The following is a 57671-nucleotide window of genomic DNA, read 5'->3' on the forward strand; positions in this document are numbered from 1 at the left end:
GAGACAGGACGTCGAGCAAGGGTGATCAGGACAGGGATGTCCTGTTCGTCCGTGCCCCCGAGCACGACTCCCGGGCCGGGCACCTGCCGCGCCGGAGGCGCGGTAGGCCACCCGTGCGGCACCATGGCCTTGGCTACTTTGGCCGTAACCAAAGTAGTCCGCGCCGGTCGAGCGGCAACATTCGGTAGCGCTTTCGCTCCGAGGCGCGGAACCCGGGAGCACGACCGGGTCAACGAGGAAGAATCAAGCGCCGAGACTCCGAGGCGCGGAACCTGCGAGCACCAACGGGGCAACAAACACGCCGCAAGCACCAAGCGTACGAAGCACACCCCCCCGCTACGTCAAATACCCCATACCGACCCCCGCCCCCGCTTCCTAGTCTGAATCCCGACGGACATGCCCCGTTCCGGAGCATGTCTGGGGGGATCCGGAGGGGATGCGCTCTCCGGAGCCGGTCATCCGTCGCGTATGGCGGCTGGCCGGTTCCGGGCCATTCCGGCGCATCACCGCCGACGAACACTACGTCGCAATCAGGGAGTAACCGCATGTTTCGCAAGTCACCGCTTCGCCTGCTGAGCGCCGCCGCGCTCGGCCTGGGCCTCGTCTCCGGCAGCGCGCTGGCCGAGGACGACACCATCAAGGTCGGCGTGCTGCATTCGCTGTCCGGCACCATGGCCATCAGCGAGACCACGCTGAAGGACACCGTGCTCATGCTCATCGAGGAGCAGAACGCCAAGGGCGGGCTGCTCGGCAAGAAGCTGGAGCCGGTGGTGGTCGATCCGGCCTCGAACTGGCCGCTGTTCGCCGAGAAGGCGCGCGAGCTGATCTCCAAGGAGAAGGTCGACGTCATCTTCGGCTGCTGGACCTCGGTGTCGCGCAAGTCCGTGCTGCCGGTGGTCGAAGAGCTCAACGGGCTGCTGTTCTACCCGGTGCAGTACGAGGGGGAGGAGTCCTCGCGCAACGTCATCTACACCGGCGCGGCGCCGAACCAGCAGGCGATTCCGGCCGTGAACTACCTGATGAACGACATCGGCGTCGAGCGCTGGGTGCTGGCCGGCACCGACTATGTCTACCCACGCACCACCAACAAGATCCTCGAGCAGTACCTCAAGGATCAGGGCGTGGCCGACGCGGACATCATGATCAACTACACGCCCTTCGGCCATTCCGACTGGCAGAGCATCGTCTCGGAGATCAAGGCCTTCGGCTCGGCGGGCAAGAAGACGGCGGTGGTCTCGACCATCAACGGCGACGCCAACGTGCCGTTCTACAAGGAGCTCGCCAACCAGCAGATCTCGGCCGAGGATATCCCGGTGGTCGCGTTCTCGGTCGGCGAGGAGGAGCTCTCCGGCATCGACACCGGCCCGCTGGTCGGTCATCTGTCGGCGTGGAACTACTTCCAGAGCATCGATACCGATGCCAACGAGGCCTTCATCGACAGCTGGCACGCCTTCATCGGCAACGATGAGCGCGTCACCAACGATCCGATGGAGGCGCACTACATCGGCTTCAATCTCTGGGCCAAGGCGGTGGAGAAGGCCGGCACCACGGACATCGACACCGTCATCGACACGCTGCCGGGTCTGTCGGTCCCGAACCTGACCGGCGGCACCGCCGAGCTGCTGCCCAACCACCACATCACCAAGCCGGTCTACATCGGCGAGATCGAGGACGACGGTCAGTACGCGGTGGTCTGGGAGACCGACGAGGAAGTGCCGGGCGATGCGTGGTCCGACTTCCTGCCCGAGAGCGCCAAGATCAAGGCCGACTGGGTGGAGCTGGAATGCGGCAACTACGACACCGCGAGCGGTGAATGCTCGGGCCAGAACTACGAGTAGACGCCTGACGCGGCAGACACGGGCCGGCGCCGTCGAGCGGCGCCGGCCTCTTTACGCTCTCTCCACGGAAATCATCATGTTCCGGGTCGCATTCCCTCACATCCCGTCGCCCCGCGCACGCAGCGGCTGGCTGGTCCTGGCGGCCTGCCTGCTCGCGGTCGCGGCGACGACACCGGTGCACGGACAGGCACCGGAACCGGTACCGGAAACGCCCGCCACGGCGGTGGCTCCGGAAGACCCGGACGCGGTGTTCGCCGGACGCGTCGCGGCGCTGGCGGAGGCCAGCTTCGGCGAGAAGCGCGACATCGTCGATGCCCTCACCGCCGGGCGCCATCCGCACGCCCGCGAGCTGCTCGCGGCCTTCGGCGACAAGCGCCTGTTCGCGCGCGAATCCGACGGCAAGGTCTTCATCGCCGTCGCAGAACGCGACGACACGCTGGTGCTGAAGGATCCGCTCACCCTCGAGACGGCCGGCGAGGCCGACGAGGACGACTTCGACGACGTGCGCACCAACAACGGCCTGCGCAAGCACATCCGCGGCGCGCTGGCGCGCTTCGATCTCGACGCCGACGACGCCGCCACCCGCGCGGCGGCGGTGACCACCCTCACCGACCAACTCGACGCGCCCACCGTCGCCGCGCTGCGCGCGCGGCTCGACGACGAGCCCGACGACGGCATCCGCGATCAGATCGGGGTCGCGCTGGCGATCGCCGATCTCGACGCCGAATCGGCCGACACGCGCCTGGCCGCGGTCGAGCGGCTCAAGGGCGTGCAGACCAACCTGGTCTACAACCGCATCCGCGATCTCGCGCGCACCGACAGCGACGGCAAGCCGCTGGAACCGGATGCCCGCGTGCACGAGGCGGCGGCGCAGCATGTCGCGCGCATCGACAGCCTGCGCAAATTCTACGGCGCGCTGGAGACGCTGTTCTTCGGCCTGAGCCTGGGCTCGGTGCTGGTGCTGGCGGCGATCGGGCTGGCCATCACCTTCGGCGTCATGGGCGTCATCAACATGGCGCACGGCGAGCTCATCATGCTCGGCGCCTACACCACCTACGTCATGCAGCTGCTGCTGCCCGATCAGATCGGGCTGGCGGTGCTGCTGGCGATCCCGGCCGCCTTCGTCGTCTCCGGCCTGGTCGGCATCGCCATCGAGCGCGGGGTCTGCCGCTTCCTCTACGGGCGGCCGCTGGAGACGCTGCTGGCGACCTTCGGTCTCAGCCTGGTGCTGCAGCAGACGGTGCGCTCGATCTTCTCGCCGCTCAACCGCTCGGTGGCAACGCCGGACTGGATGAGCGGGCTGATCCGCTTCAACGACTTCTTCGCCATCACCGCCAACCGGCTCTACATCGTGGTGTTCACGCTGATCGTGTTCGCGCTGCTGATGGCGGTCATGCAGCGCACCTCGCTGGGTCTGAACGTGCGCGCGGTGTCGCAGAACCGGCAGATGGCGCGCGCCATGGGCATCCGCAGCGAGCGCGTCGACGCGCTGACCTTCGGACTGGGCTCGGGCATCGCCGGCATCGCCGGGGTGGCGCTGTCGCAGCTCACCAACGTCGGCCCCAACCTCGGCCAGAGCTACATCATCGACTCCTTCATGGTGGTGGTATTCGGCGGCGTCGGGAACCTGTGGGGGACGCTGGTCGGCGGCATGACGCTGGGCGTGCTCAACAAGCTGCTCGAGCCTTGGAGCGGCGCCGTGCTCGCCAAGATCCTGGTGCTCGTGTTCCTGATCCTGTTCATCCAGCGGCGCCCGCGGGGTCTCTTCCCGCAGAAGGGCCGCGCGGCGGAGGGCTGACCATGACGAATCGTCAAGGCCCGATCCTCGCCCGTCTGCTGGGCGACCGCGGCAGCTGGATCTTCCTGGTCGTGCTCGCGGCGCTGGTCGTGGTGGTACCGGTGTGCAACCTCGCCGTGGCGGAGAGCAGCGCGCTGCACGTGTCCGACTACATGGTGGCGCTGCTCGGCAAGTACCTGACCTACGCGCTGCTGGCGGTGGCCATCGACCTGATCTGGGGCTACTGCGGCATCCTCAGCCTCGGCCACACCGCCTTCTTCGCGCTGGGTGGCTATGCCATGGGCATGTACCTGATGCGCCAGATCGGCGACCGCGGCGTCTACGGCAATCCGCTGCTGCCGGACTTCATGGTGTTCCTCAACTGGGACGCGCTGCCCTGGTACTGGCACGGCTTCGACCAGTTCTGGTTCGCGGCGCTGATGGTGCTGGTCGCACCCGGCGCGCTGGCGCTGATCTTCGGCTGGCTGGCATTTCGTTCAAGAGTCACCGGCGTCTACTTCGCGATCATCACGCAGGCGCTGACCTATGCGCTGATGCTCGCCTTCTTCCGCAACGAGATGGGCTTCGGGGGCAACAACGGTCTGACCGACTTCAAGGACCTGCTGGGCTTCGATCTGCAGGCCGACGGCACCCGAGTCGGACTGTTCGTGGCCTCCGGCATCGCGCTGGCGCTGGGCTTCCTGATCGGGCGCTTCATCGTCACCTCGCGCGCGGGGCGCGTGCTGGAGGCGATCCGCGATGCCGAGAGCCGCACGCGCTTCACCGGCTACCGCGTCGAGCTGTACAAGGTCTGGATCTTCACGGTCTCGGCGATGCTTGCCGGCGTGGCGGGCGCGCTCTACGTACCGCAGGTGGGCATCATCAATCCCAGCGAGTTCTCGCCCATCGCCTCGATCGAGGCAGTGGTATGGGTCGCCGTCGGCGGCCGCGGCACGCTGTTCGGTGCCGCGCTCGGCGCTGGACTGGTCAACTTCGCCAAGACCTGGTTCACGGCCAGCTTCCCGGAGGTCTGGCTCTACGCGCTGGGCGCGCTCTTCGTCGTGGTCACGCTGTTCCTGCCGAGGGGTGTGGTCGGCCTGCTCGGCATGCTGAAGCGGAGGAAATCGTCATGAAGCTGCCCGCACCGCTGGAGGCCTTCGCGGACCGCTCGCGGGTCTTCGACTTCGTCAACCGCGCATCCGGCAGTTCGCGCACCGACCTGCGTCACGGCACCGTGCTCTACGTCGAGGACGTCACGGTCAGCTTCGACGGCTTCCGGGCGCTCAACGCGCTGACGCTGTACGTCAACGCCGGCGAGCTGCGCTGCATCATCGGGCCCAACGGCGCCGGCAAGACCACGATGATGGACGTCATCACCGGCAAGACGCGACCCGACACCGGCAGCGCCTGGTTCGGCCAGGACCACAACCTGCTGACCATGGACGAGCCCGGGATCGCGCAGGCGGGCATCGGGCGCAAGTTCCAGAAGCCGACCGTGTTCGAGCACCACAGCGTGCACGAGAACCTCGAGCTCGCCATGGCGGGCGACCGCGGCGTCTGGAAGGTGCTGTTCGCGAAGCTGACCGCGGACCAGGCCGCGCACATCGACGAGACCCTGGACCTGGTCGGCCTCGGCGCCGAGCGCGATGTCATCGCCGGATCGCTGTCGCACGGCCAGAAGCAGTGGCTCGAGATCGGCATGCTGCTGATGCAGGAACCCGAGCTGCTGCTGGTCGACGAGCCGGTCGCCGGCATGACGCCGCAGGAGGTCGAGCGCACCGCCGAGCTGCTGCAGCGGCTCGCCGGCAAGCGCTCGGTGGTGGTGGTCGAGCACGACATGGAGTTCGTGCGCTCCATCGCCCGCACCGTCACCGTGCTGCACGAGGGCAGCGTCCTGGCCGAGGGCTCGATGGACGAGGTGCAGAACGACCCACGCGTGATCGAGGTATATCTCGGTGAGTGAGACCAGTCTCCAGCTTCGCGGGCTGAACCAGTTCTACGGTGGCAGCCACATCCTATGGGACGTCGACATGACCGTCCCGAAGGGCGCCATCACCTGCCTGATGGGACGCAACGGCATGGGCAAGACGACGCTGCTGAAGTGCGTCATGGGCCTGCTGCCGGCCAGCGGCGCGATCCACTTCGGCGACGCCGACATCACCCGCATGGCAGCCGACCGGCGCGCCGCGATGGGCATCGGCTACGTGCCGCAGGGGCGCGAGATCTTCCCGCAGCTCACCGTTGCCGAGAACCTTCAGCTCGGCGTCAACGTGCGCAGGGACCGCTCGGCCGACGCCCTGGAGCGCATCTTCGCGCTGTTCCCGGTGCTCAAGAGCATGCTCAAGCGGCGCGGCGGCGATCTCTCGGGCGGCCAGCAGCAGCAGCTCGCCATCGGGCGCGCGCTCGTCTTCGAGCCCAGTCTGCTGATCCTCGACGAGCCCTGCGAGGGCATCCAGCCCAACATCGTGGCCGAGATCGGCGACACGCTGATCAAGCTCAACCGCGAGGAGGGCCTGAGCGTGCTGCTGGTCGAGCAGAAGCTGCCCTTCGCGCGCCGCGTCGCCGACGCCTTCCGCATCCTGGAAAAGGGGCGGCTGGTGGCCGAGGGCGGCATCGACGGACTGACCGATGACATCGTGCGGAAGCACCTGAGCGTATAGCGGCAACACCCGCGGGGCGCGGAAAGGCGGCGCGCAGCACGGCGCCGCGACCCGGCGGACCGGGGACGCAGCGCCCTACCCGTGCGTCATCAAAAGTTCACGACGCTGTCACGGTGCATCAACGGCCGGTTCATAGAGTGCGCGGATATTGCCCTTGCGGTCCCGCACCATGCCCTCAGCCCGTCTCTCCGCAGACCTCCCCGCCGCCAACCGCTTCTCGGTCGCGCTCGCCGGCAGCGCCGACGAGATCGCGGAAAGCCAGCGCCTGCGCTACCGCGTCTTCGCCGGCGAGCTCGGCGCGCAGATCGACGACGGCGGAACCGGCCTCGACCGCGACCGCTACGACGAGCACTGCCGCCACCTGCTGGTCCGCGACACCGTCAGCGGCGACGTGGTGGCGAGCACCCGGCTGCTCGACGATGTGCAGGCCGCGGCGGCGGGCGGATTCTACTCAGCCGGCGAGTTCGATCTGGAGATGATCCACGGCCTGCACGGGCGCGTGCTGGAGATCGGCCGCACCTGTGTCGATGCCGACTACCGCAACGGCGTGGTCATCGCCGCGCTATGGCAGGGCATCGCCGCCCTGATCACCGGCGAGGGCTTCGACTACCTCTTCGGCTGCGCAAGCATTCCGCTCGACGACGGCGGTGCGCGCGCGCACGCCATGCTCGAGACCATCCGCGGCCGCCACATGGCCGAGCAGCGCCATCACGTGCGCCCCTATCAGCCGCTGCCGCGCGCGGACCAGGCCGCCGTCGAGGTGGCGTCGACGCCGGTGCGCATGCCGCCGCTGCTCAAGGCCTACCTGAGCCTGGGCGCGCGCGCCTGCGGCGAGCCCTACTGGGACCGCGACTTCCAGTGCGCCGATGTATTCATGCTGCTCAACGTCAGCGAGCTCAATCCGCGCTACGCGCGCCACTTCCTGAAGCGTGCCGACAGCGCATCGGCCAGGCGCCTGGCCGCCTGATCCGGTGACAGACCGGCTGCCCTTCCATCGTGCCGCCTGGCGCGGTGGATGCGTCACGGCGCTGCTGCTGCTGGCGCTGGCGCTGGCGTTGCTGGTGGCTCTCAGTCTCGGGCGTCTGCGACCCGAGCCGCTGGCAGCCTGGTGGCTGCGCCGCCTGCTGACGGTCCTGCACATCGACGTCGTGTGGCACGGCACCCGGCAACCGGGGGCGCGCATGCTCGTGGCCAATCACGTCTCCTGGCTCGACATCGCGGTCATCGGAAGCCGCATGCCCGCGCGCTTCATCGCCAAGCGCGAGGTCCGCGACTGGCCGCTGATCGGCTGGCTGGCCCAGGCCGCGGGCACCTTCTTCATCCGGCGCGGCGCGGGCGGCGCCAAGTCGCTGGTCGAGCGCCTGCAGCCGCACATGCGCGGCGGCGGCCTGGTGGTGCTGTTTCCCGAGGGCACCACCACCGACGGACGCGATGTGGCGCGCTTCCACGCGCGTCTGTTCGATGCCGCCGTTGCCACCGAGAGCGCGGTGCAGCCACTGGCGCTGCGCTACGGCGGCGCTCACGGCGCCGGCATCGCCCCGTTCATCGGCGACGACACCTTCGTGCGCCATCTCGGTCGCGTACTGCGCTGCCCGGGCATGCGCGTCGATGCGACCCTGCCGCCGGCACTGGCTCCCGGCGCCGACCGGGCCACGTTGTGCCGCGAGGCGCACGCCCGCATCCGCGGCATCGTGCTCGGCGAGGAACGGGCCGGACATCGCACCGCGACGGCCTCCGCAAGCGTCCCGAGCACCGATGGCGGGCGAGCGCGCACCGAGACGGGTCTGCGGAGGGCCGGCGGCACGCGTTAAACTGTTCGGTCCACGCATCAACGCGAGACATCGCTTGAGCTCAGCCGTCGAAACCCCGCGCCCGCGCCGCGCACCCATGGCGCCCGGCACCAAGATGAACGCCGCCGACAAGATGGCGCGCATCCCGGTGAAGATCGAGACCACCACGCAGGCCGAACGCAAACCGGCGTGGATCCGCACCCGCATGGGCAATGCGGCCGAGGTCGCGCGCATCAAGTCGCTGCTGCGCGAGCAGAAGCTGCATTCGGTGTGCGAGGAAGCCTCCTGCCCGAATCTCGGCGAGTGCTTCTCCAAGGGCACCGCCACCTTCATGATCATGGGCGACATCTGCACGCGACGCTGCCCGTTCTGCGACGTCTCCCACGGCCGGCCGGATGCGCTCGACCCCGACGAGCCCGCCCACCTCGCCGACACCATCGCGCGACTGGGCCTGAACTACGTGGTCATCACCAGCGTCGACCGCGACGACCTGCGCGACGGCGGTGCCGGGCATTTCGCGGCCTGCATCGACGAGATCCGCGCGCGCTCGCCGGACGTGCGCGTCGAGGTGCTGGTGCCCGACTTCCGCGGCCGCATGGACCCGGCCATCGCGATCTTCAACGATCACCCGCCCGACGTCTTCAATCACAACCTCGAGACCGTGCCGCGGCTCTACCGCCAGGCGCGTCCGGGCTCGGACTACGAGTGGTCCCTGGACCTGCTCGAGCGCTTCAAGGCCACGCACGCCGAGGTGCCCACCAAGTCCGGCCTGATGCTCGGGCTCGGCGAGGAGATCGACGAAGTCGAGCAGGTCATGCGCGACCTCCGCGCGCACGACGTCGACATGCTGACCCTGGGCCAGTACCTCCAGCCCAGCAAGCACCATCACCCGGTGGCGCGCTACGTGCACCCCGAGGAGTTCGCCGAGCTCAAGCGCAAGGGCGAGGCCATGGGCTTCGCGCACGTCGCCAGCGGCCCGATGGTGCGCAGCTCCTACCACGCCGACGAGCAGGCGGAGCCGGTGCTCGCGACCCGCGCGGCAGGCTGAGCGCACCGTCTAGGAGGCGGCGGCGCCCCGCTCGAGGTAGCGCCGCCAGCCCCCGCAGGCGCTGATGTCGGTGGCACCGGTCAGCGCATGGGGCTCGCAGACGAAGCCGTTGACGCAGCGCCCGTCGGCCAGTTCGACGGTGCCGATCGCGAGCGGCGCTGGAATGCCGTCGACGAATCCGCCGAAGCCCTCGCGCGGCACCGCCCAGACCTCGACCTCGATGGCCACGCCGTCGGCGTCGCGCACCATTCCGGGTCGCGGCGGGTCGAAGCCGTCGAGGCTGTACAGGCGATAGCAGGGTGCCGTCTGCGTGCGCTGCTCCAGCACCGCCCCGATGCTCGTCAACTGATGGTTGAGCGGCAGCCCCGCCATGTGGGCGCCGCTCACGCTGAGCAGGATGGCGTCGGGCGGCGCCGGGAAGCGGGGGGTGCTCAGCCCGTCCGGCAACGGCCGCGACGATGCCCCCAGGGGGAGATCCACCGCGCGGTGGAGATCGCTGGCGATCCGGTACAGGCCCTGCTCGCTGAAGGCGGGCGCCGACAGCGTGACGCCGTAGGGCTGCCCCTCGGCGAGGAATCCGGCGGGCACCGCCATCGCGCACAGGTCGAGCAGATTGACGTTGTTGGTGTAGTAGCCGAGCCGGCTGTTGAGTTCCACGGGCGAGGCGGCGATGTCCGCGATCCGATAGGTGGTCGGCACGGTGGGCGTGACCAGGCAGTCGATCCGGTCCCACTCGCCGGCGATGCGACGGCGGATCTCCTGCAGACGGTAGTAGGCGGCAAAGGCGTCGGCGGCGGTGAGCGCCGCGCCGCGCCCGATGATCTCGCGGGTGGGCGCGATCATCGATTCCGGATGGGCACCGAGGAAGGCACGCACCGCCAGATAGCGTTCGGCGATCCACGGCCCCTCGTAGAGCAGGCAGGAGGCCTCGCGGAAGGGCCGGAAATCGACCTGCTGCGGCTGCCCGCCGATGGCGACCAGGCGACGCACCGTGTCCGCGAAGCAGCGCTCGGCATCGGCGTCACCGTAGAACTCGAGATCCTCGTCGCGCGGCACGCCGAAGCGGAAGGCGCTGCCCGGTGCGGCAATGCCGCGGCGCGGCGGGCACGCACGCGCGAAGGGATCGGCGGCGTCGTGTTCCATCGCGATCCGCAGCACCTCGTAGGCATCCTCGACGCACAGCGCGAAGACCGAGACGCAATCCAGCGAGCGGCATGCCGGAAAGACGCCCCGGTTGCTCAGCATGCCGCGCGACGGCTTGAGACCGACGATGTTGTTGAGCGCGGCGGGCACCCTGCCCGATCCGGCGGTATCGGTACCCAGCGCGAAGGGAACGGCGCCGCAGGCGACCGCGATGGCCGACCCCGAACTCGAGCCGCCGGCGATGTAGTCGGGGTTCCGTGGATTGCGGCAGGCGCCGAAGGGCGAGCGCGTGCCCACCAGCCCGGTCGCGAACTGGTCGAGATTGGTCTTGCCGATGAGGATCGCGCCCGCCGCCTGGAGCCGCGCGACCACCCGTGCGCTTTCGGCCGGCATGAAGGTGAAGTCCGGGCAGCCCGCCGAAGTGGGCATGCCCGCGACATCGATGTTGTCCTTGACCGCGAAGGGAATCCCGTACAGCGGCGGCAGCGCGGCCGCGTCGGTGACACGGCGGCGCCGGTCCATCGCGTCCGCGATCGCGCGCAGCTCGTCGGCGGGCACACGATGGATCCAGGCATTGCACGCATCGGCCTCGTCGGCCGCGATCAGACAGCGCTCGATGACCTCGGCGACGCTGGTGCGGTCGTCGGCATAGGCCCGCCGCAGCTCGTCGAGCAGCGGCGGTGTGGAAGCGGCATCGCGTTTCGCCAAACCCCTATCTCCCTCGCGCGGCGCCGGGAATCCGGCCGCCGCCCTGATGGTGTGCCCGGGGTCGACCCGACCGCGCCGACCCGCTTCGCCGCGGCGACCGGTTCCGGGCACGTGCACGGGGTAGCTGCACGAACCGGCACCGGAAGCCGCATACCTAGGCAAGCAAATCCGGTGCCAATTGTATACATCATTGTACGCTACAACTTACCGCGCCCATCATTCGGGCCGCGGGAGCGCGCCCGGCCCCGCCGGGATGCGGGCCGGCGCGATGCGCGCGCTACATCTCCGCCTTGCGGGCGAGCTGACGCAGGGTCAGCGACTTGGCGAAATCCTCGCTGCGCGTGATGTGCGTCGTCATCAGCGCCTTGGCGGTATCGAGATCGCGGCGCAGCAGGCACTGCACGATCTCGTGGTGCTCGGCGTAGGTGCGGTCGATGCGATCGCTGTTGGTGAAGTCGAGCCGGCGGATCACGCGGATCTGGTTGTTCACCTGGCGCAGATAGTGCGCCAGCGCCTTGTTGCCGCCGCCCTCGGCGAGCGCGATGTGGAAGGACTCGTCGCGCGCCTCCATCTTCTCGGAGTTGTCGGTGCGGCCGGTCTGCTCCACCGGATCCCAGGCCTCGCCGAGCGCCTCCAGATCCTCGTCCGACATGGTCGCGCAGGCGGTCTCCAGCGAGAGCATCTCGAGGCTGACGCGCACCCGGTAGTGCTGGGTGAGCTCGTCGATGTCGATGTTGCGCACGAAGCAGCCCTGCTTGGGCAGGATCACGATGTGGCCTTCGTAGGCCAGGCGCTGCAGCGCTTCGCGAATGGGCGTGCGGCTGACCGAGAAGCGCTCGGCGAGCTCGGTCTCGGTGATGCGGCTGCCGGGATAGAGCTCGAAATTGAGGATCATCTCGCGCAGCTTCTCGTGCACTTCCCCGTTGGTGGATTGCTTCGAGCGGGCCAAGTGGGTCTCCTTCTTGCGTTCAACCGGGTGGATGACGCTGCCGACGGCACGATTGTATCCATCCCTGTATGCAGAGAGTATCACCCGATATGGGCGGAGAAATACGTCGTTCGCCCACCCCGGTCACGACGCCCGACGCGGTCCGACTTGTCGGCCGCACCGCAACGGGACACAATGTGCACCACGTTGTATGCAATTGGCTCCATGATGGTTCCTGATCCGGCCGGCGCGACAGCCGCGACCACACCGCATCCGCTGGCGACCGAGCAGGCGCGCGCCGTGCTCGCCGACGATGGCAGCGCCATCGAGGCGCTGGTCGCGGCCGGTGCCGTGCTGGCCGTCGCCTACCCGCACATGTGCGGCCTGGGCGGCGACGCGGTATGGCTGGTCACCGAGCCCGACGGCGCGACCACCGTGATCACCGGCTTCGGCCAGGCCGCGGCCGATCCGGGCGTACCGCCGGTACCGCTCCGCGGACCGGGCTCGGCACTGACCGCGGCCGGCGCCGTGGACAGCTGGTGGCAGGCCCATGCCCACAGCCGCACGCACTGGCGGAGCACGCGGCCGTGGGCGGCGCTGCTCGGCCCCGCCGCCGCCCTGGCGCGCGAGGGCGCGCCGGTGACGGCTTCGCAGCACTACTGGCACACGCAGCGGCGGGACCTGCTGCGGACACAGCCCGGCTTCGGCGCCGTCTTCGAACCCGATGGCCGGGTTCCCGATCCCGGCACGCCGCTGCCCCAGCCGGCACTGGCGGAGACGCTCGACATCATCGCGCGCGACGGCGGACGCGCGTTCTACGAAGGGCCGCTGGCCGATCGCATTGCAGACGGTCTCGGCGCCGCGGGTGCACCGCTCACAGCGGCCGATCTCGCCGGGTGCCGGGCACGCATCGAGCAGCCGCTGGCAATGGCGTACCGCGGCGGCACGCTGCTGGCCGCACCGCCGCCCAGCCAGGGCGCGGCGCTGCTCCAGATCATGGGCCTCTTCGAACGCGCCGCCGATGGACCGGCACCGCCCGAGCGCGCCGGGACACTGCACGTGCTGGCGCGATGCGTGGCCCACGCGCTGGCCGACCGCGACCGCGTCGTCGCCGATCCGGACGCCACCGGCAGCAGCCCGCCGGACATGGTGGCGACCATGCTCGATGCGCGCGTGCTCGACCGGCGCGCGGCCGATATCGGCGGCTTCGCCCCGGCCGCACGCATGCCGCAGGCCGACACCGTGTGGCTGGCCGCCACCGACCGGACGGGCCGCTCCGCCTGCCTGATGCAGAGCCTCTACTTCGACTTCGGCAGCGGCGTCATCGCCGGCGACACCGGTGTGCTGTGGCACAACCGCGGCGCCGCCTTCTCGGCCGATACCGACGCGCCCAACGCGCTGAGGCCGGGCCGGCGCCCGCTGCACACGCTGACGCCGGTCGCCTACCGTCGCGACGGACGTCTGCAGCTGCTGGCGGGCACGCAGGGCGGCAACGGCCAGGCGCAGACCGTCGCGCAGCTGCTGTGGCGGGTCATCGATCTCGGCCTGGCCCCGAGCGTGGCGCTCGCGCGGCCGCGCTTCCTGCTCGGCCCGGGCTTCGAGGACAGCCGCCAGACGCTCAAGCTGGAGGCGGACTTCGGCGAAGCCGTCATCGCCGAGCTCGAGCGCCGCGGCCATCCGGTCGAGACGGTGCCGGCGCGCAACCGCATGATGGGCGAGGCCGGCCTGCTGCAGCTCACCGGCGCCGGTCCGCGCGCCGCCCACGATCCGCGCGGGCCGGGCACGGCCGCGCTCGCCTGAGGAACGCGCGTCATGCCCATCGAGCTGCTCTACCCCCTCGTCGGCGTCGCCACCGGTCTGATCGCCGGCCTGCTCGGTGTCGGCGGCGGCATCCTCATGGTGCCCATCCTGGCCGGCCTGTTCGGGCTCCAGGGCCTGGCGCCCGAGCACACCATGCACCTTGCAGTGGCCACCTCGCTGTCGGTGATCATCTTCACGGCCGCCTCGTCGGCGCGCTCGCATCATGCCCACGGCGCGGTGCTGTGGCCGGTGGTCCGGCGCATGGTGCCGGGACTGATCGCCGGCGCCATCGTCGGCGCGCTGCTCGCCGATGCGGCCTCCAGCACGATGCTGTCGCGCGCCTTCGGGATCGCCGGACTGCTGGTCGCCGTGCAGATGTTCCTCAACCGCCAGCCGCCGCCGACGCGCAGCCTGCCCGGCACGCCCGGGCTGCTCGGCATCTCGACGGTGTTCGGCGCGGTATCGGCGCTGATCGGCATCGGCGGCGGCAGCCTGACGGTGCCCTATCTGGTGTGGTGCAACACGCCACCGGCCAGGGCGGTGGGGACCTCGTCGGTGTTCGGGGTGCCGATCGCTGCCTTCGCCACCGCCGGCTACGTGGCCAGCGGCTGGCACAACCCGGCACTGCCCGACTGGACCGCCGGCTATGTCTACCTGCCCGCGCTGCTCGGCGTCGGTCTGGTCAGCGTGCTGTTCGCGCCGCTTGGCGCACGTCTTGCACACGGGATGCCGGCGGCAACGCTCAAGCGCTGCTTCGCGGTGTTCCTCGCCCTGGTGGGGCTGCGCATGCTCGTCGGCTGACGCGCCCACTTCCTTCTCTGTCCCTGTACCGCAGGAGTCCCCGCATGGCCCATTCAGACGCTTCCGCCTGCACCTACCGCGACATCCCCATGGTCGACGCCACGCCCGAGAACATCGCCGACTACGGCGTCATGTTCGGCGAGCGCGCGCACAAGGCCGGGCTGCCCATCCCGTTCTACAAGGGCAGCGTCGAGGAAGGCGCCAATCTCGACTTCCAGTACCGCGGCCGCGCGGTGGTGCGCATGGCGCGCATCCATCATCGGGCGCCCGAGATCGTGTGGCTCGAACGCCACATGCACATGACGCAGCTCTTCGTCGGGCTGGGCGCCGCGCCCTACGCGATGGTGCTGGGCAAGCCCAACCACGAGCTGGGACGCGACAAGCCCGATCTCGACAGTGTCGTGGCCTTTCGCATGCCGCCGGGCCACGGCGTCATGATCCATGCCGGGACCTGGCACGACTTCCCGATGGCCATCGACGAGTCGATCATGGTCATGACCATGAACTCCGAGGAGGTCGTCAAGACGCTGGCCGCAACGCCGGAGCCAATGGAGCTGGACGACGGCGACGTCTACAAGATCGACGTGCGCGCCCGCACCGGAACGGTCCCGAAGGTGCCGTTCTGACATGCAGGTCCACGCGCAGCGCTTCTACACCGCGGGCCCGTCCGACATCGCCGGCCTCGAGGCAGCGGTCGCCGACGGCACCATCCCGCCCGATCGCATCGTCGCCATCATCGGCAAGACCGAGGGCAACGGCGGCACCAACGATTTCACGCGCGAGCTCGCCACCGTGGCACTGGCCCAGCTCTTCGCCCGCCATACCGGCGAGACGCGCGCCGAGATCGAGGACCGCGTGGTGCTGTCGTTCTCCGGCGGCACCGAGGGCGTGACCGCGCCGCACATGCTGGTGCTGTGGCAGAGCGGCGAGGCGCTGGCCGAGCCCGCGGCGGACAAGCGCCTGGCGATGGCGGTGGGCTACACCCGCGCCTTCTCCGCCGCCGAGACCGGCTACAGCGCCATGGTCGAGGAGACCGCGCGCGTGGTGCGCGAGCTGATGGCGCAGGCACGCATCGAGGCCCCGGAGGATGTCCATCTGGTGCAGGTCAAGGGCGCCATTCCGGCCTACGCGCCCGAGGAGGCCGACGCCGCGATCGCCGCCGGGCGCCCGCTGCGCAGCGACATGGTCCACTCGCGCGGCGCCTCGGCGCTGGGGGTGGGCGTGGCGCTGGGCGAGGTCGATGCCGCGCGCGTCACCGACGACGCCATATGCCGCGACTGGTCGCTGCATTCGGGCGTGGCCAGCACCTCGGCCAAGCCCGGGCTGCAGCGCAGCGAGATCGTGCTGTTCGGCAACTCGCGCTGGTGGGACGGCGACCTGCGCATCGCCCACGGCGTGATGCAGGACATCATCGATCTGCCCGCGATCCGCGGCGTGCTCGACGCACTGGATCTGCCCTGCCCGGACGGCCAGCTGGCACCCGAGTCAGGGGACCGCCTGATCGGCGTGTTCGCGAAGTCGGACGCCGACTACCGCCACCGCATCCGCGGGCGGCGCCACACCATGATCACCGACGACGACATCAGCGACATGCGCTATTCGCGCTGCGTGGTCGCTGCGCAGCTCGCCGGCGTCACCGGCGAGACTGCGATCTATGTCTCGACGCGCGCCGAGCACCACGGCCCGCCCGGCGGCGGACCGGTGGCGATGATCGCGCGCTGCGCCTGAGCCGACGCCGGCCGGTGCCCCCGCGACACGTCCGCCGGGAACGTTCCGGCACGCGCCTTGCTTGCCAGGATAATTGTATACAACGCTGTATCGACCGCGTGCCGCCGGCCGCATCTTCCGCAGGGAGCCCCTCGTGAACCGCATCGCCCGCTACTTCGAGTTCGAGCAGCTCGGGACCAACTTCCGGCGCGAATGCCTGGCCGGCCTGACAACCTTTCTGGCGATGGCCTACATCCTCTTCGTGAATCCGGCCGTGCTGTCGCTGAGCGATGTCGGGGGCGAAGCGGCGGCGCTTGGCATGCCGCGCGACGCGGTGTTCACGGCCACGGCGCTGGCGGCCGCCTTCGGCTGTCTGCTGATGGGCATCGTGGCGCGCTACCCGATCGCGCTGGCGCCCGGCATGGGCCTCAACGCCTTCTTCGCCTACACCGTGATCCTCGGCATGGGCATCCCGTGGCAGACCGCGCTGTGCGGCACCATCATCAGCGGCTGCGTGTTCCTGCTGCTGTCGGTGACCGGCGCGCGCGAGCGCGTGGTCAACGCCATCCCGCTGGAGCTCAAGCACGCGGTGGCCGCCGGGGTGGGTCTGTTCATCGCCTTCATCGGCCTGCAGAACGCCGGCATCATCGTCGACAACGAGGTGCTGCTGGTCAGCCTCGGTCCGTTCGAGAGCGGCGGCACACTGCTCGCGATCTTCGGCGTGGTGGTGACCGTGGTCCTGCTGTCGCTGGGCATCCGCAGTGGGATATTCCTGGGCATGGTGGCGACCGCGGTAGTGGGACTGGTCAGCGGCCAGATCAGCCCGCCGGACCGGCTGGTGGGCGCGGTACCGGGCATCGGCGAGACCTTCGGCGTCGCGCTGACCCATTTCGGCGAACTGCTGAGCTGGGACATGGCGGTGGTCATCCTGACCATGCTCTTCGTCGACTTCTTCGACACCACCGGCACCATCATGGCGGTGGCGAACCAGGCCGGCCTGACCCGCGACAACCGCCTGCCGCGTGCCGGCAGGGCGCTGTCGATGGACGCGGTCGCGACCCTGTTCAGCGGCATCATCGGCACCTCCTCCACGACCTCGTACATCGAGTCGGCGTCCGGCGTCGCGGCGGGCGGCCGCAGCGGCTTCACGGCAGTGGTGGTGGGCCTGCTGTTCCTTGCGGCGCTGTGGTTCTCGCCGCTGCTAGCGGTGGTGACCTCGGCGGTCACCGCGCCGGCGCTGATCGTGGTCGGCGGCCTGATGGTGGCCTCGCTCAAGGACATCGCCTGGGACCGCTTCGAGATCGCGCTGCCCGCCTTCCTCACCATGCTGATGATGCCGCTGACCTTCAGCGTCGCCACCGGCATCGCCATCGGTTTCATGATGTACGCGCTGAGCATGCTCGCCGCCCGCCGCGGCGGCGAGGTGCACCCGGTGATGTACGTCCTGGCCGTGCTCTTCCTGCTCTATCTGGCCTTCCTCCAGTAGGCGGCCGCCCATCCCCATCTCCGCACCGGAACCGCTCATGCCCCGATCCCGTCACCGCGCGGCGCGTGCCGCGCTGCTCGCCGCTCTCGTCCTCTCCGCCGGCGACGTCGGCGCCGGGGAAGGCCGCAAGATCATCGTCGACGACGACGGCTTCAACACCGCGCAGTGGATGGTGGTGATGGCGCCGGAAGCCGAGGTGCTGGGCGCCACCACGGTGTCCGGCAACGTCTGGGCGAAGGCGGCCACCGCCGACGCGCTGCGCAGGCTCGAGATCGCCGGCCGCACCGACATCCCGGTATACGAGGGCGCCACCTACCCGCTGCTCAACACCGAGGCGCGCACCGCGCTCTGGGAGAAGCTCTATGGCCGCCTGATCTGGAAGGGCGCCTGGCACACCGAGTGGGTCGAGCCCACCGAACAGAGCCTGCCCACCTATCACGGTCCCGACGAGGTGCCCGACCACCCCTGGGGCAACCCCACCACCGAGGCGGCGGACCTCATCGCCGCCAACTTCATGATCCAGGCCGTGCGCGAGCATCCCGGCGAGGTCTCCATCCTCGCCACCGGCCCGCTCACCAACCTCGCCCTCGCCCAGCGCCTCGACCCCGAGTTCGCGAGCCTGGCGAAGGAGCTGATCTACATGGGTGGCAGCCTCAACCCGCAGCAGGAGCTGGACAGCGTCGCCGCCGAGCAGTTCGCGCGCGAGTTCGTCAACTCGCCGCGCCGCGAATTCAACATCCGCTTCGATCCCGAAGCCGCCGCCATCGCGCTGCGCGCGCCGTGGAAGCGCATCGTCATGATCCCGGTGGACCCTTCCACCGCCACCGAGCTGACGCCGGAGCTGATCGCGCGCATCTCCGACACCGACACGCTGCTGGCCGAGAAGCTGGCCGAGGCCGAGCCCGGATTCCCGCTGTGGGACATCATCGCGGCCGGCGTCTGGCTCGAGCCCGATCTGATCACCGAATCCGAGGAGCTGTTCGTCGACATCAACACCATGTTCGGCCCGTCCTACGGCGACATGCTGTCGTGGTCGCCGGGCTACGAGCCGGGCCTCGGCGAGCAGCGCCAGGTGGCGGTGCTGGAGGTGGACGTCGCCGCGCTCGAGACCCTGATGGCCGATCTGCTCACCCGCCCCACCCCCGGCGCCGAGTAGCCGCATCGCCGCCGCGCCGGTGCAGACATGCACCGGCGCGGGGAAGCGCTGCGCAGACTTTGTGCATGCAAGGTTGCATGCATTTGTACCGCCGGGCACGGAACTTGCGGCATCGAATGGTGCGAATGCCGGCAGGCAGCCCGGCACACCATCCGTGACGAGGACGATGACCACCCCGAACGACACCACCATCCGCTTCCGACTCGACGGCGAAACCGTCGAGGCAAGCGGACTGCCGGCCACCACCACGGTGCTGGAATGGCTGCGCGACCACGCCGGCCGCACCGGCACCAAGGAAGGCTGTGCCGAGGGCGACTGCGGCGCCTGCACGGTGGTGCTCGGCGAGCGCGACGACGGCGACGGCGTGCGCTATCGCGCCGTCAACAGCTGCATCCGCTTTCTTCCCACCATCGACGGCAAGGAACTGCTCACCGTCGAAAGCCTGCAGGCGCCCAACGGCACCCTGCATCCGGTACAGCGGGCGCTGGTCGACTGCCACGGCTCGCAGTGCGGCTTCTGCACGCCCGGCTTCGTGATGTCGCTGCTCGCGCTCTACCTCGACGAGCCGGCACCGACGCGCGAGCGCGTGCTCGACGCGCTGGCCGGCAACCTCTGCCGCTGCACCGGCTACCGGCCGATCGTCGAGGCAGCGCGCTGCGCCGGCGCCTATCCGGAACCGGCACGCTGGTCGCGCGCCGACGCCGCCGATGCCGCGCGCCGACGCGCCCTCGACGCGCTGGCGCGCGACGCCGATCTGCACCTGCCCGACTTCCACGCGCCGCGCTCGCTGACCGCCCTCGCCGATGCAGTGGCCGCGACGCCGGATGCGCTGCTGCTCGCCGGCGCCACCGACATCGGGCTCTGGGTGAACAAGGACCTGCGCACGCTGCCGCCGTTGATCTATCTCGGCGAGGTGCCCGAGCTGCAGCGCATCGTCTCGGACCCCGACGGCCTGCACATCGGCGCAGCGGTGCCGCTGTCCAGCGCCTGGCCCGCGCTCGTGACGCAACGGCCGGCGCTGGCCGAAGTGGCGCAGCGCTTCGCATCGCCGCCGGTGTGCAACTCCGGCACCCTGGTCGGCAACATCGCCAACGGCTCGCCGATCGGCGACTCGATGCCGGCGCTGATCGCCTGCGGCGCCCGCATCACGCTGCGCCACGGGGATCATCAGCGGGAACTGCCGCTGGAGGATTTCTACCTGGGCTATCAGCGCAAGGATCTGACGCCGGGCGAATTCGTCGAAGCCGTGCACGTGCCGCCGCCGGCCGAAGGCGAGCGCACCGCCTGCTACAAGCTCGCCAAGCGCTTCGACCAGGATATCTCGGCGGTCTGCCTGGGCATCCGGATCGTGCATGACGGCGAGCGCATCGGCGATGCCCGGCTGGCCTTCGGCGGCATGGCGGCCACCCCGGCGCGCGCGCGCCACGCCGAAGCCGCGCTGCGCGGGCAGCCGCTGACGGAAGCCGCCATCGAGGCCGCCGTCACGGCGCTGGCCCATGACTTCGCACCGATCGGGGACATGCGGGCCAGCGAGGGCTATCGCCTGCGCGCTGCCGGCAATCTGCTGCGCCGTTTCCTTCTCGAACAGGCCGGCGCCACGGTACGGCTGGCGGCGGTCGCGGTCTGATGGCGGCCGACACCGCGGTACCGCGCATCGAGACCGGCGCCGGCGCGCATCACGAGAGTGCCCGACTGCACGTTTCCGGCAGGGCGCGCTACTGCGACGACATCCCGCTGCCGGCCGGCACCCTGCACGCCGCCTTCGGCGTCAGCGACTGCGCCCACGGCCGGCTCGAGGCGCTCGATCTCGCCGCGGTACGCGCCGCCCCCGGCGTGGTCGCGGTCATCACCGCCGCCGACATCCCGGGCGAGAACAACTACGGTGGCGTGGTCCACGACGACCCGCTGCTCGCCGCCGACGAGATCGGCTACGCCGGTCAGCCGCTCTTCCTCGTGGCCGCCACCAGCTACGGCGCGGCGCGGCGCGCCGCCACCATGGCGCGCGCCGACATCACGCCGCTCCCCGCGATTCTCGGCATCCGCGAGGCCATTGCAGCGGAGCAGTTCGTCGCGCCCACGCGCACGCTGCGCCGCGGCGATGCCGACGGTGCGCTCGCGGCCGCGCGGCACCGGCTGAGCGGCACCGTCACGATGGGCGGCCAGGATCACTTCTATCTCGAGGGCCAGATCGCCGCGGCGCTGCCGCAGGACGACGGCGGCGTGCTGGTCTACAGCTCAACGCAGCACCCCAGCGAGGTGCAGCACATCGTCGCGCACGCCCTCGGCGTCGCGGCGCACGATGTGGTGGTGCAGTGCCGGCGCATGGGCGGCGGCTTCGGCGGCAAGGAGAGCCAGCCGGCGCTGCTCGCGGCGGCCGCTGCGGTGATGGCGCGGAGCACCGGCCGGCCGGTGAAGCTGCGGCTGGACCGCGACGCGGACATGACCATCACCGGCAAGCGCCACGACTTCCTGGCCGACTACGAGGTGGGCTTCGACGACGACGGACGCATCACCGGGCTGTCGATCATGCTGGCCTCGCGCTGCGGCTATTCGGCGGACCTGTCGCTGCCGGTCAACGACCGCGCGGTGTGCCACCTCGACAACGCCTACTTCCTCGAGCACGTCGCCATCGTCTCGCACCGCTGCCGCACGCATACGGTGTCGAACACCGCCTTCCGCGGCTTCGGCGGTCCGCAGGGAATGATGGTCATCGAGTCCATCATCGACGATGTCGCCCGTCATCTGGGCCGCGATGCGCTCGACGTGCGGCGCACCAATCTCTACGGCGCCGCCGGCCGCGACGTGACGCCCTACGGCCAGACCGTCGAGGACAACGTGCTGCCCGGCCTGCTCGCCGAGCTGGAGGCCACCAGCGAGTACCGCGACCGGCAGCGCCGGATCGCGGTCTGGAACGCCGACAACGCGATCATCAAGCGCGGGCTGGCGATGACGCCGGTCAAGTTCGGCATCTCCTTCACGGCCACCCACTACAACCAGGCCGGGGCGCTGATCAACGTCTATCGCGACGGCAGCGTGCTGCTCAACCACGGCGGCACCGAGATGGGCCAGGGCCTGCACACCAAGGTGGCGCTGATCGTGGCCCGCGAGATGGGCCTGCCGCTGTCGGCCATCCGCGCCTCGACCACCGACACCAGCAAGGTGCCCAACACTTCCGCCACCGCGGCGTCGTCGGGTTCGGACCTCAACGGCATGGCGGCCGCCATCGCCGCGCGCACCATCCGCGAGCGGCTGCGCGAGCACCTCTGCGAGCGCTTCGATGTCCCGCCGCACGCCGTGCGCTTCGCGGACGGGACGGTCCGCGCCGGCGACCACGTCCTCGCATTCGCGGAGGTCTGCGAGTCCGCCTACACGGCCCGCGTGTCGCTGTCGGCCACCGGCTACTACCGCACGCCCCGGATCGACTGGGACAAGAACACCTTCACCGGTCGACCGTTCTACTACTTCGCGTACGGCGCCGCGGTCAGCGAGGTGGCCATCGATACCCTGACCGGCGAGACACGGCTGCTGCGCGTCGACATCCTGCACGACGCCGGGCGCTCGCTGAACCCGGGCATCGACGTCGGCCAGATCGAGGGCGGCTTCCTGCAGGGCGTCGGCTGGCTGACCTCGGAGGAGCTGTGCTGGAACGACGCCGGCCGTCTCACCACGCACGCGCCGTCGACCTACAAGATCCCCACCGCCCGCGACTGGCCTGCCGAGACCCGCATACGGCTGCTCGCCGACGCACCCAATCGCGAGGAGACGATCTACCGTTCCAAGGCGGTGGGCGAGCCGCCCTTCATGCTCGCCATCTCGACCTACCACGCCATCCGCGACGCGGTGGCTCACTGTGGACCGCCCGGGCATCGACCCGAGCTGCGCGCTCCGGCCACGCCCGAAGCGGTGCTCGCCGCCGTCGAGCGCGCCCGCACCGCGACGACGACATGAGCCGCGGATTCTGGGCGGACGTGTCCGCCGCACTGGAGCGCGGCGACCCCGCCTTCGTCGTGCTGGTGGCGGCGCACAGCCGCGGCTCGCCCGGCACCACCGGCGCGCGCATGCTGGTGCGTGCCGACGGCAGCCAGCTCGGCACCATCGGCGGCGGCATGATGGAGCGCAACCTGCTCGCCGAAGCGCGACTGGCGCTGGCCGATCCGTGGCGGCGACCGCGCCTGGTGCCGCTGCGCCATCAACGCCGCGATCCCGCCGTCGTCGGCGCGGGCGAGTCGGGCCTCATCTGCGCCGGCCGGCAGACCAACATCGAGCTGGTGCTGCTGCCCGCGCGCGACGGCCCCGTGGTCGCGCGCCTGGCCGCGCTGGAACGCGACGGCGACCGCGGGCGTTTCATCATCGACCGGCACGGCCTGCGCTGCGACACCGCCGAACCGGATCCCGACGCACCTGCCTGCCGGCTCGAGCACGACGCGGCATGGCGCTACACCGAACAGCTGCTCAACCCGAACCGCATCGCCATCATCGGCGGCGGTCACTGCGGCCGCGCGCTGAGCCGCACCATGGCGTCGGTGGGCTACCACGTCACGGTGTTCGACCGCCGCGCCGAGGTGGCCACCTTCCGCGACAACGACGCCGCCGACCGCCGCGTCGTGGTGCGCGACTATGCCGACGCCGGCGCCGCCATCCCCTACCCGGGCATCACCGACGTGGTGGTCATGACCAGCGATTTCCCGTCCGACGTGCGCGCCCTGCTCGGCTGCGTCGGCCGCGACTTCCGCTTCCTCGGCGTGATGGGCAGCGGCGCCAAGATCCACGCCATCGGCAGCGCCCTGGCGGAGGCCGGTGTCGATGCCGCCGAGCGCCGGCGCATCGAGGCGCCCATCGGGCTGCCCATGAAGAGTGACACCCCGGAGGAGATCGCCATCAGCGTGACCGCTCAGCTGCTGCAGCGGGCACGCGAGCGGCATCAGGCGAACGCGACGGCGCCGCACTCGCACACGGTGGCCTGAAGCGCCGACGCGTCGGATGTACCCGGGCGAAGGCCCGTACGCGCGCACGGGTACCGACCTGGCCGGCCGGTCGACGACGCCGACGATGTGCCGGCGCACGCGACCGTCAGGGTGCTGGCCCGACCTCGATCCACCGCCCGCCGGGACCGCCGCGATACCCCGCTACCGATCCAGGGACCGATTGATGCGCTCGACCAGCATGCGCTCGAACGGCTCGAGCCGGATGTCGCGGACCACCGTCTGCTCGCGCTCGCCGAGCCCGGGACGATGGTCCTCGGTCCACGACAGGGTATTGCCGTAGCCGGCCGTGAAGCTGGTATCGACGTCGATGTAGAGCGGCTCCGAGACCTCGATGAGCGTCGGATCCAGCCAGACCGCGATGCTGAGCTCGTCCCACATCGGCAGGCCGGGCACGACGAAGCGCTCCACGGCATCGGTGAGCGCAGTATCGGCGCGGGTCAGCTCCTCGATGAGATCGGGGCGGAATTCGGTCTCGGTCGACGGGTCCACCGGCACCATGGTGATCTTCCGCCACGGCGCCCGGAACACGATGCTCGCGGCCTCCGGGTCCCAGCGGAAGTTGAACTCCAGGCGCGGCGTGTTGGCGTACTCGTGCGCCGACTGCGCCGCGGCCTCGGTGTCGCGGCGCTGCTGCGGGTTGAGGCTGCCGCCCATGTAGACCAGCTCCTTCGCCTTGGCGGCAAAATCCGGATCCAGGCTCTGGGCGATGGCAAGATTGGTGAGCGGCCCGTTGGCGATGATGGTGACCTCGCCGGGATGGCGATTGACCATGCGCACCAGGAACGCGGCGGCGATATCGTCCGCCGGCTCGGTGGCCGGCTGACCCTCGAGCAGCGGCGGGACGACGTCCGGGTCGGACAGCCCGTCGTAGCCCTCGACGGCGCCGAGCGGCGGCTCGTCCTCCCACGCGCCCTTGAAGACCAGCTCGCCGTGGAGGGTTTCCCAGCGCTCGGTCGCGGCCTTGGAGTTGAGCAGCGGATGCACCGCGCCCGGCACCACCGGGATGTCGGTGCGGCCGGCGATCTCCAGCTTGCGCAGCGCATGCGCCACGTTCTGGTCATGCCAGGCCACGCCGCTGACCACCGTGAAGCCGAGCACGTCGACATCGTCGGACTGCAGCAGCAGGAAGGGACTGACGTTGCTGAAGCCCGTGAAGTCGTCATCGAGAATGACCTTGCGGCCGTCCGCCCAGCCCGGCGCACAGGCGCACAGCATCATCGCTGCGGCCGGCAGCCAGCGTCGCGCCGGTCGCGGCGTGAAGCGTTGTCTTGCTTGCATGAGGAATCCGGTTGCGGTTTGGGGATCGCGCCGATGCGCGTGCTCGGTTCGGAGGCGCCGCGCGACGACGGCCCGGGATAGCGGAAGGGCGCCCGGCCGCAGCCGGACGCCCACCGCGTTTCCACACACGACCTAGTACTGCATCTTGAACTGCACGCCGATGATGCGCGGCTCGTTGACCAGGGCCGCCATGTTGTTGATGGAGACGGCGCCGAGCGCTTCGACCTCGTCGGTGCAGTTGCGGCAGAAGCCGGCGACCTCGTACTTGCCGTAGTCCCAGGTGTAGGCGGCACGCAGGCCGGCCAGCAGCAGCGGATTCGACTTCAGCTCAACCGACTCGGTGAGTCCGTAGTTGTACTCGCCGGTGTAGGAAAGGTCGCCGAAGATGTAGAAGCCGTCGCCGTCGCCCATCGGGATGTCGTAGCGCGCCGTGGCGTTGGCGATGAACTCCGCCGCACGCGGCAGCGGATTGCCGTCGATGAGGAAGAGGTTGTCGCCGACCTGTGGATCGAGATTCGTGCAGCCGGCGCTGGCGCAGCCGTTGACCGCGAGATCCGGATCGTCCAGCTCGGTGTCGTTGTAGCTGGCGCCGAAGGTGACCAGCAGGCGCTCGGAGACGTGCGCCCAGAGGTCGAGCTCGACACCCTGGCCGACGGTGGTGTCGGCGTTGAGCAGGCGCAGGATGTTGTCCTCGGTGCCGGCGGCGGTGAGCTGCTGGCCGTCGACCTCGTAGTAGTAGGCGCTGGCGTTGAGGCGCAGACGGTTGTCGAGCAGCTCGGACTTGAAGCCCGCCTCGTAGGAGATCATCTCCTCCGGCTCGGCGATGGTGATGGGCAGATTCTGATCCGGCGCTGCGTAGCTCTGTCCGCGGAAACCGGTGGCAACACGCGCATAGGTCGTGACTTCGGGCGTCAGCGCATAGCTCAGACTGGTATCCCAGCTCACCTTGCTGCTGTCGTCGCTGTCCGAGCGCGGACCGGTGAACTCGGTATTGAAGGCCTCGTCGACCCGGAAGGTCTTGTCGATCCAGGTGTAGCGGGCGCCGAGCTTCGCGGCCAGCCGGTCGGTCAGCGCCAGATCCAGTGCGGCGAAGCCGGCCAGCGACTGCGTCTCCTGCGTGTTGCGCGTGAAGTTGCTGACCGGACCCGAGGGCGATCCATAGGTGCGCGAGATGCCGGTGACCGACTCGTCGAAGTAGTAGACGCCCGCCTGCCAGTCGAGAAAGCCGCCATCGTCGGACGCGAGGCGCAGCTCCTGCGTGATCTGGCGGAGATCGTCGATCTCGCCGGAAGTCTCCACCGGGAAGGCGGTGGCGCCCTCCTCGCCGTTGGTGAAGCCGCCATCGATGTCGCCGCGGCTGAAGTAGTGGTTGATGCCCTCGTAGCCGGTGATCGAGTAGAGGGTGACGTTCTCGAAATCCCAGCTCAGACGGGCATTGGCACCCAGGCTCTTGAGCTCCTGCTCGTTGCGCCCGTCCATCGCCACCTTCTCGATGTCGAAACCGGGCGCGAGGTCATTGCTGCCCGGCAGCACGGTGAACGCGCGGAACAGGCGTGCGGTGCCGTCGAGATCGCGGCCGTGCACGTTGAGCAGAGCGCGGAAGCCGGAGTCGACCGGATCGTAGAGCAGCTGCGCCCGGAAGGCGCGGTCGGCATAGGCACCGTACTCGTCCTTGGTCTGCTTGAAGGTGTCGTCCACCCAGTCGTCGCGGTTCTGCGAGAGGGCGGACACGCGCAGCGCCATCTCGTTGCCGATGGGCGCGTTGTAGACCATCTCGTAGTTGTTGCTGTTGTAGGTGCCGGTGGAGAAGCTGAAGTAGCCCTCCTGACTGCCCAGCACCGGCTTCGCCGACTCCAGCTTGACGACGCCGGCCGGCGTGTTGCGGCCGAACAGCGATCCCTGCGGACCGCGCAGCACCTCGATGCTGGCGAGGTCGAAGGCCGGGAAGCTCTTCAGTGCGGCGTTGGAGAGCTGGATATCGTCGTAGACCAGACCCACCGGCTGCGACGCGAAGGTCGAGAAGTCGGTATTGCCGAAGCCACGGATGTAGAAGCGCGGCAGGCTGCGCCCGTTCGACGATTCGATGACGAGGCTGGGCGTGCTGCCGGACAGGTTGCGGATATCGCTGCCATCGGAATTCAGGGCCTCGACCTGCTGCTGCGGCACCGTGGTGACCGATACCGGTACATCCTTGATGCTCTCTTCGTTGCGCGAAGCAGTCACCGTCATTTCGTCGAGCTGTGTGCGCGAGGGGGCGGACTCCGCGCGGGCTTCGCCCTCGTCCTGGGCAAGGACGGCCCCGGACGATGCCGCCAGCGCACCGCACAGCGCCAGTCGCGCCACCTGCGCGGCGCGGCCACCGATGCGCCGGCGGGCAAACGTGTCACGACCCCACTCTTGATTCGACACCACAACCCCCTTTTTCTCGAAACGGTCTTCTGGAATGCGAACCGCCGCCCGGACAACATCAAATGGAACGTCGGCATCCGTGGGAACGCAACGGCCATGCCATCTCATAACTCGTTGTTTTTACGATGCCTGCCGGCTATGCCCACGATAGGCTGCACTTTACGAATGCAACGTTGCATACATTGAGTGCCGCATGATGCCCCGTGTCGCACCACGAATCGCTCAGAACGACGCGCAGACCGGCGCGGAAACGCGCAGGACCGACTGCTGCGCGAAGCGCTCGCGATACGCCGTGCGCACGCTCTCCACCGCCGTCGACGTGACCGGGTCATCGGCGGCGAGCACGATCAGCACGCGGGATGGCTGACGGATGATCGTGCCGGTTTCGCGATTGCGCCACTGGCCGCGCGCTTCCAGGACGGTGAATCCTTCGGGAAAGCGCGGCGTCACCGTCTCGGCGAGAAAGGCCGACCAGCGCGCCTCGTCGATGATGGCGCCGTCGGACGTGGTCAGGCCGAAGTAGAGCGCGTGGCGCTGCATGATCCGGCCGGCCGCGCATTCCGGCGGGGAGGCCGGCATCGCGGCGCAGGCGCCGACGACCGCCGTCAGGAGCACCGCCAGCGCGCGCATCACGATGTTCCGCACTACCGCTCGCTTCCGGGAACCGTGTCGCGGTACCGCGCCCAGTCGGCCACCAGGGCGGAAACCACCGTGCTGCCCACGCGATAGGCCGCCTCGAGGCTGGGCACGTACGCCGAGTAGCCGTCATCGTCGCGGGCCAGGTTCTCGGCAGCGGTGAGATCGGCCGGCTGGGTCGTGAAGTTCGATCCGGTGCGCAGGATCAGCACGCGGTCGAGATCGGCACGGCCGGCGCGATCGAGATACGCCAGCGACTGCAGGGTGCCGGAGTCCTCCATTGCCGAGGTGACGAAGCGCGCCGCCCCGTCGGTCCAGTAGTCGATCCAGCGACGCGCCCAGCGGTTGAGCAGGGTGCCGTGCCAATAGCTGGTGGCGGACAGGTTGGCACCGATCATGACCTCGGGCGTGCCGCGGGCCGGCGCATGCGCGTCGGCGGTGTAGCGTGCGCGCAGCCGCTTCATGGATTCGGTCTCGTCGAGTGCGATGTCCTCGGTCAGCGCATGGGCCCACGCGAGCAGCTCCGGGTTGAGCTGCCAGACGCGCGCCTCGCGCTCCGGCCGCGGCGGCTCGAAGGGTTCGCGGCGCAGGTAGGGAATGGTGCCGGTGGGCCAGTCCTCCGGCATTTCCCGCGCATCGATCCGGTAGGCAAGGTCGCCGTCCACCACCCAGTCGGTCCACACCGCGCTGCCCACGGTGGTGACCGCCGGGTCGACCCCGGCGATGCCGGCCACCAGCCAGTAGGCGCGCGAGAGGTCGAAGCGCGGGTCGCTGCCCAGCGCCATGATGGTGGCCGCGGCACGCGCCGTGCCCTGTCCGGTGACCACCGCGATGACGCCGCGCTCCGGGTCGGCGAGCACGTCGTGGTGGCCGGCGGGCAGCGGGTATGCGGTGTCGAGATCGAAGCGCTCGCGCCAGAGCTGCAGCTCGCCCGGCGTGTCGCCGCTGTCGGCGCCGACCTCGAACATGCTCACCACGACCACCCGAACCGCCATCGGCTCGGCCGCGAGCGCCGCCGGCGCCGCGAGCGCACCGACGATCGCGAGCAGCGTGCGCGCGCGCTGCCGCCACCGGCGCATCATTCGGCCGTGCCGGGGATGGTGTCGCGGTAGGTGGCCCAGTCCGCGACGATGGCGTCGACCACGCGGCTGCCGACGGCGTGCGCGGCCTCCAGCGCCGCGCCCATGCCGGAGTAGCCGGTGTGCTCGCCGGCGAGGCTGGTGGCGGCGTCGACGCCCTCGGGCCCCATCGTGAAGTTGCTGACCGTGCGCAGCACCAGCAGGCGGTCGGGATCGGCGCGGCCGGCCTCGCCCAGGCGTGTCAGCGCGAGCATGGTGCCGGTGTCCTCCATCGCCGAGGTCACGAACTCGCCGGCACCGTCGCTCCAGTACGCCACCCAGTCGTTGGCCCAGTCGTTCATCAGGCGTCCGTGCCAGAAGGTCATGGCGGCGAGATGATCGCCGCGCATCACCGACGGCGGCTGCCGGGCGGCCTCGTCCGCGAAACGTTCGCGGAACGCCGCCATGTCCTCGGTATCGGGGATCGCGACATCCCGTGTCAGTGCAAAGGCCCAGTCGACCAGGCCGGGATCGAGCCGGAAGTACTGATTGGCCGCCGTGTGCTCGCTCGGTCGCGGCTCCGCGTACGGCGTGCTGGCCTGCAGCGGGACGTAGCCGGTCGGCCAGTCCGCGGGGATCTCGCGCGCATCGAGCTCGTAGGCGAGATCACCGTCGACCAGGTGCTCGGCCCATACCGCCGATCCCAGCGATGTGTCGGCCGGATCGCCGCCCGAGATGCCGGCCACCAGCCAGTACGCCCGGGAGAGATCGAAGCGCGGATCGAGCCCCAGCGCGGTGATCGTCGACACCGCGTTGGCAGTGCCGATGCCGGTGATGACGGCAATGACGCCGCGCTCGGCATCGACGTGCACGTCGCCGTGGCCGGCGGGCAGCGGCATGACCGTGTCGAGGCCCTCGCGCTCCTTCCAGTACTGGAACTCGCCGGGGGTGTCGCCGACCAGATCGCCGATCTCGAACATGGTGACGACCACGGCCTTGACCGAAATCGGCGCTTCCGCGGGTGGCGCCTCGGCCGTTTCCGGAGCGGGCCGGCTGCCGCAGGCGGCGAGCAGCATGCCGGCGGCGCCGAGCAGCGCGGCGTGCGCGAGACCGCGCCTCATGCCGCACCCGCCAGTTCGGCGTCGAGGGCGTCGAGGCCGGCGGTGACGCGGGCACGCAGCGCGCGCTTGTCGCTGTCGTCCAGCCAGGTACCGTCCACCGCATCCAGGCAGAAGCGCCGCACCTGCGCGGGGCCGTAGTCCAGTGCCGTGCACAGATCCACGAACTCCTTCCCGATGTCGGTGTGGAACATGGTGGGATCGTCCGAATTCAGCGTGACCCGCAGGTCGCCGGCGACCATGTCCCGGATCGGGTGATGGGTCAGGTCCGGCCAGCCGTAGACCGTCGCCGTTGCCGTCGGGCAGCAGGTGAAGATCAGGCCCTCGTCGCGGGCGCGCTGCACCAGCGCCGGGTCGCCGAGGATGTGGTAGCCGTGGTCGATGCGCTCGCAGCCCAGCAGATCGAGACAGGTGGCGATGTTCCGCGCCGGAGCGTCCTCGCAGGCGTGGCTGGTCAGGCGCAGGCCGCCCCTGCGCGCCAGCGCGAAGGCCTCGGTGAAGCGCTCGGGCGGATCGGGCGCCTCGGCACCGTCCATGCCGAGGCCGATGAGTTCGTCGGGCCGGTGCGCGAGCACCTGCTCGACCATGGCCACGGCCTCGGCCGGATTGTCCTGCCGGTAGACATCGGCGATCAGCCGGCACTCGACGCCGAGCTCGCGGCTCGCCAGCCGGATACCGTCGACGATGCCGTCCACCACGGTGGCGTAGGCGACGCCGCGGCGGGTGTGCAGGGTCGGGTTGAAGAACATCTCGCGATAGACCAGGCCGCCCCGGTCGCGCCCGTCGGCGAGCGACTCGTAGGCCACGCGCGCGAAGTCCTCGCGATCGATGATGGTGGTGGCGACCAGCCCGAAGATCTCGAGGAAGCCCTCGATGCTGTCGTAGTCGTAGAGCCGGTCGACCTCGCGCGTGGGCAGCGCGATGCCGTGCTTGTCGGCGAGCTCGGCGAAGGTCGCCGGGCGCACGGTGCCCTCGAAGTGGCAGTGAAGCTCGGCCTTGGGCACGCGCCGCAGATAATCCTCGTAGTTCATCGCTGTCTCCGGTGGCCTGGACGGTGCTGCCGCGACAACACCTCCTGCCAGCAGCGGCGCGGGGTGGCGATCGTGCGTACGGGAAAGCTCAGGATGGGCGTGGAGAGGCGCACGGCCTGAGTTTCGGGGGCTGCCGCTTTCCCGTCCGTTTCGATCACGACCCGGCGTCCCGCTGCTGGCGCTTGACGTGGGCAATCCATTGGCGCGCCTGCTGCGCGGTGTCGCGGTATTCGGCGGCACGCGTCATGGCTTCGAGCCCGGCATCCGGCTGTTCCTGACGGATACGGGCCATGCCGAGCAGCATCCAGGCGCGGCCGGGAGAGTCGAGCCCGCCGGCACCGACGGCCGCCTCGGCGCTCTCCGCGACCGCCGCCCAGTCGTCGCGCTGCATGTGCAGGTAGGCCTGGCTCAACAGATACTTGCCGCTGCCGGTGGATTCGGCGAGGCGCTGATACGCCGCGATCGCCTCGTCGTACTGCTTGGCGCTGGCCCAGGCCTCGGCGAGCATCTCGAGATTGCGCTGCGAGCGGCTGATGCGCCCGGCCGCCATCTCCTCCTCGAGCACGCGCGCGGCGTGGTCGGGCAGGTCGATGGCGAAGGCCAGCTGGACCAGGTTGAGCAGCTCGCGCTCGCTCTCCAGCAGACCCTTGCGATGGGCGATGCGCAGGGTGGCGTGCGCCTCGGTGTCGCGCCCGAGATTCATGTAGACACTGGCGAGCTGCCGCCAGTAGGCCGCATTGCCGGGCCAGTGGCGCACCATGCGTTCGAGCACCTGCGCGGCCTCGCCGAAGCGCTCGCCCTCGAAGCAGAGCGCGAGCAGGAGCTGGTAGTACGACTCCTTGGGCGCGTCCTCCAGCTCGATGGCCTTGCGCATGGCGGTGATGCCGGTGCCGTGCTCGCCCAGCTGCGCGTGGATGTTGCCGAGGAGCGCGTAGTCGTCGGCGGCCGGCTCGGCGCCTTCGGTGTCCATCCACGTCGTCAGCGCATCGCGTGCCTCGGCGTAGCGCGCCTCCGCAGCGTAGAGCCGGGCCAGCGCATGCTGCGCGCCGAGCTGCGCCTCGGTGGGCAGCGCCTCCAGCGCCAGCGCCTGCTCGAAGCTGGCGATGCCGGCGTCGTAGTCGCTCTTGCCGAGATGGGCGTAGCCCATCGTCTGCAGCGTGATTGCGCGGTCGTAGTCGCGGTCCTCGAGCTCGTCGAGCAGCGCCTGCATGTCGCTGATGGCGGCGTCGTACTGCGATTCCTCCATCTTCTCGCGCGCATCGGTCAGCTTGTTGTAGGTCGACTGCGCGAGCTTGGGCGGATCCTCCCCGGATTGCGCCCACACCGCTGCGGGCGCGAACGCGAGGGCAATCCCGAGCGCGAGGATGCGGACACCTGCGGGAATGGTGCGGAGCATGTCCATCAACTCGTCTCCAGCGAGAAGCGGATGGTCTGGCGGGCACGGCGGGCGACGCGCTCCCCGTTCACGGTGTGCGCCTGGAACTGCCACCGCGAGAGCGCCTGCACGGCGGAGGCGTTGAACAGCTGCCCCGGCTGGGAATCGACCACCTGGACGTCGGTCACCGAGCCGTCGGGCCGGATGGTGAACTCCATGGTGACGTAGCCCTCCAGCTTCGCCTGCCTGGCACGCCGGGGGTAGACCGGTGGCACGCGCACGGTCGGCACGGCATCGGTGTCGATGCCCACCGGACCACCGCCACCGGCCGCGTAGTCGCCGAGATAGGGCCCGCCCTCGATGTTCATCGGCACATCGATGTTGGGCATGTCGAGCTGCGGCATCTGCGTCTGCGGCCGGTCGACCGTGGACACGGCCTCCGGCGGCGGGGGCGGCGGCTCGTCGGGCGGTGGCGGCTCGTCCGGCGGCTCGCGCCGATCGCGGGTGCGCGTCTCCTGATCGCGATCGAAGCGGATGAAGTTGATCGCGGTCTGCTCGCCTGCCTCGTCGAGACCGGCATCGCGGTTGCTGATCATGGTCATCATGAGCAGGAACAGCGCGCCGGCGACGACGACGCCGCACACCACCGGGAGCAACCCTCTGACGACATTCCGTCTACTCATTTTCCGCGGCGATGGAGATGTTGCTGGCACCGGCGAGGCGGGCCTGGTCCATGGCATCGATCAGCACGCCGGTGCTGGCGCCCTTGTCGGAGACCACGACGACACCCGCTTCGGGGTTCTCGGCGAGCATGCGCTCGACATTGGCACGGACGGCCTGCAGCTCGACCTGGCGGCGGTCGATCCAGATCTCGCCGTTCTCGCGGATGCCGATCAGGATGTTGGCCTTCTGCTGCTGCTCGGCGGTCTCGGCGCTGGGCCGGATGACCTCGATGCCGGTCTCCTTGACGAAGGAGGTGGTGACGATGAAGAAGATCAACATGATGAAGACGATGTCGAGCATCGGCGTCATGTTGACGTCGGCTTCCTCCTGCTGAGTGGCGGAATAGCGGCTACGCATTGGCGGTCTCGTCGAAGAAGGAAATGCGGTCGGCCACGACCTGCGACCTGGTGAGCGCCTGGCGTTCCAGGCGCACGCTGAAGTAGAGCCCGGACAGTGCCGCGACCATGCCGGCCATGGTCGGGATGGTCGCGGCCGAGACCCCGCTCGCCATGGCGCGCGGGTTGCCCGTGCCCATGACCGACAGCACGTCGAAGACCTGGACCATCCCGGTGACCGTGCCCAGCAGACCCACCAGCGGCAGCACCGCGATGACCGTCTTGAGCAGCGGAATGAACCGGTTGAGCTCGATCTCCAGCTCCGAGATCCACGCCTCGCGGATGCGGGTGGAGTACCAGGAGCGCTTGTCGCGACGCTGGCGCCATGCGGCGATGACGGTCTCGAGCTGGCGCGGGTGCTGATAGCGGAAGAACCAGATGCGTTCCACGATCAGCGCCCAGAGCAGCGCGGTGAGCAGCAGGATCACCCAGAGCACGTCGCCGCCCGAGCTCATGAAGTCCTGCATGCTGGTGAGAAGGCGGTTCAGCTCATACATGGCCGTGCGCCTTCTCCGCGTGCGAGGCGACGATGCCGCTGCTCTGGTGCTCCAGCGTCTGGATGATCTTGCGGCTGCGGCCCGACAGCACGCTGTGCAGCAGGATCAGCGGCACGGCGACCACCAGGCCGAGAACCGTGGTGACCAGGGCCTGCGAGATGCCGCCCGCCATCAGCTTGGGATCGCCGGTGCCGAAGAGGGTGATGGCCTGGAAGGTGGCGATCATGCCCACCACCGTTCCGAGCAGCCCCAGCAGCGGGGCCACCGCGGCGAGGATCTTCATGGTGGAGAGCCCGCGCTCGATGGGCGGCACGTCGGCCAGGATGGCCTCGTCGAGCTTGAGCTGGAGGGTCTCGGTGTCGACCTTCTGGTTCTCGTAGTAGGCCGTCAGCACCCGGCCGAGGGGGTTCTCGGTGTTGGGATGCTCGATGTCCTTGCGCTGCGCGCGCATGCGCCGCTCGATGCGACCCAGCGTGACGAAGCGCTCGGCGGCGATGAGCAGGCCGACGACCCCGATGAAGAGCACGACGTAGCCGACCAGCTTGCCCTGCTGGATGCGCTCGAGGAGGTTCGGCTTCTGGATCAGGAGACTGAGAATGGCGCCGCGCGAGGGATCGACCACACCCTCGACCAGGGCGGTACCGGGCTCGGCCTCGGCCACGTTCGCGGCCAGCGACTGGAAGCGACCGGTGGGCTGACGCGGCAGCACCGACAACTCCTGGGTCTCCGGCGAGAACTGCAGGAAGCTGTCGCCGATACTGGCGTTGAACGGCCCGACCCGGGTGACTTCCGCCTGCTCGGCAGCACCGTCGGGATTGACGACCTCGGCCTGATAGCTGGCGATCTCGCCGGAAGCAACCATCTCCTCGAGCAGGGTGGTCCACAGCCAGTCAATCTGCTCGATGGACGGCAGCCGGTTGCTGCTCGCCAGCGTATCGAGCCTGTCGAGACGCTCTGGATACTGGCTCGAGGTGAGCGAGGCGCGGATGGTCGAGCGCGCGTCACCGGCCACCTGCCGGATCACGCCGAAGACCTCGCCGAATTCGCCGGTGCGCTGCTCGAGCTCGGTCTCGAGCTCGGCCAGGCGATCCTCGTTGCCGTCGAAGGCGGTCTGCAGCTCGTCGCGACGGGCACGCGCGGCATCGCGCGCCTGGCGTGCCTCCGCCAGCATGGCCTGACGCTCGTTGACCTGCTCGAGAAAGTCCTCGATGCGCTGCTGGTCGCGCTGCGCCTCCTGCTGGCGCGCATCGCGCAGCTCCTGCAGCAGCGACTGCGTGCTGCCGCCCTGCTGCGCACCGACGGGGAATGCGGACAGCGCCGCAGCGCCGGCCATGGTTGCGGCCATCACGGCCAGGGGCAGTCGCATATCGAACGTCCTTGCAATCAATCGGTCCGTGCGGAGCGGCATCACAGCCCCTCCGGCACGGTCAGCGGCACCTGCAGCAGATCGGGGGGCGCCTGCTCCGAGGCCACCCGCAGTCCGTGCTCGACGGCGGCGCGGTAGCCGTTGCCGAGCGGTTCCCAGGAACCAGTCGCCGGGTTCCAGCGACCGGTCGCCTGACCGTCCAGCGTCTGGTAGAGCAGCGCCACCCGACCGATGCGCAGGAAGCGCACCGAACGCTCGGACCCGTCGAGATCGAGCTTGCCGCGGTAGGTCTCGATGGTCCGGCCGTAATCCATCTCCTCCTGGTAGGTGGCCATGATCTGGCGGAAACGCTCGGCGGTGCTCACGTCGGCGCGATCCATGACCGCACGCAGATCCGCGATATCGGCGGCACGTTCGTCGGCGAGGAAGGGCATGTCGCGCTCGACGAAGGTCTCGAGCGCATCGAGCGCGCGCAGCATCAACGGAACGAAGTCCTGCTGCGTGGTATCGATGGTCTCGAGCTGCTCCTCGATGGAGGTGATCTCCTCCGACTGGGAGGCGACCAGCCGCTCGAGCTGGTCGTTGTACACCGCGAGGCTCTCGGCTTCCTCCTGCGCGGCGCGATACTCGGCGAGCATCGCGCGCGCCTGCTCGGAGAGCTCGTCGATGCGGCGCTGGGTCTGCTGACCGGCCTCGTCGATCTGCTCCTGCAGCTGACGGGCACTGTCGAGCTCGTCGGGGAATGCCGGGGTGGCGGCAGCCGTCATCAGGACGGCTGCCGCGACCGGCCGCAGCATGGCGTGATTACACATGGGAAACCGCACAGTGGGGTCCTCCTGTCGGGATTGGGAATCAGCCGAAGTCGTAGCGGAGACGGAAGTCGACGGTCCGCGGCAACTCGGGCAGCACCACGACGTCGCCGAAGATGTCCGGGAACAGCGACCGGAAGTAGCGCTCGTCGAGGGCGTTGTTGACGGTGAGCTGCGCGCTCCAGTCGCCGAGCGTGAGACCCACCTGCGCCGTGACCAGATAGGCCTCGGGCAGCTTCACGGTCTTGCCGGCACCGGAGAACGTGTCTTCGTAGTAGGTCACGCCGAGCGAACCGTCCCAGTTCTTCCAGCGGTAGTTGCCGAAGAAGCTGTAGACCATCTCCGGCACCCCGACGCGCTCGCGGGCGATATCGCCGGTCAGGCTGGTACCGATGGTGCCGCCGTACTGCTGGGCGGGATCGAAGCCGCTGATCGCCGGGCTGGCGAAGACGAAGCGCGGGTTGGCCGGGTCGTACACCGTCTCCTGATTGGTCACCGCACCGGTGAAGCTGAGGTTGTCGGTGGGCACCCAGCGGATCTCGAGTTCCTGGCCGGTGCCGCGCGTGGCGAGCACGGTCAGCGTCTGCGTGCTGAAGCTGCTGCGCTCCTGCTCGTAGTCGGCGAAGGCAACGTAGAGACGGCCGTTGAAGAAGGTGCCCTTGACGCCGTACTCGACCAGCTCGGAGGCGTCGAGCGCTCCGGTCTGGATGACCGAGGGCGACACGCCGCCGGTCTGGTTGGTGATCAGCGTCTTCTGCTCCGAGGTCGTGAAGTAGGGCCGGATGCCGAAGGGCAGCTGGTAGCTGACGCTGATGTTGTAGGAGCTGCCCTGCAGGTTGTCCTGGAAGAAGGCGTCCTGATAGCCGACGATGGTTTCCTCGCCGCCCTCGCCGACCTCGGTGATGGGTCGGTCGGAGACACCGTCGCCGTCACCGTCGACGGCACCGTTCTCTACCGCCTCGAGATCGATGTAATCCCAGCGCCAGCCGAGCAGGATGTCGAGATCGTCGAACAGCGTCAGATCGGTGAGCAGCGCGACGCTCGGATTCCAGAAGTACGAGGTGTGGTAGTTGTTCCACGGATTGACCGAGGAGCTCTCCAGCGCCGTCACCACGCGATCGTTCGGCGTCGCCCCGCGCGAGAGGTCGCGGCGGTCGAGATACTCCCAGTCCGAATCGCTCTTGTCCTCGGCCCGGTAGTAGCGCACCGCCGGTGCGAACGCGCTGTTGGCACTCAGCCAGCCGAAGTCGGCGGTGTGCTCGACGATGAACTTGTCCTCGACGGAGAGCGCGTTGTTCTCCTGCGAGAACGCGTAGGTCGCCATCTTCTCGCGGTTGAGGAAATCGACGAAGACCTTGTTCTTGAAGGTCAGGCTCGGCGAGTGGTTGACGATGATGTCGAAGAAGACGGCAAGGCTGTCCGACTTGATGCCGTCCAGCGAATCGACGACGACGTCACGACCGCTGATCTGCACTTCCTCGACCGTGGCCGGATCGAGCGCGAACTGGTCGCCGAGCTCGCCGCCGTTGCCGCAGCACGGCGAGAACGCGAACAGGTTGCCCCCGGCCAGGATGCTCGCCGGCGTCATGCGGTCGCCGTCCGAGAGGTCGACCAGCGGCACGCCGGCGAGGTAGGTGCCGTTGTCGATCAGGTCCTGGGTGATGCGGTTCCAGCCCGCGATCTCGGTGCCCTCGTAGCGCTGATACTGCTGGCCGAAGGTGATGCGGGTGGTGGGGCTCAGATCGAAGTCGAAGGTCGACTGGATGATGACCTGGTCCTGGAAGCTGTTGTTGTAGTAGCTGTCCGAGTCCTCGAACATGCCGTACACGTAGTAGCCACCGGTGTTGCCGGCGATGGTCACCGGGCCGCCGACTTCGGCGGTGGAGATGAACTTGCCGTACGAGCCCACCGTGCTGGAGACGCTGCCGGCCGGCGTGTCGAGATAGCGACCGGTCTCGGCGCGGGCTGACTTCGGGATGAAGTTGAGATACCCGCCCACCTTGCCGGGCCCGAAGATCGGCGACGACGGGCCGCGCACGACATCGACGCGGTCCGATGCCGCGATCGGCGTCGGATAGTTGCCGGGGTTCTCGATGCGCTTCATGCCCCGGAAGTAGGTGTCGGCGGGAGACCCGCGCACATCGAGACTGCCGGCGACACCGAAGAAGGAGCTGGTGTAGGCACCCGGCGAGAACTTGACCAGGTCGTTGATGTCCTCGGCGCCGTACTGGTCGAGCAGCTCGGCGCTGATCGACGTGGCCGCGCGCGGCGTCTCGAGCAGCGTCTTGCCGGTACCGAAGATCGAATCGACCGGCTCGGTGGGAATGACGCTGAGGTCATCCTGCACCTGCTCGGTGGTCACGTATTCCTGGAGCTCGCTGACGTCCGCCTCGGACTCGGCACTCTCCGATTCTTCCTGGGCCATGCTCGCCACCGGCCATGCCATGCAGGCCAGAAGCACGAACCAGGGGAGACCCCCTACGCGGCCACTGTTGCCGCCCAATCGTGAAACGCCCATTGCTTACACCCCTCGTCTGTAGTCTCGATATGCGCCGCCGGAAGCCGCCCTGTGACGCGCTTTCGCCGGTGCCCGGGTCCATCAGACGCAATGGCCGTGCCACTTGTATACAGTATTGTATTCACTGAGATTTCGCCCCGACTGCTGCGCTGCACCACGAGCCGCCGAGCCAATTGTGTTCAACGTTGTGTGCAATTGCACAAGGAGTGTGCAGCCGGGGCGCGACGCGAATGCAGTGGTGCACGAAGGGTCGCCTGCCCACGCGAGCGCGGGCGGGCGCTCAGTGCTGCCGACGGACGCGCGCCCCGGACGGCGGTGACAGCGGCGAGTGCGCCGCGAAATAGGCACCCAGCGCCGGGACGTCGCCCGGCCCCCGTGCCATCAGCGGGGCATCGGTCAGCACGCCGAAGCCGTCACCGCCGCCGGCCAGATAGCTGCTGATGACCACGCGATAGGTAGCGTCGTCGTCCAGCGGGCGACCCGCCACCCGCACCGATCCGGGTACCACCGCACCGCTGCCGGTGCCGTTCGAGTGCCACGCGTACGACAGCCCACGCGACACCTGCAGCAGCTCGGGCGCACCATCTTCGCGCCACTGCTGCGCCAGCAGCGCGCGCACCTCCGCTCCGCTCAGCGTCACCAGCAGCAGCTCGTCGCCGAACGGCTGCACGCGCAGCAGATCACCGTGGCTGACGACGCCGGTGCCGCCCGCGAGCAGCGACGCCCGGACACCGCCGATGTTGACCACCGCGAAATCCGGGTCGTGGGCTGCCATGGCGGCGAGACGCGCGTCGGCGACCACGGCGCCTATCGCAGTCATGCCGCCCGCGTCCGGCTGCAGCGTGAGATCGGCGGTGATGCGGCCCACCGGCCGGTCCATGATCGGTGCGGCACGCATCCGGTAGGCATCGACCATGGCCGCGATGGCCGGATCCGGCCGGTACGACACCGCGCCGCCTTCGTGCGCCACCGCGATGTTGCGCGCCGACCGTCCCGCGAGCGCGCCGCTGGCGGGGTCGAATCGCAGCCGGATGCGGGTCAGCCAGCGACCGTATTCGCCGGCACTGGTGATGAGGCGCCCGTCGCGCTCGCAGACGTAGACCTCGTGGGTGTGTCCGGAGACGATGATGTCGTAGGCCGGATCGAGTGCATCCAGAACCGGCACGAGCGCCCCACCGAGATCGGGACAGTCGCCGTCCGCCCCCTGCCCCTCCGGCACCGCACCGCCCTCGTGCAGCAGCAGCACGATGGCGTCCGGGTCGGCGGCGCGGAGCGCCGGAAGCAGCGCGTTTGCGGTTTCCGCGACAGGCTTGAAGCGCACGTCCGCGACCGCCTCGGCCGTCACCAGTGAGGGGGTCTCTGCGAGCACCAACCCCACGAAGGCGATACGCAGATCACCGCCGCCGTCCAGCGGGACGGTCTCGACCGCGAAGGGCGGAAACAGCGGCATGCCGGAATCACGCTCGACGACGTTCGCCGACAGATAGCCGAAGCCGGCACCGTCATAGGGCCCGAGCGCACAGCTCTGCCGCGGCGTCTCCTCAGTGACCGCGGCACAGCCGCCGTTCTGCAGCCGCCGCAGCGCATCGGTGCCGGCATCGAACTCGTGATTGCCGACCGCCGTGTAGCGCAACCCGAGCCGGTCGAGGAAGGCGATGGTGGGCTCGTCGTGGAACAGTCCCGACACCAGCGGTGAGGCCCCCACCATGTCGCCCGCGCCCACCACCACGGTATGCCGGTGCTCGGCACGCAGCGCATCCGCCAGTCCGACCACCCAGGCCGCACCGCCGCGATCGCCGTCCGCGCCGTCCGCGCCGTCCGGCGGGTCGAGATAGCCGTGGAAGTCGTTGATGGCGAGCAGCTGGACGGTAACGGGCCCGGTGTCTGGAGCCCCGGCATCGGGCGACCGGTCGACGGCGCATCCGGCAGCGGCGCAGGCAGCGAGCAGGAGCGCGGCCGGGCACCTGTGCGGTGTCACTGTGCGTCCCGACCGGCCTGCGCGAAGGCCTCTTCGACGGCCGCGGCGAGCCGGTACCCGGCACGCAGCAACTGCACCGCAACCACCGATTCCGCCGCCTGCCGGTAGCGCGCATCCAGCACGTGGACGCCGTCCGGACCCGGCTCGGGCAGCGCGCCGTAGCTCCAGCGCACTGCCAGCGAGAAGGTCTCGCGCGCCCAGTCACGTGCGTCGCCGACTGTCCCCACGGGCAGCACCGAGGCATCGGCGCCCGCCAGCAGTGCCTGCGCGAGTGCCCGGGATCCGCCTTCCGCGGGCGGCAGGAAGACCGTGTCCCAGTAGTGGTGCAGATTCGCCGCCTCGTGTCCGGGCAAACGCACGGTCTTGTCGTTTCCGCCGCGGTCGTCATCGTTCGCGGAGTGCAGCGGCTGATGCAGATCGCCCACGAAATGCAGCAGGAACATCAGGGCCAGTCGCTGCTCGGCGAGCGGCGTGGCGGGGTCGGCCAGCTCGGCGCGGAACTGCGCGATCTTGTCGACCACGCAGGACTGCTCGGGCGCCTGCGACGCGGCCATGCCCTCGGGCACCGGGGGATGGCCGAAGCAGGCCGCTTCCAGATCCGGTTCCCGGATATCGAGATTGGTGAAATGCCAGCTGAAGGTGTGGGCCCAGTCGTCGTCACCGTCGCGCACGCGGTCGGCCCAGGTGGCGGCTTCGGCCATGCCGGCGGCGTCGGTGTCGAGCAGGCTGGTGGCGCGCGCCAGGGTCTCCGCATCGAGTCGGGCGATGGCGATCCAGGCGACGGTCTCGTGGCCGACGCGCCCCCACGCCGCCGCGGTGTCGACCGCGAGCAGCGCCGTCAGGGCGATCAGGAGCCGGGTCGAGCGCTGTACCGATGCCGACATGGTCAGTAGAGCAGCGTGCGCTCGACGACCCAGTAGAGGCCGACCAGCGCGATGAACAGGGAGCCCGGCACGACGACGAAGGTGCGGTAGCGCGGGTGATGGCGCGCCCATCCGACCGCGAGCATGGCCAGCGCCAGCACCGCCAGCTGTCCGATCTCGACGCCGACGTTGAAACCGAACAGCGCCGGCAGGAACTCGGCCCGGGTCAGTTCCAGATCCATCAGGGCGCCGGCGAAGCCGAGCCCGTGCAGCAGGCCGAAGCCGAAGACGACGGCGAAGCGCCACCGTCCGGTCTCGCGCCCCAGCAGGTTCTCGAAGCCGACGTAGACGATGGACGCCGCGATCAGCGCCTCCACCCATCGCGACGGGAGCGACACGACGCCGTACAGCGCCAGCCCCAGGGTCAGCGAATGCGCCACCGTGAAGCCGGTGACCTGCCAGAGCAGCGGCTTCCACCGGATGCTGTAGAGGAAGAGGCCGAGCACGAAGACGATGTGATCGAGTCCCAGCGGCAGGATGTGGATGAAGCCCTGCGCGATGAAGCGCCCGACGACGGTGGCCGCCGGATCCGCGCTGGGCAGCGGCCCTCCGGCCTCGCCCCCGGCTGCGTCACTGCTGCCGATGCCGCTGAGCGGCACCGGATCGCTGCCCTCGCCGTAGGTGAGCCAGCGCGTGCGCTGATGGCCCGCGGCCGGGTTGCGCGTGACCAGCACCAACGGGTAGCGCATGGTCAGCTCGGGATCGACGGTCAGCGTGAACGTGCCGGCACCGCGCGGAATCACGCCCTGGAGCTCGAACTCGGTGCGCTTGCGCTCCCAGTAGTCGCGGAAGCCGGCGAGATCGAGGTCGGGATAGGCCACCGCCTGCACCACCGGACGCACCGGGCGCTCGTCGAAGCGGAAGGCGATGGCGTCGAGGAGCTGCTCGGTGAGCGCGACACGGTCGGCGTCGTCGGCCGGTGCGGTTGCCAGACGGTGATAGGTCTCGGGCGACCCCACCACCGAGGTGAGGTCGCTCTTGAGGGTCGCGGTCCAGGTCTGGTCGGGACCGAGCGTGACCTCGAGGTGCGTGTAGTCGAGCGGATGCGCAACGGCATTCGCCGACATGCCGAGCAGCAGCAGCGCTGCCCAGCGCCAGCCTCCGAGCTTCCCTTTCAAGCGTGCCATGTCGCTCCGTCGTTGCCGTTGTCCGTGGCGATCAGTCGAAGCTGATGCCGAAGGTGCGCTCGCCGTAGGTGTAGGTCTCCGCGTCGACCTTCGCCAGCTGTGCCTGCCAGTCGTCCGAGTAGCGCTTCTCGAAGTCGGCAATGGCGCGGTCGTAGCCTTCCAGCAGCTCGGCCTTGAGGGCATCGGGCGCGAAGGAGTGCTCGAGGCCCATGCGGCTCACCGCGACGACCTCCTCCCAGCTCAGATCGAAGTACTTGATGGCGGTGAAGTATTCGTCGGTCATGTTGGTGTCCCACATGCCGCGATCGTCGGTGTTGAGATTCACCGGTATGCCGGTACGCAGATACTCCGGGAAGGGATGCTTGGTGAGATCCGGGGTGTATTCCAGCAGTTCGTTGCTGATGAGCTGGATCTCGACCAGATAGGGTCCGTGCCGCATCAGCAGCATGGTGTCGGGGTCGGTGATGAGATCGACACCGTGGCCGATGCGGTCGGCGCCCAGCAGCAGGGTCTGGCGGACATGCTTCGAGGGCTCGTCGACCTCGCCGGCGTGGATGGCCAGCCCGACACCGCTGTAGGTGCGGCGCATCTCGCGATAGGTGTCGAGGAAGCGCAGCGGGTGCCCCTTGTCGTTGTCCTCGCGCCCGGCCATGTTGATGCCCACCCACAGGTCGTCGTACTCGTCGACGAAGGCGTAGGTGTCGCGCAGATCCTGCTCGGCATCCGGCCGGTAGCGGCCGATGGTGTAGAGGAAGCGCACCGCGACGCCGGTGGCCTGCGCATCTTCCTGCGCCATGCGGTCGCGGTACATCTGCACGACATCGGCCGGCGGTATGGGCTCGCCCTTCGGCGTCACGAAGCCGCGCGCGCTCGCCTGCAGCTCGAGATAGCGCACGCCCTCGGCGCCGAACCGCTTCATGTTCTCGACCAGCAGCTCCGTGATGATGTACGGATTGCGCCGCAGGTCGGCGATGCGCTCTCCGGTACGCTCGAAGAACTCCCAGCGCCCTTCACCGGGCTTGTCCAGGCGCAGGCTCGACAGCCAGTTGCGCTTCTCGTCGGCGTCGAGGTCGGCCAGCAGCTCGTACTCGCTCTTGCGACAGTCGCTGAGCGATTCGTAGTGCGACGTCTGGATGGTGTGGTAGTAGATGAGATAGGGCTCACCGGGATCGACCGGCTGGCGCATGGCCTCGCGACAGTCGGCGATCGATGTCTTGGTGTAGTACTCGTAGCCGCCGTTGCGCTCGGTGTCGACCGCCACTTCGTACCACCATTCCGGACGGTTCGAACCGCCCAGATGGTTGTGCAGATCGGCGCCCTTGGGAAGGTCGTAGAGGAAGCGATACAGCTCCTCCGGCGACGCCTCGTCCTTGATGGTCTCGAACAGCGCGCCGAAGTCGTCGGATGGCGGCGGTGCCGCCTTGCCGGCGGAGCCGGCGCCGCTGGACGCGGTGTCCGGACCGCCACCGCCGCAGCCGACCAGCGAGAGGCCGAGAAGGGCGACCGCGGAGGGCACCCGGAGGGCGCCGAAGGTGTTCATGAAGATCATGCGGGTACTCCCTTGCGCGAAGCGCTCAATCGAAGGACAGGCCGAAGACGCGTTCGCCGTAGGTGTAGGTCTCGGGCTCGACATCCGCCAGCGGCGCGGTCCAGTCGCCGGAGTAGCGACGCTCGAAGGCGGCGATGTCGCTGTCGTAGCTTTCCAGCAGATCGGCCTTCTCGTCCTCGGGCGCGAAGGAATGCTCCAGCCCCATCCGGCTGACCGCGACGACTTCCTCCCAGCTCAGATCGAAGTGCTTCACGGCGGTGAAGTATTCGTCGGTCATGTTGGTGTCCCACATGCCGCGATCGTCGGTGTTGAGGTTCACCGGTATGCCGGTACGCAGATACTCCGGGAAGGGGTGCTTGTCGAGATCCGGGGTGTACTCCAGCAGCTTGTTGCTGATGAGCTGGATCTCGACCAGGTAGGGCCCCTCGCGCATCAGCAGCATGGTGTCGTCGTCGGTGATGAGATCGACACCGTGACCGATGCGCTCGGCCCCCAGCAGCAGGGTCTGGCGGACGTGCTTGGAGGGTTCGTCGACCTCGCCGGCATGGATCGACAGATGCACATCGCTGTAGTCGCGCCGCATCCTGCGATAGGTCTCCAGGAAGCGCAGCGGATGCCCCTTGTCGTTGTCCTCGCGCCCGGCCATGTTGATGCCCACCCAGCGGTCGTTGGCATCGACGAAGGCATAGGCGTTCTCCAGATCGGCCTCGGCGTCGGGCGAGAAGCGCAGCACCGTGTACAGGAAGCGCACCGTGACGCCGGTGTCCCGCGCGTCCTTCTGCGCCAGGCGGTCCTCGTAGAACTGCACGCCCTCCTCGACCGGAATGGGCTCGCCCTCGGGCGTGACGAACCCGGCGGCGCCGGTCTGCAGCTCGAGATAGCGCACACCCTCGGCGCCGAACCGCTTCATGTTCTCGACCAGCAGCTCGGTGGTGATATGCGGATTGCGGAACAGCTCGCCGATGCGCCGCCAGGTCTTCTCGAAGAACTCGTAGCGACCCTCGCCCTCCTGGTCGAGACGCAGACCGGCGATCCACATCGCCTTCTCCTCGTCGTCGAGCCCCGTCATCAGCTCGTATTCCGACTTCTGGCAGTCGCTCAACGATTCGTAGGTCGATTCCTGGATGGTGTGGAAGTAGATCAGGTACGGGTTGCGCTGATCGACCGGCTCGGCACGCGGACCCGGGCAGTCCTCGATGGCGGTCTTGGTGTAGTACACATAGCCGCCGTTGCGCTCGGTATCGACGGCGAGATCGAACCACCATTCGGAGCGGCTCGAGCCGCCCAGATGATTGTGGATGTCACCGCCCTTGGGCAGATCGTAGAGAAAGCGGTAGAGCTGCTCGTCGGTGGCCTCGTCCTTGATGGTCTCGAAGCGCTCCGAGAAACCGGCCGCGTGCGCGACACCGGCAAGCACCGAGAGGGCGACGACGGCGCCGCGTCCGAATGCGGGAATGGGGGTCATCATGTCGTGCTCCTTGGAACGCTACTCGGCTGCCCACGCCACGGCGTGGGTCTCGCCGGTGATCAGATTGACGAAGCCGTCCGGATTGCCCTCGTAGGGCGCCACCAGCACCCACTTCCAGGGCGAGGCGGTGAGGAAGGCGGCGATCATGCGGTGCGGCCACCCCGGGTTCTCGCCGTGCCACTCCATGCGGTCGGCCTGGTCGTACATGGCCTCGATATCGGCGGCGACCTCCTGGGCGGGCCGCTGCGACATCAGGCCGCCGATCTCGTAGCGCACCGAGGCAACCACCTTGTGCTCGCGCACCAGCGCACAGCCGCCATCCATCTCGGCGACCTTGTTGGTGGCCATCGCCATCGCGCGGTCGCTGCTGCCCACCGACCAGATGTTGTGCAGGTCGTGCGCCACCGAGCAGCTGGCCGCCGAGCCCGGGGTCGTCGGCCCGATGTTCTGCCAGAACATCGCCGATACCGCACCCTTGCCCTGATAGCGGTCGGTGAGACCGACCTTGCTGATCGACTGGGCCTCGTCGCGCAGCACGTTGCCGTCGGCATCGACGTCGAGGGTCGCGGTCATGAATTCGTCCTCGAAGTAGAACGGTTCCAGCAGCGCCACGGTGGCCTTGTCGGTACCGGCCGGCACGCGCACCGCGAAGTCCTCGGCGACGATCTCGCGGCCCACGTTCATGGTGTCGTGTGCCCAATCCGGATACTCGATCTCCGGAATCGGGCCGACATACTTGCCGTCGTCACCGACCAGCTCTCCGTCCGCGTAGACGTCGGTGATGGCGACCTTCTCGGGGTCGCTGAGCAGCACGATGTCGGCGGAGCGCCCGGGCGCGATCGCCCCCACCTGGTCCTCGATGTGCCAGTGGCGCGCCGGGTAGTAGCTCGCCATGGCGTAGGTCGCCTCCAGCGGCGCTCCGGCGCGCAGCGCCACCTTGATGTTGTAGTCCATCGTGCCCAGCTTGAGCGAGGCGAGCGCGTCCCGGTCATCGGTGGTCACCGACATGTTGGACCAGTCCTGCAGACCCTTCTCGAGGAAATAGGGAATGGACACCTGCAGGGCATCCGGCTTGAGCTCGAGGAAGACGCCGCGGCCCATCTTGTCCCAGGCTTCCTCGGCGAGCCGGATGGAGTGATCGCTGGACAACCCCGCCGCCGCGAAGCCGTTGATCTCCGGGAGATCGACGAGCCCGCTGCCGTGACCCTCGATGACGGCGCGCGCATCGCGCGTGGCCTGCATGGTCTCCCACAGCCGCTGGTAGCCGGGGTTCTCGGGGTCCCACACGGCCGGCCAGTCCATGACCTCGCCGAGACCGGCGACGCGCCGGTCCTTGGCCAGCATGTCCTCGACCTCGTCGTAGCCGTAGTAGCCACCGCCGACCTCGTAGGCGGTGGGCGGCGTCGCCGAGCCGATGGCGGTGTAGACCTTGAGCGGCGAACCGGCGTCGCGCGCCATCTGCCAGAAGTCCGCGTTCTGCGGACCGGCCACGTTGGAGAACTCGTGCGAGCCCTCGGCGATCCAGGTGGTGCCCTGCGGCAGCACCATCGCCGCTTCGTACTCGGGCGTGACGTGGCTGCTCTCGATGTGCTTGTGCGACTCGCCGAAGCCCGGCACAGCCCACTCGCCCTCGGCATCGACCGTCTTCGCCGCCTTGCCGCCCCATTCGCCGCTCGGACCGACCCACGCAATGCGCCCTTCGGCGATGACGATGTCGTGGTTCTCCATCCACTGCAGCGTGTAGACATTGAGGACCTTGGCGCCCTTGATCACGAGGTCCGCCGGTTCCTTCTCCAGCGCCACCAGCACCAGCTTCTGCCGCGCCTGTGTCTCGGCATCGAAGGTGAACGGTTCCGGCTTGTCGTACAGCGTCACCGTGCCGGCATCCTCGGCGGTGGCGGCGCCCGTGGCCGCCGCCCCCGCCAGCATGGCCGCCATCAGCGCGGTCGGGGTCTTTCGGTTCGTCATTCGCATCGTCGTCGCTCCTAGCGTGCTTGCCGGCACGCGCGACTGCGCATGCCCGTGGTGCTTCGATTGGTGTGCCGCATCTACTCGGCCGGCCAGGCCACCGGGTGCGTCTCGCCGGTGGCGACATTGACCAGCCCTTCGGGATTGCCCTCGTAGGGCGCCACCAGCGCCCATTTCCACGGCGATGCCGTGAGGAAGGCGAAGATCATCCGCTTGGGCCAGCCGGGCGCTTCGCCGAGCCATTCCATTTCCTCGGCGGCGGCATACATGGCGTCGATCTCGTTGGCGACTTCGCGCGCCGGCCGCTGGGTCATCAGGCCGCCGATCTCGTAGCGCACGGATGCGGCGACTTCGTGCCCGCGCACCAGCGCGCAGCCACCGCCCATCGCGGCCACCCGGTTCGTGGCCATGGCCATGGCGCGATCGCTGTTGCCCACCGACCAGATGTTGTGCAGATCGTGGGCCACCGAGCAGCTCGCCGCCGAGCCCGGCGTCGTCGGCCCGATGTTCTGCCAGTACATCGACGAGACCGCGCCCCTGCCCTGGTAGCGATCGGTCAGACCGATCTTGCTGAGCGGCTGATCCGGGTCGAGCTGCACCAGGCCGGATGCGTCGACCGGCAGCTGCGCGGTCATGAAGTCCTCGCCGAAGTAGAAGGGCTCGAGCACCGCCACGGTCGCGGTCTCGGTACCGGCCGGAACGCGAATGGCGAAATCGTCGGCGGTTACCTCACGGCCGACGTTCATGGTGTCGGTGGCCCACTCCGGATACTCGATTTCCGGAATCGGGCCGACATACTTCCCGTCGTCGCCGACCAGCATGCCGTCGGCGTAGACATCGGTGATGGCGACCTTCTCGGGGTCGCTGAGCAGCACGATGTCGGCATAGCGCCCCGGGGCGATGGACCCGACCTGATCCTCGAGATGCCAGTGGCGCGCCGGGTAGTAGCTCGCCATGGCGTAGGCCGCCTCCAGCGGTGCGCCCGAATCGAGCGCCACCCTGAGGTTGTAGTCCATGGTCCCGAGCTCCAGCGACGCCGAGGCATCGCGGTCGTCGGTGGTCACCGAGACGTTCGACCAGTCCGCCAGTCCCTGCTCCAGGAAGTAGGGGATGGCAACGCGGATGGTGTCCGGACGCAGCTCCAGGAAGATGCCACGTGCCATCTTGTCCCAGGCCTCCTTGCCGACCTGGGTCTCGTGGTCGCTCGACAGGCCGGCCGCGGCCATGCCGTTGATCTCGGGCAGCTCGGTGAGACCGCCGCCATGGCCCTCGATCACCGCACGCGCATCGCGCGTGGCCTGCATGGTCTCCCAGAGCCGCTGGTAGCCGGGGCTCTCGGCATTCCAGATGGCGGGCCAGTCCATCACCTCGCCCAGGCCCGCCACGCGCCGGTCGCTCGCCAGCATGCGTGCGACCTCGTCATAGCCGTAGTACCCTCCGCCCACCTCGTAGGCGGTGGGCGGCGTCGCCGAGCCCAGCGCCGGATAGATCTTCAGCGGCGAGCCGGCGTCGCGCGCCATGAGCCAGAAGGTCGCGTTGTGCTCACCCGAGACATTGGAGAATTCGTGCGAGCCCTCGGCGACCCAGGTGGTGCCCTGCGGCAACACCATCGCCGCCTCGTACTCCGGCGTGAGATGGCTGCTCTCGATGTGCTTGTGCGACTCGCCGAAGCCCGGCACCGCCCACTGGCCCTCGGCGTCCACCGTCTTCGCCGCCTTGCCGCCCCACTCGCCGCCGGGGCCGACCCAGGCGATGCGGCCCTCGGCGATGACGATGTCGTGGTTCTCCATCCACTGCAGCGTGTGCACGTTCAGCACGGTGGCACCGCTGATGACCAGATCCGCCGGTGCCTTCTCCAGCGCCACCAGCACCAGCTTCTGCCGCGCCTGCGTCTCGGCATCGAAGGTGAAAGGCTCGGGCTTGTCGTACAGGGTGACGGTACCCGGCCCGGCGGCGCCGGCAGGCGACGCCAGCATCACCGCGCAGAGCAGGGCCGCTCGGGCTGCGGTTGGCGTCACCGTTCTCATCGATCGCATCGTTCGTGCTCCTGGCAGCGTTGTGGCCCGCGCGCCGCGCGGGTGAGTCGTTGATCGGGTGGCCGGTCGGCCGCTATTCGGCAGGCCAGGCCACCGGGTGCACCTCGCCCGTGACCAGATTGACGAAGCCGTCCGGATTGCCCGCATAGGGGGAGACCAGCACCCACTTCCGCGGCGAGGCCGTCAGGAAGGCCGCGATCATCCGCCGCGGCCAGCCGGGTGTTTCGCCGTGCCATTCCATGCGATCGGCCTCGTTGAACATGGCCTCGATATCGGCGGCGACCTCCGCAGCCGGACGCTGGGTCATGAGCCCGCCGATCTCGTAGCGCACCGAGGCGACGATCTCGTGGTCGCGCACCAGCGCGCAGCCGCCGTCCATCGCCACCACCTTGTTGGTGGCCATCGCCATGGCGTGATCGCTGCTGCCGACCGACCAGATGTTGTGCAGATCGTGCGAGACGGAGCAGCTCGCGGCCGAGTCCGGCGTCTTCGGTCCGATGTTGCGCCAGAACATCGCCGATACCGCGCCGGTTCCCTGATAGCGATCGGTGAGGCCGACCTTGCTGATGGACTGCGCGTCGTCGCGCAGCACGCTGCCGTCGGCATCCACCGCCACTTCGGCGGTAAGGAAGGGGTCCTCGAAGGTGTAGGGCTGACGCAGCGCAACGGTGGCGCGCTCGGTACCGGCCGGCACGCGGATGGCGAAGTCGTCGGCGACGACCTCGCGGCCGACGTTCATGGTGTCGGTGGCCCACTCGGGGTACTCGATCTCGGGGATCGGGCCGACGTACTCGCCGTCGTCGCCGACGAGCTTCCCGTTGGCGTAGACATCGGTGATGGCAACGGCTTCGGGATCGCTGAGCAGCACCACGTCGGCATGACGTCCCGGGGCGAGCGATCCCACCTGATCCTCGAGATGCCAGTGCCGCGCCGGGTAGTAGCTCGCCATGGCGTAGGCCGCCTCCAGCGGTGCGCCGGCGCGCAGCGCCAGCTTGACGTTGTAGTCCATCGTCCCGAGCTTGAGCGAGGCCAGCGCGTCGCGGTCATCGGTGGTCACCGAGATGTTCGACCAGTCCTTCAGCCCCTTCTCCAGGAAGTAGGTGACGCCCGCCTGGATGCCGTCGTACTTGAGCTGCAGGAAGATGCCGCGCTGCATCTTGTCCCAGGCCTCCTGGGGCAGGCGCACCTCGTGATCGCTGGACAGCCCCGCCGCGGCCATGGCGTTGATCTCGCCCAGCTCGACGAGGCCGCCACCGTGGCCCTCGATGACGGCGCGCGCATCGCGCGTGGCCTGCATGGTCTCCCACTGGCGCTGGTAGCCGGGGTTGTCGACATTCCAGATCGCCGGCCAGTCCATGACCTCGCCGAGGCCGGCGACGCGACGGTCGCTCGCGATGAGCGCCGCCACCTCGTCGTAGCCGTAGTAGCCGCCACCGACCTCGTAGGCGGTGGGCGGCGTCGCCGAGCCCAGCGCCGGATAGATCTTCAGCGGCGAGCCGGCGTCGCGCGCCATGAGCCAGAAGTCGACGTTGTGCTCGCCCGACACATTGGAGAACTCGTGCGAGCCCTCGGCGATCCAGGTGGTGCCCTGCGGCAGCACCATCGCTGCTTCGTACTCGGGCGTGAGATGACTGCTCTCGATGTGCTTGTGCGACTCGCCGAAGCCCGGCACCGCCCACTGGCCCTCGGCGTCCACCGTCTTCGCCGCCTTGCCGCCCCACTCGCCGCCGGGGCCGACCCAGGCGATGCGGCCCTCGGCGATGACGATGTCGTGGTTCTCCATCCACTGCAGCGTGTGCACGTTCAGCACGGTGGCACCGCTGATGACCAGATCCGCCGGTGCCTTCTCCAGCGCCACCAGCACCAGCTTCTGCCGCGCCTGTGTCTCGGCATCGAAGGTGAACGGTTCCGGCTTGTCGTACAGCGTCACCGTGCCCGGCGCCGCCGCACCGGCGGGGGGCGATGCCAGCGCGACGGCCAGCAGCCCCCCTCCGATCGCGACGGATGCATATCCCCGACGCCCCGCTCCGCCCGCCTTTGTCGTCACCGTGCTGCTCTCCCTGGATGTTGGTTGTTGGATGAACGCGCTCAGCGCGCAAGCCGGCGGATGACCGCCGCGTGTTCCGGGTAGCGGGCGAGCAATGCCTCGCGCCCGGCCAGCTCGAAGTCGGCGAAGTCGAAGCCGGGCGCGACCGTGTTGCCGACCAGCGCATAGCCGTGCGGCCCATCGATCAGCTCGGCCCCGAACCAGGTGCCGTGCGGCACCAGCGCCTGGAAGACCATGCCGTCGGCGAGATCGGGGCCGAGCACGATCTCGCGGTGTGCGCCTTCGGCGTCGATCACGTGCACGCGCAGCGGATCACCGGCGTAGAAGTGCCAGAGCTCGTCCGACTGCAGCCGGTGCAGCGCCGACACCTGGCCGCGCTCCAGCAGGAAGTGGATCGCCGTCGCCGCCGGACGCGGGCCGTCGTAGCGGTCGGGCAGCGCCGCGGCCGGAAGCGTGTCGGCCGCCTCGTAGCTGCGCCGGTAGTAGCCACCCTCGGGATGGGGCGCGAGATCGAGCGCCTCGATGTAGTGATCGGCGCCGGGCTCGCCGGCGAACGGCGTCGCCGGCGCCATCGTCAGCGCGACACCCGCGACCCCGAGACCGGCGACGGCGAGGGAGTGCGTCATGCGCCGGCCGTCTCGGTGGCGAGCAGCGCCTCCAGCGACGCGTTCACGCGCGTGGACTCGGTGGTCGCGCCGAAGATGCCGCCCTGCATGCTGATCATGGTGATGGCGGCCTCCTTGTGGCGCAGCTCGGTGGCGCCGGTGCAGTCGGTCAGCAGCAGGCATTCGAAGCCGCGATCATTGGCCTCGCGCATCGTCGTGTGCACGCACACATCGGTGGTGATCCCGGTCAGGATCAGGTGCGTGATGCCGCAGGTGCGCAGGATGTGCTCGAGATCGGTGGCGTAGAACGAGCCCTTGCCGGGCTTGTCGATGACGATCTCGCCGGGCGCGGGGGCCAGCTCCGGGACGATCTCCCAGCCCGGTTCGCCCCGTACCAGGATGCGGCCGCACGGTCCTTCCTCGCCGATGCCCGGCGATACCTTCTTGCTGCGCCAGACCTTGTTCTCGGGCAGGTCGGAGAGCTCGGGCCGGTGCCCCTCGCGGGTATGGATGACGCGCATGCCCGGCACCTGCCGGACCAGCGAGAGGGTCTTGCGGATGGGCTCGACCGCGCAGCGCGTGAGGTTGAGGTCGTAGCCCATGCAGTCGACGTAACCACCCTTGCCGCAGAAGTCGGTCTGCATGTCGATGACCACGAAGGCCATGCGCTCCGGTGCCACCGAACCGTCGAAGGGCCAGTTGTACGGCTCGGCCGGGACGCTGAACTGCTTGCCTGCTGATTCGGTCATGCGCTTGCTCCTGTTGTCGTCACGATTCGGCTGCGTCCGGAGAGGCCCCATCGGCCTCAACCGAGAAATCCAGCGGTCCGGTCCAGTGGATGAGCACGAGGCAGCCCTCGGGGCTGTACACGGAATGCACGGTTCCGGGCGTGTTGCACTGGTAGCTGCCGGCCGGATAGCGCCCGTTCTCGTCCTGCTGCGCGCCCTCGAGCACGTAGATGTGCTCCTCGCCGACGTGCTGGTGCGACGGCACGCGGGCACCGGGCTGGTAGCGCAGCAGCGCGATGCGCTGCGCACTGGCGCTGTCCTCGTACAGCACGCGGATCTCGATGCCCGGGCGCAGCGGCTCCCAGGCGCGCGCGGCCGCGCCATCGCCGGTCAGCGGAGCGCTACGCACGAGCGCCTCCGCAGCGGTCGGCGCGATGGGGCGCGGATGTCGCGTTGTCGGCACCGCTGGTCGCGGCGCCGCCCCGGAGGCCGGGCGTGGCGGGCATGATGTGAACTCCAGTTGCTGCTTCATGCCCGAATGAAGCAACAGCCATGCCACCCACGATGCGCCTTTGAATTCAGACGCTTACGGAAAGTGTCCTACGAATTGCAGCGCACGCGCACTCGGCGGATGCAACGTTGCATACATTTGGTGCGGTGGTTGGCGGCGGCATTCGCCGACCGGGAACGCTCCGGTCAGTTGCCGGCGTTGTAGATCGGGCCGCCGCCGTCGGCGTAGCGCAGCAGCAGATCGGCCGCTTCGTCCCGGCAGACCTCGCGCGTCACGGCGATGCCGCGGTCAGCGAGCAACCGTGGCCACGCCTCCGGCTTGTCGCCCTCGTCGAAACCCGCCGCGCGCGCATCACCGTCGGTGGCGCCGCAGACCACGCTGCGAACGCCCGACCAGGGGATGGCCCCGAGACACATCGCGCAGGGCTCGGTGCTGGTCACGAGCTCGCAGCGCCGACCATCGGCCCCCAGGTCGAAGCACTCCACCGCCTGCTGGGCACGACTGATCGCGACGATCTCGGCGTGCGCGCTGGAACAGTGGGTCGGAACGACGAGGTTCACGCCGCATCCGAGCAGGGCCCCGGTCTCCAGATCGAACACCGCGGCAGCGAAGGGGCCGCCGCTGGCGTGCGCGATATTGCCTGCCACGAGGTCGAGCACGAAGCGCATGCGGGCCGCCCGGTCGACGGCGACCGTATCGGGCACCGCGGATTCGGCCAGCCAGGCCGGCAGAGGCCACAGTACCGCTTCGCTTGGCGGGGAATCGGAGGACAACGCGGACTCTCGGGGCGGCATGATCGAGGCACACGCCTCGTACACATCATTGCATACATTCGGCGGAATGTCTGCCGGCCGGCCTCCGCTCAGTCGCGGTCGCGCTGTTCGCGGATGGCGGCCAGGCGCGCGGGGGTGCCGATATCGGACCAGGTGCCGGTGTGCAGTCGCGCCGAGACACGGCCGGCCGCGATGGCGGCGCGCAGGAGCGGCCCCAGCGGAAAGGGCTCTGCCGTTCGGTCGGTGAAGAGCGCCGGGTGCAGACAGCTCACGCCGCTGTAGGTAAGGCGTGTGGGCGTGGCATCCGATGCGCGATCACCGGCGATGCCGAAATCGCCGTCGGGATGATGCGGTGGATTGGGTACGAGGACGATGTACGCATGATCGCCGCCGGACGGCGCATGATCCCGTACGTCGACATAGTCGATGTCGCTCCAGACATCGCCGTTGGCCAGCAGGAACGGGCCGTCGCCGAGCAGCGGCAGCGCGTTGCGGATGCCGCCGCCGGTATCGAGCGCCGGCCAGCCCTCGTGCGACCAGGCGATGCGCACGCCCCACGCGCCGCCATCGCCGAGCGCGCGCGGAAGCTGCTCGCCGAGCCAGCCGGTGTTGACCACCACGTCCTCGATCCCGGCCGCGGCGAGCTTGCGCAGATGGTGGGCGATGAGCGGCTCGCCACCCACCTGCAGCAGCGGCTTGGGGCTGCGGTCGGTCTCCGGCCGCAGGCGGGCGCCCCGCCCCGCCGCGAGGATCATGGCCTTCATGCGCGCGACAGTACGTGGCGCTCGAAGATGGCGCGCAGCGGCGCCAGCTCCGGGTAGCGCGGAACCACCTGCATGACGTAGTCGATGAAGCGCGGCGTGTCGGCGAGATAGCGCGGCTTGCCGTCGCGCAGCGTGAGACGGGCGAAGATGCCCAGCACCTTGAGGTGGCGCTGCAGCCCCATCCAGTCGCAATCGGCGAGGAAGTCGCCGCGCGCGGCCGGCACCGGCAGACCGGCGGCGCACGCGCGCTCGTGCAGCTGGCCGAGACCGTCGGCGACCAGCCCGGGCGGCCACGAGACAAAGGCATCGCGGTACAGCGATACCGCGTCGTAGCTCACCGGACCGATCACCGCGTCCTGGAAGTCGATGATGCCGGGCGCATCGGCGCCGTCCATGAGATTGCGCGGCATGTAGTCGCGGTGCACATAGACACGGCCCTGGGCAAGCGCGCGATCGGCGAGCAGATCCTCGACCGCGTTCAGTGCCGCTCGCTCGTCGTCCGTCAGGATCACGCCGAGGTGGCGGCCCAGGAACCACTCCGCGAACAGCCCGGTCTCGCGCAGCAGCAGCGCGCGGTCGTACTCGGGCAGCGTGCCGGGACGGGTGGCGCCCTGCCAGCGGATCAGCGCCTCGCCGGCACGTCCGAAGTAGTCGGCGGCATTGTCCTCGTTCATTGCCTGCAGATAGGTGCGCGTGCCGAGGTCGCTGATCAGCAGGAAGCCGCGGTCGAGGTCGGCGGCGTGGATCTCGGGCACACGCAGCCCGGCATCGCGCATCAGGCCGGCCACGTGCACGAAGGCATCGTTGTCCTCGTGCTCGGGCGGCGCATCCATGACGATCCAGGTGCCGGACGCACTGCTGATCCGGAAGTAGCGCCGGAAACTGGCATCGGCCGACGCCACCGCGGTCGCGAAGGGACCGCCCCCGGCGCACGACACCGCCCACCGCACGGCGTCGCGCGCGCGCGCGTCGGGAAGCGATGCAGTGGGGTCGGCGGGATCGCTGCTCATGCTGCTCATGGCCGCGCAAGCCTATGGCGATGCGGACGGTCGCGCAAACCGCCCGCGGCGGGCGCCCGCCCCGCGCGCCGGAGGCGGCGGCGAAATTGCGCGCCCGCGGCGTCGCCGCCATACTCGCGTGCTCGCCAATGCTTGCCACACGAAGGGGTTCCATGCTCGGGGTGCGACGCGCGGCACTCGCAGCCCTGTGCCTCGCCTGCTGCACGACACGGGCGCTCGCCGCCGGCGGACAGTGCACCCAGCCGCTGCCGCCCGATGCGCCCGCGCTCGACGACACCGGCAACGGCATCCAGCTCGATGCCGACCGCGCCGATCTCGTCCGGGACGGGCTCTCCACGCTCTCCGGCGGTGTCAGCGTCAGCGACGGCCAGCGTGCCTTCTCAGCCGAGGAGCTGCGCTTCGACAGCAGCCGCAGCCTGGTCGACATCGATACCCGCAGCCAGTACCGCGAACGCAGCCTCTACGTCGCGAGCGAGCGCATGCGCTTCGACATCGGCGCCGGCAGCGGGCGCTTCGAGGACAGCCGCATCATCCTGCAGGAGATCCGCGCGCGCGCCGGCGCCGAGGTGATGACCCTGTCGGAATCGGGCACCGCCGAGCTCACCGGCGTGCGGTACACGACCTGTGGCCCCGACAGCGAGGCGTGGGCCCTGCACGCCTCGGAGATCGCGCTCGATCGCGCGTCGGGCCTCGGCACCGCGCGCAACGCGCGCCTGCACGTGCTGGGCGTGCCGGTGCTCTATGTGCCGTGGCTGCAGTTCCCGCTCGACGACCAGCGCCGTACCGGCCTGCTCTACCCGCGCATCGGCACGTCGTCGCGCAACGGCTTCGATCTGACCTGGCCGGTCTACGTCAATCTCGCGCCCAACTACGATCTGCGGATCGATCCGCGCTGGCTGTCGCGACGCGGCCTGCAGATGGGCAGCACCTTCCGCTACCTGGGCGAATCGCAGGAGGGCTCGCTGCGCTACGAGTACCTCGCCAACGACCAGCGTGTCGACGATGACCGCGCCTTCGGCGAGCTCTCCCATCGCGCCCTGCTCAACGACCGCCTGTCGGTGGCCACCGATTACGCCGAGGTCAGCGACACCGCGTACTTCGACGATCTCGGCTCGGATTTCGACCGCAGCGCGCT

General features: G+C 69.3%; 47 protein-coding genes (1 of these 47 running past the window's edge). 18 read left to right on the plus strand and 29 right to left on the minus strand.

The genetic code is table 11. The annotated features are described in order from the left end of the window. Positions 1-545 precede the first annotated feature (545 nt). The 8 genes from urtA (at position 546) to lipA (ending at position 9113) form a co-directional block, all read left to right on the plus strand. The gene (gene urtA / locus KAH28_RS00005) at positions 546-1838 is read left to right on the plus strand and encodes an urea ABC transporter substrate-binding protein (protein WP_290573706.1); all 1293 of its coding nucleotides are present in this window, start codon (positions 546-548) and stop codon (positions 1836-1838) included. A 76-nt stretch (positions 1839-1914) separates the two neighbouring features. After that, complete coding sequence (urtB, locus tag KAH28_RS00010; protein WP_290573707.1) at positions 1915-3636, plus strand: urea ABC transporter permease subunit UrtB; 1722 nt, start codon at positions 1915-1917, stop codon at positions 3634-3636. Between the two features lie 2 nt (positions 3637-3638). Next, positions 3639-4748, plus strand: a complete 1110-nt coding sequence (urtC, locus tag KAH28_RS00015) for an urea ABC transporter permease subunit UrtC (RefSeq protein WP_290573709.1) — start codon at positions 3639-3641, stop codon at positions 4746-4748. Beyond that, a complete protein-coding gene (urtD, locus tag KAH28_RS00020) occupies positions 4745-5578 on the plus strand; it encodes an urea ABC transporter ATP-binding protein UrtD (protein WP_290573711.1) in 834 nt (277 codons plus the stop codon). The genes urtC and urtD overlap by 4 nt, the downstream gene beginning before the upstream one ends. Then, complete coding sequence (gene urtE, locus KAH28_RS00025) at positions 5571-6275, plus strand: urea ABC transporter ATP-binding subunit UrtE (RefSeq protein ID WP_290573713.1); 705 nt, start codon at positions 5571-5573, stop codon at positions 6273-6275. Before urtD ends, urtE begins: the two co-directional genes overlap by 8 nt. A 169-nt stretch (positions 6276-6444) precedes the next feature. Beyond that, on the plus strand, positions 6445-7242 hold the full coding sequence (locus KAH28_RS00030; protein ID WP_290573715.1) for a GNAT family N-acyltransferase: 798 nt from the start codon (positions 6445-6447) through the stop codon (positions 7240-7242). Between the two features lie 4 nt (positions 7243-7246). Continuing rightward, positions 7247-8086 carry a lysophospholipid acyltransferase family protein gene (locus KAH28_RS00035; protein WP_290573717.1) on the plus strand — a complete coding sequence of 280 codons (840 nt, stop codon included), beginning with the start codon at positions 7247-7249 and terminating at the stop codon, positions 8084-8086. 76 nt (positions 8087-8162) lie between these two features. Next, positions 8163-9113 (plus strand): lipoyl synthase, encoded by a 951-nt coding sequence (gene lipA, locus KAH28_RS00040; RefSeq protein WP_290573868.1) that lies wholly within the window; start codon positions 8163-8165, stop codon positions 9111-9113. 9 nt (positions 9114-9122) lie between these two features. Here lipA and atzF read toward each other — a convergent pair whose 3' ends face one another. Continuing rightward, a complete protein-coding gene (gene atzF / locus KAH28_RS00045; protein WP_290573718.1) occupies positions 9123-10964 on the minus strand; it encodes an allophanate hydrolase in 1842 nt (613 codons plus the stop codon). 277 nt (positions 10965-11241) lie between these two features. Then, the gene (locus KAH28_RS00050; RefSeq protein ID WP_290573720.1) at positions 11242-11913 is read right to left on the minus strand and encodes a GntR family transcriptional regulator; all 672 of its coding nucleotides are present in this window, start codon (positions 11911-11913) and stop codon (positions 11242-11244) included. Positions 11914-12117: 204 nt separating this feature from the next. Between KAH28_RS00050 and KAH28_RS00055 the strand changes: the two genes are divergently transcribed. From KAH28_RS00055 to KAH28_RS00095, 9 genes are all read left to right on the plus strand, one after another. Further along, entirely contained in the window at positions 12118-13692 is a 1575-nt protein-coding gene (locus tag KAH28_RS00055) for a gamma-glutamyltransferase (RefSeq protein ID WP_290573721.1), read from the plus strand. 12 nt (positions 13693-13704) lie between these two features. Then, positions 13705-14493 (plus strand): sulfite exporter TauE/SafE family protein, encoded by a 789-nt coding sequence (locus tag KAH28_RS00060; RefSeq protein ID WP_290573723.1) that lies wholly within the window; start codon positions 13705-13707, stop codon positions 14491-14493. A gap of 44 nt (positions 14494-14537) precedes the next feature. Beyond that, the gene (locus KAH28_RS00065; protein WP_290573725.1) at positions 14538-15119 is read left to right on the plus strand and encodes an ureidoglycolate lyase; all 582 of its coding nucleotides are present in this window, start codon (positions 14538-14540) and stop codon (positions 15117-15119) included. Between the two features lies 1 nt (position 15120). After that, positions 15121-16221, plus strand: a complete 1101-nt coding sequence (locus tag KAH28_RS00070) for a ring-opening amidohydrolase (RefSeq protein ID WP_290573727.1) — start codon at positions 15121-15123, stop codon at positions 16219-16221. Between the two features lie 142 nt (positions 16222-16363). Then, on the plus strand, positions 16364-17686 hold the full coding sequence (locus KAH28_RS00075) for an NCS2 family permease (RefSeq protein WP_366918096.1): 1323 nt from the start codon (positions 16364-16366) through the stop codon (positions 17684-17686). 37 nt (positions 17687-17723) lie between these two features. Continuing rightward, complete coding sequence (locus KAH28_RS00080; protein ID WP_290573732.1) at positions 17724-18842, plus strand: nucleoside hydrolase; 1119 nt, start codon at positions 17724-17726, stop codon at positions 18840-18842. A 166-nt stretch (positions 18843-19008) separates the two neighbouring features. After that, a complete protein-coding gene (gene xdhA, locus KAH28_RS00085; RefSeq protein ID WP_290573734.1) occupies positions 19009-20469 on the plus strand; it encodes a xanthine dehydrogenase small subunit in 1461 nt (486 codons plus the stop codon). After that, positions 20469-22790 carry a xanthine dehydrogenase molybdopterin binding subunit gene (gene xdhB, locus KAH28_RS00090; RefSeq protein WP_290573736.1) on the plus strand — a complete coding sequence of 774 codons (2322 nt, stop codon included), beginning with the start codon at positions 20469-20471 and terminating at the stop codon, positions 22788-22790. The genes xdhA and xdhB overlap by 1 nt, the downstream gene beginning before the upstream one ends. Next, positions 22787-23806 (plus strand): XdhC family protein, encoded by a 1020-nt coding sequence (locus KAH28_RS00095; protein ID WP_290573738.1) that lies wholly within the window; start codon positions 22787-22789, stop codon positions 23804-23806. The genes xdhB and KAH28_RS00095 overlap by 4 nt, the downstream gene beginning before the upstream one ends. Before the next feature lie 162 nt (positions 23807-23968). Here KAH28_RS00095 and KAH28_RS00100 read toward each other — a convergent pair whose 3' ends face one another. From KAH28_RS00100 to KAH28_RS00230, 27 genes are all read right to left on the minus strand, one after another. After that, positions 23969-25105 carry a nucleoside hydrolase gene (locus KAH28_RS00100; RefSeq protein WP_290573740.1) on the minus strand — a complete coding sequence of 379 codons (1137 nt, stop codon included), beginning with the start codon at positions 25103-25105 and terminating at the stop codon, positions 23969-23971. Positions 25106-25237: 132 nt separating this feature from the next. After that, entirely contained in the window at positions 25238-27514 is a 2277-nt protein-coding gene (locus KAH28_RS00105; protein ID WP_290573742.1) for a TonB-dependent receptor, read from the minus strand. 222 nt (positions 27515-27736) lie between these two features. Then, positions 27737-28159 carry a DUF3574 domain-containing protein gene (locus tag KAH28_RS00110; RefSeq protein WP_290573744.1) on the minus strand — a complete coding sequence of 141 codons (423 nt, stop codon included), beginning with the start codon at positions 28157-28159 and terminating at the stop codon, positions 27737-27739. Next, positions 28159-29232 carry a purine nucleoside permease gene (locus KAH28_RS00115; RefSeq protein ID WP_290573747.1) on the minus strand — a complete coding sequence of 358 codons (1074 nt, stop codon included), beginning with the start codon at positions 29230-29232 and terminating at the stop codon, positions 28159-28161. The genes KAH28_RS00110 and KAH28_RS00115 overlap by 1 nt, the downstream gene beginning before the upstream one ends. Continuing rightward, complete coding sequence (locus KAH28_RS00120; RefSeq protein WP_290573749.1) at positions 29229-30329, minus strand: purine nucleoside permease; 1101 nt, start codon at positions 30327-30329, stop codon at positions 29229-29231. The genes KAH28_RS00115 and KAH28_RS00120 overlap by 4 nt, the downstream gene beginning before the upstream one ends. Next, positions 30326-31357, minus strand: a complete 1032-nt coding sequence (add, locus tag KAH28_RS00125; RefSeq protein ID WP_290573750.1) for an adenosine deaminase — start codon at positions 31355-31357, stop codon at positions 30326-30328. The genes KAH28_RS00120 and add overlap by 4 nt, the downstream gene beginning before the upstream one ends. A gap of 154 nt (positions 31358-31511) precedes the next feature. Beyond that, the gene (locus tag KAH28_RS00130; RefSeq protein ID WP_290573752.1) at positions 31512-32759 is read right to left on the minus strand and encodes a tetratricopeptide repeat protein; all 1248 of its coding nucleotides are present in this window, start codon (positions 32757-32759) and stop codon (positions 31512-31514) included. Then, positions 32759-33415, minus strand: coding sequence for an energy transducer TonB (locus tag KAH28_RS00135; protein ID WP_290573753.1), 657 nt, complete (start codon positions 33413-33415; stop codon positions 32759-32761). Before KAH28_RS00135 ends, KAH28_RS00130 begins: the two co-directional genes overlap by 1 nt. Continuing rightward, positions 33408-33812 (minus strand): biopolymer transporter ExbD, encoded by a 405-nt coding sequence (locus KAH28_RS00140; RefSeq protein ID WP_290573754.1) that lies wholly within the window; start codon positions 33810-33812, stop codon positions 33408-33410. The genes KAH28_RS00135 and KAH28_RS00140 overlap by 8 nt, the downstream gene beginning before the upstream one ends. Further along, positions 33805-34347 (minus strand): MotA/TolQ/ExbB proton channel family protein, encoded by a 543-nt coding sequence (locus KAH28_RS00145; RefSeq protein ID WP_290573755.1) that lies wholly within the window; start codon positions 34345-34347, stop codon positions 33805-33807. Before KAH28_RS00145 ends, KAH28_RS00140 begins: the two co-directional genes overlap by 8 nt. Next, positions 34340-35713: a MotA/TolQ/ExbB proton channel family protein gene (locus tag KAH28_RS00150; protein ID WP_290573756.1), complete on the minus strand. Its 1374-nt coding sequence runs from the start codon at positions 35711-35713 to the stop codon at positions 34340-34342. Before KAH28_RS00150 ends, KAH28_RS00145 begins: the two co-directional genes overlap by 8 nt. A gap of 41 nt (positions 35714-35754) precedes the next feature. Then, positions 35755-36480 carry a DUF3450 domain-containing protein gene (locus tag KAH28_RS00155; protein ID WP_290573757.1) on the minus strand — a complete coding sequence of 242 codons (726 nt, stop codon included), beginning with the start codon at positions 36478-36480 and terminating at the stop codon, positions 35755-35757. A gap of 85 nt (positions 36481-36565) precedes the next feature. Then, a complete protein-coding gene (locus tag KAH28_RS00160) occupies positions 36566-38947 on the minus strand; it encodes a TonB-dependent receptor (protein WP_290573758.1) in 2382 nt (793 codons plus the stop codon). A gap of 373 nt (positions 38948-39320) precedes the next feature. Then, positions 39321-41018, minus strand: coding sequence for a bifunctional metallophosphatase/5'-nucleotidase (locus KAH28_RS00165; RefSeq protein WP_290573759.1), 1698 nt, complete (start codon positions 41016-41018; stop codon positions 39321-39323). Continuing rightward, on the minus strand, positions 41015-41902 hold the full coding sequence (locus KAH28_RS00170; RefSeq protein ID WP_290573760.1) for a S1/P1 nuclease: 888 nt from the start codon (positions 41900-41902) through the stop codon (positions 41015-41017). The genes KAH28_RS00165 and KAH28_RS00170 overlap by 4 nt, the downstream gene beginning before the upstream one ends. Positions 41903-41904: 2 nt before the next feature. After that, a complete protein-coding gene (locus tag KAH28_RS00175; RefSeq protein ID WP_290573761.1) occupies positions 41905-43068 on the minus strand; it encodes a HupE/UreJ family protein in 1164 nt (387 codons plus the stop codon). A 31-nt stretch (positions 43069-43099) separates the two neighbouring features. Further along, a complete protein-coding gene (locus KAH28_RS00180; protein ID WP_290573762.1) occupies positions 43100-44617 on the minus strand; it encodes an adenosine deaminase in 1518 nt (505 codons plus the stop codon). 25 nt (positions 44618-44642) lie between these two features. Beyond that, positions 44643-46085, minus strand: a complete 1443-nt coding sequence (locus KAH28_RS00185; protein WP_290573763.1) for an adenosine deaminase — start codon at positions 46083-46085, stop codon at positions 44643-44645. A gap of 18 nt (positions 46086-46103) precedes the next feature. Continuing rightward, positions 46104-48053 (minus strand): adenine deaminase C-terminal domain-containing protein, encoded by a 1950-nt coding sequence (locus KAH28_RS00190; RefSeq protein WP_290573764.1) that lies wholly within the window; start codon positions 48051-48053, stop codon positions 46104-46106. 80 nt (positions 48054-48133) lie between these two features. Then, positions 48134-50089 carry an adenine deaminase C-terminal domain-containing protein gene (locus KAH28_RS00195; RefSeq protein WP_290573765.1) on the minus strand — a complete coding sequence of 652 codons (1956 nt, stop codon included), beginning with the start codon at positions 50087-50089 and terminating at the stop codon, positions 48134-48136. A 73-nt stretch (positions 50090-50162) separates the two neighbouring features. Further along, entirely contained in the window at positions 50163-52136 is a 1974-nt protein-coding gene (locus KAH28_RS00200; protein ID WP_290573766.1) for an adenine deaminase C-terminal domain-containing protein, read from the minus strand. Positions 52137-52177: 41 nt separating this feature from the next. Then, entirely contained in the window at positions 52178-52762 is a 585-nt protein-coding gene (locus tag KAH28_RS00205; protein ID WP_290573767.1) for a cupin domain-containing protein, read from the minus strand. Further along, positions 52759-53490 carry an isochorismatase family cysteine hydrolase gene (locus KAH28_RS00210; RefSeq protein ID WP_290573769.1) on the minus strand — a complete coding sequence of 244 codons (732 nt, stop codon included), beginning with the start codon at positions 53488-53490 and terminating at the stop codon, positions 52759-52761. The genes KAH28_RS00205 and KAH28_RS00210 overlap by 4 nt, the downstream gene beginning before the upstream one ends. Before the next feature lie 19 nt (positions 53491-53509). Then, on the minus strand, positions 53510-53878 hold the full coding sequence (locus KAH28_RS00215; protein WP_290573771.1) for a cupin domain-containing protein: 369 nt from the start codon (positions 53876-53878) through the stop codon (positions 53510-53512). 287 nt (positions 53879-54165) lie between these two features. Then, on the minus strand, positions 54166-54684 hold the full coding sequence (locus KAH28_RS00220) for a nucleoside deaminase (protein ID WP_290573773.1): 519 nt from the start codon (positions 54682-54684) through the stop codon (positions 54166-54168). A gap of 158 nt (positions 54685-54842) precedes the next feature. After that, positions 54843-55517: an N-acetylmuramate alpha-1-phosphate uridylyltransferase MurU gene (murU, locus tag KAH28_RS00225; protein ID WP_290573775.1), complete on the minus strand. Its 675-nt coding sequence runs from the start codon at positions 55515-55517 to the stop codon at positions 54843-54845. Then, entirely contained in the window at positions 55514-56527 is a 1014-nt protein-coding gene (locus tag KAH28_RS00230; protein WP_290573777.1) for a phosphotransferase, read from the minus strand. Before KAH28_RS00230 ends, murU begins: the two co-directional genes overlap by 4 nt. 161 nt (positions 56528-56688) lie before the next feature. Here KAH28_RS00230 and lptD point away from each other — a divergent pair, with 161 nt between their 5' ends. Next, positions 56689-57671, plus strand: the start of a protein-coding gene (lptD, locus tag KAH28_RS00235) for an LPS assembly protein LptD (protein WP_290573779.1). Its footprint extends 1177 nt past the window's final position; the window shows 983 of its 2160 coding nt (coding positions 1-983); it begins with the start codon at positions 56689-56691; its stop codon lies beyond the right edge, outside the window.

Origin of the sequence: Algiphilus sp. (genome assembly GCF_023145115.1) — a bacterium.
Taxonomy (GTDB): domain Bacteria; phylum Pseudomonadota; class Gammaproteobacteria; order Nevskiales; family Nevskiaceae; genus Algiphilus.

Bases quoted from the DNA above. Each gene is read 5' to 3' on its own strand.
- KAH28_RS00080 (WP_290573732.1), top strand. From the start codon at position 17,724: ATGCCCCGATCCCGTCACCGCGCGGCGCGTGCCGCGCTGCTCGCCGCT.
- KAH28_RS00195 (WP_290573765.1), bottom strand. From the start codon at position 50,089: ATGCGATCGATGAGAACGGTGACGCCAACCGCAGCCCGAGCGGCCCTG.
- urtB (WP_290573707.1), top strand. From the start codon at position 1,915: ATGTTCCGGGTCGCATTCCCTCACATCCCGTCGCCCCGCGCACGCAGC.
- KAH28_RS00175 (WP_290573761.1), bottom strand. From the start codon at position 43,068: ATGGCACGCTTGAAAGGGAAGCTCGGAGGCTGGCGCTGGGCAGCGCTG.
- KAH28_RS00170 (WP_290573760.1), bottom strand. From the start codon at position 41,902: ATGTCGGCATCGGTACAGCGCTCGACCCGGCTCCTGATCGCCCTGACG.
- KAH28_RS00115 (WP_290573747.1), bottom strand. From the start codon at position 29,232: ATGATGCGCCGGTGGCGGCAGCGCGCGCGCACGCTGCTCGCGATCGTC.
- urtA (WP_290573706.1), top strand. From the start codon at position 546: ATGTTTCGCAAGTCACCGCTTCGCCTGCTGAGCGCCGCCGCGCTCGGC.
- KAH28_RS00190 (WP_290573764.1), bottom strand. From the start codon at position 48,053: ATGACGAACCGAAAGACCCCGACCGCGCTGATGGCGGCCATGCTGGCG.
- KAH28_RS00150 (WP_290573756.1), bottom strand. From the start codon at position 35,713: ATGCGACTGCCCCTGGCCGTGATGGCCGCAACCATGGCCGGCGCTGCG.
- urtD (WP_290573711.1), top strand. From the start codon at position 4,745: ATGAAGCTGCCCGCACCGCTGGAGGCCTTCGCGGACCGCTCGCGGGTC.
- KAH28_RS00130 (WP_290573752.1), bottom strand. From the start codon at position 32,759: ATGGACATGCTCCGCACCATTCCCGCAGGTGTCCGCATCCTCGCGCTC.
- KAH28_RS00205 (WP_290573767.1), bottom strand. From the start codon at position 52,762: ATGACGCACTCCCTCGCCGTCGCCGGTCTCGGGGTCGCGGGTGTCGCG.
- KAH28_RS00145 (WP_290573755.1), bottom strand. From the start codon at position 34,347: ATGTATGAGCTGAACCGCCTTCTCACCAGCATGCAGGACTTCATGAGC.
- KAH28_RS00030 (WP_290573715.1), top strand. From the start codon at position 6,445: ATGCCCTCAGCCCGTCTCTCCGCAGACCTCCCCGCCGCCAACCGCTTC.
- KAH28_RS00160 (WP_290573758.1), bottom strand. From the start codon at position 38,947: ATGGCCCAGGAAGAATCGGAGAGTGCCGAGTCCGAGGCGGACGTCAGC.
- murU (WP_290573775.1), bottom strand. From the start codon at position 55,517: ATGAAGGCCATGATCCTCGCGGCGGGGCGGGGCGCCCGCCTGCGGCCG.
- KAH28_RS00060 (WP_290573723.1), top strand. From the start codon at position 13,705: ATGCCCATCGAGCTGCTCTACCCCCTCGTCGGCGTCGCCACCGGTCTG.
- add (WP_290573750.1), bottom strand. From the start codon at position 31,357: ATGAACTACGAGGATTATCTGCGGCGCGTGCCCAAGGCCGAGCTTCAC.
- xdhA (WP_290573734.1), top strand. From the start codon at position 19,009: ATGACCACCCCGAACGACACCACCATCCGCTTCCGACTCGACGGCGAA.
- KAH28_RS00140 (WP_290573754.1), bottom strand. From the start codon at position 33,812: ATGCGTAGCCGCTATTCCGCCACTCAGCAGGAGGAAGCCGACGTCAAC.
- KAH28_RS00095 (WP_290573738.1), top strand. From the start codon at position 22,787: ATGAGCCGCGGATTCTGGGCGGACGTGTCCGCCGCACTGGAGCGCGGC.
- KAH28_RS00210 (WP_290573769.1), bottom strand. From the start codon at position 53,490: ATGACCGAATCAGCAGGCAAGCAGTTCAGCGTCCCGGCCGAGCCGTAC.
- KAH28_RS00100 (WP_290573740.1), bottom strand. From the start codon at position 25,105: ATGCAAGCAAGACAACGCTTCACGCCGCGACCGGCGCGACGCTGGCTG.
- KAH28_RS00055 (WP_290573721.1), top strand. From the start codon at position 12,118: ATGATGGTTCCTGATCCGGCCGGCGCGACAGCCGCGACCACACCGCAT.
- KAH28_RS00135 (WP_290573753.1), bottom strand. From the start codon at position 33,415: ATGAGTAGACGGAATGTCGTCAGAGGGTTGCTCCCGGTGGTGTGCGGC.
- KAH28_RS00070 (WP_290573727.1), top strand. From the start codon at position 15,121: ATGCAGGTCCACGCGCAGCGCTTCTACACCGCGGGCCCGTCCGACATC.
- urtC (WP_290573709.1), top strand. From the start codon at position 3,639: ATGACGAATCGTCAAGGCCCGATCCTCGCCCGTCTGCTGGGCGACCGC.
- KAH28_RS00065 (WP_290573725.1), top strand. From the start codon at position 14,538: ATGGCCCATTCAGACGCTTCCGCCTGCACCTACCGCGACATCCCCATG.
- KAH28_RS00185 (WP_290573763.1), bottom strand. From the start codon at position 46,085: ATGATGACCCCCATTCCCGCATTCGGACGCGGCGCCGTCGTCGCCCTC.
- xdhB (WP_290573736.1), top strand. From the start codon at position 20,469: ATGGCGGCCGACACCGCGGTACCGCGCATCGAGACCGGCGCCGGCGCG.
- KAH28_RS00180 (WP_290573762.1), bottom strand. From the start codon at position 44,617: ATGATCTTCATGAACACCTTCGGCGCCCTCCGGGTGCCCTCCGCGGTC.
- KAH28_RS00155 (WP_290573757.1), bottom strand. From the start codon at position 36,480: ATGACGGCTGCCGCCACCCCGGCATTCCCCGACGAGCTCGACAGTGCC.
- KAH28_RS00230 (WP_290573777.1), bottom strand. From the start codon at position 56,527: ATGAGCAGCGATCCCGCCGACCCCACTGCATCGCTTCCCGACGCGCGC.
- KAH28_RS00120 (WP_290573749.1), bottom strand. From the start codon at position 30,329: ATGAGGCGCGGTCTCGCGCACGCCGCGCTGCTCGGCGCCGCCGGCATG.
- lipA (WP_290573868.1), top strand. From the start codon at position 8,163: ATGGCGCCCGGCACCAAGATGAACGCCGCCGACAAGATGGCGCGCATC.